The 57,671-nt window shown below is 45.6% G+C and carries 49 protein-coding genes (2 of these 49 cut by a window edge); 34 read left to right on the forward strand and 15 right to left on the reverse strand.

The genetic code is table 11. The features are described from left to right. Positions 1-1,331 carry the 5' end (the start) of an RNA polymerase-associated protein RapA gene (gene rapA, locus MHN02_RS05040; RefSeq protein ID WP_156077863.1) on the reverse strand. 1,531 nt of this gene lie to the left of the window's left edge, so only the first 1,331 of its 2,862 coding nucleotides appear in the window; the start codon lies at positions 1,329-1,331; its stop codon lies off the left edge, out of view. A 329-nt stretch (positions 1,332-1,660) separates the two neighbouring features. Here rapA and MHN02_RS05045 point away from each other — a divergent pair, with 329 nt between their 5' ends. Continuing rightward, positions 1,661-2,452 (forward strand): DUF4019 domain-containing protein, encoded by a 792-nt coding sequence (locus tag MHN02_RS05045; RefSeq protein ID WP_239244881.1) that lies wholly within the window; start codon positions 1,661-1,663, stop codon positions 2,450-2,452. Position 2,453: 1 nt separating this feature from the next. Here MHN02_RS05045 and MHN02_RS05050 read toward each other — a convergent pair whose 3' ends face one another. Beyond that, positions 2,454-3,851, reverse strand: coding sequence for a hypothetical protein (locus MHN02_RS05050; RefSeq protein WP_239244883.1), 1,398 nt, complete (start codon positions 3,849-3,851; stop codon positions 2,454-2,456). Positions 3,852-4,373: 522 nt separating this feature from the next. On the opposite strand from MHN02_RS05050, the gene MHN02_RS05055 reads away from it, so the two are divergent. The 3 genes from MHN02_RS05055 to ccoG all read left to right on the forward strand — a co-directional run bounded on the left by MHN02_RS05055 (position 4,374) and on the right by ccoG (position 8,870). Beyond that, entirely contained in the window at positions 4,374-5,771 is a 1,398-nt protein-coding gene (locus MHN02_RS05055) for a PhoH family protein (protein ID WP_014978266.1), read from the forward strand. 93 nt (positions 5,772-5,864) lie between these two features. Then, positions 5,865-7,262, forward strand: a complete 1,398-nt coding sequence (locus MHN02_RS05060; RefSeq protein WP_239244885.1) for a PLP-dependent aminotransferase family protein — start codon at positions 5,865-5,867, stop codon at positions 7,260-7,262. Between the two features lie 234 nt (positions 7,263-7,496). Then, positions 7,497-8,870, forward strand: coding sequence for a cytochrome c oxidase accessory protein CcoG (ccoG, locus tag MHN02_RS05065; RefSeq protein ID WP_239244887.1), 1,374 nt, complete (start codon positions 7,497-7,499; stop codon positions 8,868-8,870). A gap of 7 nt (positions 8,871-8,877) precedes the next feature. Here ccoG and MHN02_RS05070 read toward each other — a convergent pair whose 3' ends face one another. The 4 genes from MHN02_RS05070 to MHN02_RS05085 form a co-directional block, all read right to left on the reverse strand. Beyond that, positions 8,878-9,882, reverse strand: a complete 1,005-nt coding sequence (locus tag MHN02_RS05070) for a hypothetical protein (RefSeq protein ID WP_239244889.1) — start codon at positions 9,880-9,882, stop codon at positions 8,878-8,880. Between the two features lie 134 nt (positions 9,883-10,016). After that, a complete protein-coding gene (locus tag MHN02_RS05075) occupies positions 10,017-11,585 on the reverse strand; it encodes a tryptophan halogenase family protein (RefSeq protein WP_239244892.1) in 1,569 nt (522 codons plus the stop codon). 317 nt (positions 11,586-11,902) lie between these two features. Continuing rightward, positions 11,903-13,285, reverse strand: a complete 1,383-nt coding sequence (gene cysG / locus MHN02_RS05080; RefSeq protein ID WP_239244895.1) for a siroheme synthase CysG — start codon at positions 13,283-13,285, stop codon at positions 11,903-11,905. Between the two features lie 129 nt (positions 13,286-13,414). After that, positions 13,415-15,205, reverse strand: coding sequence for a DEAD/DEAH box helicase (locus tag MHN02_RS05085; RefSeq protein ID WP_014948201.1), 1,791 nt, complete (start codon positions 15,203-15,205; stop codon positions 13,415-13,417). 305 nt (positions 15,206-15,510) lie between these two features. Between MHN02_RS05085 and prsT the strand changes: the two genes are divergently transcribed. Next, on the forward strand, positions 15,511-18,285 hold the full coding sequence (gene prsT, locus MHN02_RS05090; protein ID WP_239244898.1) for an XrtA/PEP-CTERM system TPR-repeat protein PrsT: 2,775 nt from the start codon (positions 15,511-15,513) through the stop codon (positions 18,283-18,285). 112 nt (positions 18,286-18,397) lie between these two features. Here prsT and MHN02_RS05095 read toward each other — a convergent pair whose 3' ends face one another. Next, a complete protein-coding gene (locus MHN02_RS05095; protein WP_061439458.1) occupies positions 18,398-19,252 on the reverse strand; it encodes an ion transporter in 855 nt (284 codons plus the stop codon). A gap of 210 nt (positions 19,253-19,462) precedes the next feature. On the opposite strand from MHN02_RS05095, the gene MHN02_RS05100 reads away from it, so the two are divergent. Further along, complete coding sequence (locus tag MHN02_RS05100; protein WP_014978274.1) at positions 19,463-19,615, forward strand: hypothetical protein; 153 nt, start codon at positions 19,463-19,465, stop codon at positions 19,613-19,615. Positions 19,616-19,750: 135 nt separating this feature from the next. Here MHN02_RS05100 and tolC read toward each other — a convergent pair whose 3' ends face one another. Next, positions 19,751-21,148 carry an outer membrane channel protein TolC gene (gene tolC, locus MHN02_RS05105; protein ID WP_014978275.1) on the reverse strand — a complete coding sequence of 466 codons (1,398 nt, stop codon included), beginning with the start codon at positions 21,146-21,148 and terminating at the stop codon, positions 19,751-19,753. A gap of 296 nt (positions 21,149-21,444) precedes the next feature. On the opposite strand from tolC, the gene nudF reads away from it, so the two are divergent. The 5 genes from nudF to parE all read left to right on the forward strand — a co-directional run bounded on the left by nudF (position 21,445) and on the right by parE (position 26,026). Then, positions 21,445-22,071 carry an ADP-ribose diphosphatase gene (nudF, locus tag MHN02_RS05110; protein WP_014978276.1) on the forward strand — a complete coding sequence of 209 codons (627 nt, stop codon included), beginning with the start codon at positions 21,445-21,447 and terminating at the stop codon, positions 22,069-22,071. 41 nt (positions 22,072-22,112) lie between these two features. Then, positions 22,113-22,508: a DUF1249 domain-containing protein gene (locus MHN02_RS05115; RefSeq protein WP_014978277.1), complete on the forward strand. Its 396-nt coding sequence runs from the start codon at positions 22,113-22,115 to the stop codon at positions 22,506-22,508. Continuing rightward, positions 22,505-23,308, forward strand: coding sequence for a metallophosphoesterase (locus MHN02_RS05120; protein WP_014975632.1), 804 nt, complete (start codon positions 22,505-22,507; stop codon positions 23,306-23,308). Before MHN02_RS05115 ends, MHN02_RS05120 begins: the two co-directional genes overlap by 4 nt. A 127-nt stretch (positions 23,309-23,435) precedes the next feature. After that, entirely contained in the window at positions 23,436-24,017 is a 582-nt protein-coding gene (locus MHN02_RS05125; protein ID WP_014975633.1) for a YqiA/YcfP family alpha/beta fold hydrolase, read from the forward strand. Positions 24,018-24,130: 113 nt separating this feature from the next. Further along, positions 24,131-26,026: a DNA topoisomerase IV subunit B gene (parE, locus tag MHN02_RS05130; protein ID WP_014975634.1), complete on the forward strand. Its 1,896-nt coding sequence runs from the start codon at positions 24,131-24,133 to the stop codon at positions 26,024-26,026. 124 nt (positions 26,027-26,150) lie between these two features. Here parE and MHN02_RS05135 read toward each other — a convergent pair whose 3' ends face one another. Beyond that, complete coding sequence (locus tag MHN02_RS05135; protein WP_039231969.1) at positions 26,151-26,825, reverse strand: hypothetical protein; 675 nt, start codon at positions 26,823-26,825, stop codon at positions 26,151-26,153. A gap of 212 nt (positions 26,826-27,037) precedes the next feature. On the opposite strand from MHN02_RS05135, the gene MHN02_RS05140 reads away from it, so the two are divergent. Together MHN02_RS05140 and MHN02_RS05145 are read left to right on the forward strand one after the other, a co-directional pair. Further along, complete coding sequence (locus MHN02_RS05140; RefSeq protein ID WP_239244900.1) at positions 27,038-27,739, forward strand: HAD family phosphatase; 702 nt, start codon at positions 27,038-27,040, stop codon at positions 27,737-27,739. Between the two features lie 178 nt (positions 27,740-27,917). After that, positions 27,918-29,213, forward strand: a complete 1,296-nt coding sequence (locus MHN02_RS05145; RefSeq protein WP_239244902.1) for a hypothetical protein — start codon at positions 27,918-27,920, stop codon at positions 29,211-29,213. Positions 29,214-29,314: 101 nt separating this feature from the next. Here the strand turns inward: MHN02_RS05145 and MHN02_RS05150 are convergent, their stop codons facing one another. Then, positions 29,315-29,647 carry a hypothetical protein gene (locus tag MHN02_RS05150; protein WP_014975645.1) on the reverse strand — a complete coding sequence of 111 codons (333 nt, stop codon included), beginning with the start codon at positions 29,645-29,647 and terminating at the stop codon, positions 29,315-29,317. Between the two features lie 280 nt (positions 29,648-29,927). On the opposite strand from MHN02_RS05150, the gene MHN02_RS05155 reads away from it, so the two are divergent. Continuing rightward, positions 29,928-30,119, forward strand: a complete 192-nt coding sequence (locus MHN02_RS05155) for a hypothetical protein (protein WP_014948215.1) — start codon at positions 29,928-29,930, stop codon at positions 30,117-30,119. Position 30,120: 1 nt separating this feature from the next. On the opposite strand, the gene epmB is transcribed toward MHN02_RS05155, so the two are convergent. Then, a complete protein-coding gene (epmB, locus tag MHN02_RS05160) occupies positions 30,121-31,146 on the reverse strand; it encodes an EF-P beta-lysylation protein EpmB (protein WP_014975646.1) in 1,026 nt (341 codons plus the stop codon). A gap of 36 nt (positions 31,147-31,182) precedes the next feature. On the opposite strand from epmB, the gene efp reads away from it, so the two are divergent. The 5 genes from efp (at position 31,183) to MHN02_RS05185 (ending at position 36,880) form a co-directional block, all read left to right on the forward strand. After that, positions 31,183-31,752 (forward strand): elongation factor P, encoded by a 570-nt coding sequence (gene efp / locus MHN02_RS05165; RefSeq protein ID WP_014948217.1) that lies wholly within the window; start codon positions 31,183-31,185, stop codon positions 31,750-31,752. Between the two features lie 64 nt (positions 31,753-31,816). After that, positions 31,817-32,806 (forward strand): elongation factor P--(R)-beta-lysine ligase, encoded by a 990-nt coding sequence (epmA, locus tag MHN02_RS05170; protein WP_336246519.1) that lies wholly within the window; start codon positions 31,817-31,819, stop codon positions 32,804-32,806. Positions 32,807-32,979: 173 nt separating this feature from the next. After that, on the forward strand, positions 32,980-35,475 hold the full coding sequence (locus MHN02_RS05175; RefSeq protein WP_239244906.1) for a TonB-dependent receptor: 2,496 nt from the start codon (positions 32,980-32,982) through the stop codon (positions 35,473-35,475). A 169-nt stretch (positions 35,476-35,644) separates the two neighbouring features. Next, entirely contained in the window at positions 35,645-36,262 is a 618-nt protein-coding gene (locus MHN02_RS05180; RefSeq protein ID WP_239244908.1) for a gamma-glutamylcyclotransferase, read from the forward strand. 99 nt (positions 36,263-36,361) lie between these two features. Beyond that, on the forward strand, positions 36,362-36,880 hold the full coding sequence (locus MHN02_RS05185; RefSeq protein ID WP_239244910.1) for a GNAT family N-acetyltransferase: 519 nt from the start codon (positions 36,362-36,364) through the stop codon (positions 36,878-36,880). A gap of 37 nt (positions 36,881-36,917) precedes the next feature. On the opposite strand, the gene MHN02_RS05190 is transcribed toward MHN02_RS05185, so the two are convergent. Together MHN02_RS05190 and MHN02_RS05195 are read right to left on the reverse strand one after the other, a co-directional pair. Continuing rightward, entirely contained in the window at positions 36,918-37,526 is a 609-nt protein-coding gene (locus MHN02_RS05190) for a peptidylprolyl isomerase (protein WP_014975652.1), read from the reverse strand. Between the two features lie 49 nt (positions 37,527-37,575). Continuing rightward, positions 37,576-38,808: a methyltransferase gene (locus MHN02_RS05195; RefSeq protein ID WP_014948223.1), complete on the reverse strand. Its 1,233-nt coding sequence runs from the start codon at positions 38,806-38,808 to the stop codon at positions 37,576-37,578. 236 nt (positions 38,809-39,044) lie between these two features. On the opposite strand from MHN02_RS05195, the gene MHN02_RS05200 reads away from it, so the two are divergent. The 7 genes from MHN02_RS05200 (at position 39,045) to MHN02_RS05230 (ending at position 43,657) form a co-directional block, all read left to right on the forward strand. After that, the gene (locus MHN02_RS05200) at positions 39,045-40,127 is read left to right on the forward strand and encodes a hypothetical protein (RefSeq protein WP_171337528.1); all 1,083 of its coding nucleotides are present in this window, start codon (positions 39,045-39,047) and stop codon (positions 40,125-40,127) included. Positions 40,128-40,265: 138 nt separating this feature from the next. Further along, positions 40,266-40,907, forward strand: a complete 642-nt coding sequence (locus tag MHN02_RS05205; protein WP_171337527.1) for an alpha-ketoglutarate-dependent dioxygenase AlkB — start codon at positions 40,266-40,268, stop codon at positions 40,905-40,907. A 5-nt stretch (positions 40,908-40,912) separates the two neighbouring features. Then, positions 40,913-41,233 carry a BolA/IbaG family iron-sulfur metabolism protein gene (locus MHN02_RS05210; protein ID WP_171337526.1) on the forward strand — a complete coding sequence of 107 codons (321 nt, stop codon included), beginning with the start codon at positions 40,913-40,915 and terminating at the stop codon, positions 41,231-41,233. A 31-nt stretch (positions 41,234-41,264) separates the two neighbouring features. Continuing rightward, positions 41,265-41,957: a phosphatase PAP2 family protein gene (locus tag MHN02_RS05215; RefSeq protein WP_039231824.1), complete on the forward strand. Its 693-nt coding sequence runs from the start codon at positions 41,265-41,267 to the stop codon at positions 41,955-41,957. Between the two features lie 2 nt (positions 41,958-41,959). Next, positions 41,960-42,601 (forward strand): nucleotidyltransferase family protein, encoded by a 642-nt coding sequence (locus MHN02_RS05220; protein ID WP_239244912.1) that lies wholly within the window; start codon positions 41,960-41,962, stop codon positions 42,599-42,601. 377 nt (positions 42,602-42,978) lie between these two features. Then, positions 42,979-43,461 carry a hypothetical protein gene (locus MHN02_RS05225; RefSeq protein ID WP_239244914.1) on the forward strand — a complete coding sequence of 161 codons (483 nt, stop codon included), beginning with the start codon at positions 42,979-42,981 and terminating at the stop codon, positions 43,459-43,461. Beyond that, a complete protein-coding gene (locus tag MHN02_RS05230) occupies positions 43,454-43,657 on the forward strand; it encodes a helix-turn-helix transcriptional regulator (protein WP_014948230.1) in 204 nt (67 codons plus the stop codon). The genes MHN02_RS05225 and MHN02_RS05230 overlap by 8 nt, the downstream gene beginning before the upstream one ends. Before the next feature lie 82 nt (positions 43,658-43,739). On the opposite strand, the gene MHN02_RS05235 is transcribed toward MHN02_RS05230, so the two are convergent. Beyond that, on the reverse strand, positions 43,740-45,080 hold the full coding sequence (locus MHN02_RS05235; protein WP_239244916.1) for a nitrate regulatory protein: 1,341 nt from the start codon (positions 45,078-45,080) through the stop codon (positions 43,740-43,742). Positions 45,081-45,428: 348 nt separating this feature from the next. Then, on the reverse strand, positions 45,429-45,716 hold the full coding sequence (locus MHN02_RS05240) for a hypothetical protein (protein ID WP_014948232.1): 288 nt from the start codon (positions 45,714-45,716) through the stop codon (positions 45,429-45,431). 434 nt (positions 45,717-46,150) lie between these two features. On the opposite strand from MHN02_RS05240, the gene MHN02_RS05245 reads away from it, so the two are divergent. The 8 genes from MHN02_RS05245 to MHN02_RS05280 form a co-directional block, all read left to right on the forward strand. Then, positions 46,151-47,716 carry a SulP family inorganic anion transporter gene (locus tag MHN02_RS05245; protein ID WP_014975659.1) on the forward strand — a complete coding sequence of 522 codons (1,566 nt, stop codon included), beginning with the start codon at positions 46,151-46,153 and terminating at the stop codon, positions 47,714-47,716. A gap of 311 nt (positions 47,717-48,027) precedes the next feature. After that, entirely contained in the window at positions 48,028-50,577 is a 2,550-nt protein-coding gene (nirB, locus tag MHN02_RS05250; protein WP_239244918.1) for a nitrite reductase large subunit NirB, read from the forward strand. A gap of 36 nt (positions 50,578-50,613) precedes the next feature. Further along, positions 50,614-50,985: a nitrite reductase small subunit NirD gene (gene nirD / locus MHN02_RS05255; RefSeq protein ID WP_014975661.1), complete on the forward strand. Its 372-nt coding sequence runs from the start codon at positions 50,614-50,616 to the stop codon at positions 50,983-50,985. An 86-nt stretch (positions 50,986-51,071) separates the two neighbouring features. Further along, positions 51,072-53,963, forward strand: a complete 2,892-nt coding sequence (locus tag MHN02_RS05260; protein ID WP_239244920.1) for a nitrate reductase — start codon at positions 51,072-51,074, stop codon at positions 53,961-53,963. A gap of 12 nt (positions 53,964-53,975) precedes the next feature. Beyond that, positions 53,976-54,959 carry a uroporphyrinogen-III C-methyltransferase gene (gene cobA, locus MHN02_RS05265; protein ID WP_075175959.1) on the forward strand — a complete coding sequence of 328 codons (984 nt, stop codon included), beginning with the start codon at positions 53,976-53,978 and terminating at the stop codon, positions 54,957-54,959. After that, positions 54,943-55,929, forward strand: coding sequence for a glycosyl transferase family protein (locus tag MHN02_RS05270; RefSeq protein ID WP_239244922.1), 987 nt, complete (start codon positions 54,943-54,945; stop codon positions 55,927-55,929). Before cobA ends, MHN02_RS05270 begins: the two co-directional genes overlap by 17 nt. Before the next feature lie 524 nt (positions 55,930-56,453). Then, the gene (locus MHN02_RS05275) at positions 56,454-57,656 is read left to right on the forward strand and encodes a 5'-nucleotidase C-terminal domain-containing protein (protein ID WP_239244924.1); all 1,203 of its coding nucleotides are present in this window, start codon (positions 56,454-56,456) and stop codon (positions 57,654-57,656) included. A gap of 4 nt (positions 57,657-57,660) precedes the next feature. Next, positions 57,661-57,671 carry the beginning of a GGDEF domain-containing protein gene (locus tag MHN02_RS05280; RefSeq protein ID WP_239244926.1) on the forward strand. 1,588 nt of this gene lie beyond the right edge of the window, so 11 of the gene's 1,599 nt are visible here — the first part of the coding sequence; it begins with the start codon at positions 57,661-57,663; the stop codon falls past the right edge of the window.

A 57,671-nucleotide genomic window follows, 5' to 3' on the forward strand; every position in this document is an offset into this window, starting at 1 on the left:
TAAGCGCTTAATTTACGCATCGGAAAGCCTTCGATATTGGCGCGGCGGTTTCTAAACAGCATACGGCCTGTGCCGTGACAATCGATAAGTTGGTGCAGCAGCGCATGGCGATTTTCCGGCGCACTTAAATCACCCGCATGTTCCATTACGTCAGGCGCGAATTCTGCGAGTTTGCTGCGTTGTTTGTCGTTAGGCTCGGCGTCTGAAAGTAATGGCGCTACCGCATCGGCCAGTTGGCTGTATTTCGATTCTTCATCTAAGAATGCATCGTAGCTATGGAAGCGAGCCGGGTCGAGCAGGCGCAAGCGGGCAAAGTGGCTTTCGTGACCAAGTTGATCAGGCGTTGCGGTAAGCAGTAATACGCCTGGCGTTTGGTTTGCCAGCGCTTCCACACACAAGTATTCTGCAGAGGGAGCCTCACTTGACCACGCAAGGTGATGGGCTTCATCGACAACCATTAAATCCCATCCTGCAGCTTGAATTTGCTGCTGGCGTTTTTCGCTCTTGCTTAGGAAGTCGATACTACAAAGTACTAGCTGGTCGTTTTCGAATGGATTCACAGCGCTCGCGTCAGATGTTTCGTCATCTTGTAAGCCTTCGCTCTTCTCTATAGCCTCGCAACGACTTTCATCGTAAATGGCAAAAGGAAGGTTAACGCGACGAAGCATTTCAACTAACCATTGGTGCATGAGCGAGTCTGGAACCAAAATAAGCACGCGCTCTGCGCGGCCTGTTTTAAGCTGCTGGTGAATAATCAACGCGGCTTCAATGGTTTTACCAAGACCTACTTCATCGGCAAGTAATACGCGAGGTGCGTGTCTGCCGCCTACCTCTGACGCAATGTGGAGTTGGTGCGGAATAAGCGATATGCGCGCACCTGCAAGACCAATGGTGTTTGAACGTAAGTAATCGTATTGATGATCTAAAGCACGCTCGCGCAAATCGAACCATTTAGGGTTGTCTAATTGCTGACTGAACAGGCGCTTTTCAGGTTGGTTCAAGCGAATGTGACTGTCTAGCATGGTTTCAGGTAATCGCGATTGCGCTTTGGTGTCTTCGCGAAGCCCGTGATAGATGAAAAGATCTTGGCTTTCTTCTTTTTCAGTAATGGTCATTTCCCAGCCGTCTTGGCTTTTGACCGTTTCGCCAATTTCAAAAATTAGTCGCGTAAGCGGCGCATCTTGCTTAGTATACTTTCGCGCTTCGCCTGTTGCTGGATACAACACTTCGACAGAACGGAAGTCGCTACCGATAACGACACCTAACCCCAGCTCTATTTCTGTGTTGCTTAACCAACGCTGACCAACTGAAAATTGACTATCTGAACTCATAAATCACCAACCTATTTTTCGGGGGGCGGTATTGTACGCATTGCGTTGTGATAAGTCATTAATACTAGCTCATTTGATTTGCGGTTGCAGGTGGGGGGATTGAGTACCTATGCCTTGCGTTAACAAGACGATTAGCACTAGTAGGCCTTCTTTGCTTCACAACGAGAATGCTGGTAGCAAAAGAATAAGAACGTTGACGTGCCCATCAGGCTTGCTTTGTCACAGGGTTGGCGTAAAACTGTCGTATCACTGACCATGGATATTTCTTACTGTTAACCGCGTTACGTTTTTAACGTATGTGAATCGCAGCTAACAGGAGGAAGCGCGAGATGGATATGAAAGTAGACAGTCAAAAGCTTATACAACTTCGCAATGCTAGGGCATGGAGTCAGCAGCATCTGGCAGATGTGTCTGGATTGAGTTTGCGTACTATTCAGCGAATTGAGAAAACACAATCTGCATCACACGATTCAATAGGCGCACTTGCTTCAGTTTTCGAAACGACGCCCGATGCGCTTTTAATGGGTGAAACCCACGCCACCACAAGTCATCCTCAAGGGCTGCCAACCTCGCAAACTTCTACTGCGGGCGAGAATGCCGCAGCTCATCATTCAATTAAGCTGCAGGGTGACCGGCCAGCGTCGTTGAATCCCCAACATGTTCTTTGGATCACGCTAGCGCTCGCCATCAGTTTGTTCGTTGCTATTTATTATGCGCAAACGGTCAATGCAAACAATGGTAGCAACCAAGTAATTGAAGAAGGTAAGCCAGTTAATGTCAGTAGCGAAGTCCTTGAAGATGCAACAAGTTGGCTGGAACTTATCGACAGCGGTGAATATGAACAAAGCTGGAAAGAGAGTGGGGCTATTTTTAGAAGCGGTATTTCAGTAGCTAAATGGACCGAGGCGATGCAGCTAGTCAGGGAGCCATTGGGGGCGGCCAAGTCGAGGGAAATCGCGTTAGCACAAGCGCCAACTTCACTGCCTGGATTGCCTAAAGGAAACTACCTAATTTTGTCGTTCACCACTGACTTTGATTCCCAGACCACAATGAAAGTAGAGACCCTTTCTATGGTGGAAGTTGATGGCGAATATAAAGCAATAGGCTACTTCATTAAGTAGCCTACTCAGGTAACTGGTGCAAAGTTTCAATTCCTTGAATGGCTTTGAAAGCATCATCGCTCGTTGCATTGTTGATGGCTTTGATAAGTTCAGGTGCATTGTAGGGCTCTAACAAGGTTAGGAACGTCGCTGTGCCAGGTGGCATGCCACTATTCACTGCTTTTTGAAGTCGCTTCCATACGGTGAACAGCGACTCCTCACCTAACGTTTTTTGTTGCACCACGCTATCAATGGCGCGGTGCATTATCATCCCGCATGAATAATAAAGATTGAAGTGTCCGTTTTTATAAGCACGAGCCAGCGTTGTTTGCGCCAGCCCTTCAGTACAGCTCTCGAAAGCGCGGGTCATTCGGCTTTCAACGTAGCTATTGGCGTCTTCGTAGAGGAAGTTCATGGCGATTGCCGCAAAGTAGTCGGCGTTGCCCTCGTGCAGCCAAGACTGCTCCTCGTTTTCTGATACACCTTCAGTACTGCCGGGCTGATATAAATGGGCGACTTCGTGAGCAAAGAACCAAAGTGTTTGGTTAACAAAGCTGCTGTTATTGGCCTGCTCATTTAAGTCTTGTCTGTTCCAATGCATAAATATCTGGTTAGGTAGTGTTCCACCTTGTGTAGAGTGATCGTCTACGTTTGCGTAAGAGGCAAATAACATGGGCTTTTCGCCCTTAAGCGGATTAAGAGAATGGGAGAAAAACGCCATCATGTTGGGTATATCTTCTTCTAGCGAAGCTTTAATGCTTTCAGGAAGCCCGGGATCAATTAGGGCAACCACATCATCGGTAATAATTGGCTGTTGCTTACCCACATACACGACTCTTCCATCATTGTTATCTGTCCACGACACGCTGCTTTTCATTACTTTGCCATTCAACAATATGTGTTCATCACTGGGAACATTGAGTGTCAGGTGCCATTTATTATCTTCTTCAGTACAGGCATTAGCACAAGCAAACAGTCGCCCAGAGTGAAAGGTATTTCCACCATCAGAAAAAGGAGAAAATGGTGCGTAATCTTTACCCAAATGTTTATAGGTGGGCGTCAGTAAAAATGACACGGTAGAGAGGGACTTGCCTGACTTCGAGCGCACAAGTTCTTGGTGTTTGGTGTCATCAAAGACGATTTCTATGTCGTTGTCTTGCGCGAACCAACGTGTTGTTCTTGATGTATCTGGGTTTCTAACAAAAGCCAGCGTTTTTGCTGGCGTAGTTAATGTGTAGGTGACTACCCATTTTTCAGACGTGTCAGTCGTGCTTTTCTCAACCTTGATTAGAATGTTAGCAGGGGAAGAATCATTGTGCGCTTGGCTATTCGCCCATGCAATTTCGGCGTTAAAGTACGCTAGTAGCGATAACGTCATGCTTATGGCCGTTTTTATTTTTGTGATGTTAAGCCAATTCATAGCTGATCTTTCCCTGAGTGTTATTAATTTAAACGCATCCACTTTATTGAGGTGTTGTGGCATTGGGTTAGCACCCGTGTTTAGTTCACCGCTTCAACATGTACACCTTAGCCTATTTGGGTATCAAAAACGCAGCTAAAACTGCGCTAACTGTAGTTAAAGTGTGAGCATTTGTTACGAACCAAGTATGCCAGTTTCTTGTTTAATGCAGAATGGGAGCGCTGTGCTATCTCATATAACGTGAAAGGACTGTTCGTCGCTTCTCACTTGTTCTAACGAAAAATAAAAAAGAAAAAACAGTGCTAAATCTCAAAAACTGGATTATGGTGGAATTAAGGGTTCGCTAATTTAACAAACGAACCTTTGAGGCAGAAAGAGTAGTACTGCTTCTCAGTCGACGCGAGTAGGGGAAGAAGTCCTGTTTCGAGCGGCATTCTCCTACAACCGTAACTGTAGCTTGTTAGCGCGTGCGTTCATAAATGAACAATACGTCTAACCTGGCTTTATTTACCGGAGTGAAGGATGCCAAGAAAAAATTCTACCGATACTAAGATTTACGTCCTCGATACCAATATTCTGCTGCACGAACCTCACGCTTTTCTCTCCTTTAAAGAACATGACGTTGTTATTCCAATGACCGTATTGGAAGAGCTCGACTACATCAAAGACAGCAAAAAAGACGTGGCGCGTGATGCACGGGTATCCATTCGGGCAATGGAGGATTTACTCCACGACGCAACGCCAGAAGATATGCTAGCGGGTGTATCGATGGAAGGGTTGGGCGCGGGTCAAACGGCACCTACAGGGAGTCTATCTATATTCGCCGACCTCAACATGGTTGAGGCTCAGCAAGTGTTTACCAGCAACGAGAATGACAACCGCATTATTAACGTAGCGCTGCACTTGCAAAAGACGTTCGCGCCGCAAAAAGTGGTGTTGGTTACCAAAGACTTAAACATGCGCCTTAAAGCGAAAGGGGCAGGCCTCGCTCATGTTGAAGACTACCGCACCGACCAGCTAATTACTGACATCAAATATCTATCTCGCGGGTTTCATACCTTTGAAGGTAATTTTTGGGATAGCGTAAAAAGCGTGGATAGCCGCAGCGAAGGGCGCGACACCATTCACACTATCCCCAAGTCTATGTTGCCAGAAGCGTATGTAAACGAGTTTTTGCTCGACGAAACTAAACAGTTTGCAGGTTTAGTAGAAGAGATCACCGACGATCATTTAGAGGTGTTGGATTTAGGTTACGAACGCTTGATGGGTCGTCATGCTTGGGGCATCACACCCAAAAATATAGGGCAGGCCATGGCGCTTCATGCGCTGCTAGACCCACACATTGATATGGTTATTCTCACTGGCCCTGCCGGTAGTGGTAAAACGCTCCTTGCGTTAGCTGCAGCCCTTGAAATGGTGGTAGAGCGTAACATGTATGACAAAATCATTGTCACGCGAAGCACGCCGGAAATTGCTGAGTCCATTGGCTTCTTGCCGGGAACGGAAGAAGAAAAAATGTTGCCTTGGTTGGCAGCAATTACCGATTCTTTGGAAGTACTCCACAAGCATGACGAAAATACCAAAGGTTCTATGAATTACATCATGGAAAAAGCCAACATTCAGTATAAGTCGGTAAACTTTATGCGAGGCCGAAGTATTCAAAATGCGATTGTGATTTTGGATGAGTCGCAGAACTTAACCGCGTCACAGCTTAAAACGATCATCACACGTTGCGGTGAAGGAACGAAGCTGATAGTGGGCGGTAACTTGGCGCAGATAGACAGTAACTATCTGAGCGCAGTGACATCGGGGCTTACTTACTTGGTTGAGAAGTTTAAAGACTTCTCGGGCAGTGCCACCATTAACCTAGACGGCGTGGTAAGAAGTCGTCTTGCGAGTTTTGCTGAAGAAAATCTATAACCTAAGATAATGCGTAAATTGGTAGTATTGTTTTTATAACAGAATACTGTCCTCACTGTTATACTCCGCTAGTGGGGACTATCGGAGTATAACGTGGCTAAATACGAAGTTTTAGCTCACCAACTTAAAGAGCAGATTGAGCGCGGCGTGTGGGTAGAAAATGAAAAGCTCCCATCGCTTCGCAAACAGGCAGCACAAACAGGCTTCAGCCTAATGACAGTGCTGCACGCCTATCAGATGTTAGAAAGCCAAGGCATAGTCAGCTCCCAAGAACGTTCGGGCTTTCTGGTAACAGCTAAAGCGAGCAATGCCTCAAAAGAACGTGTACAGGCCACAGAAGCCGTCAGTATTAACGACTTTGTATATGAAGTGCTGCAGGCCTCTCGCGACCCCCACATGTTCAGTTTAGGATTTGCTTACCCCGACCCAAGCCTTTATCCAAGGCAACATTTAAATAAGTCTATTGCAGCTGCCGCCCAGCAAATTTCCTTGACCAGCGCCATGGATAACTTGCCTCCAGGTAACCTGGACCTTAGAAAAATCATCGCTAAGCGCTATGCCGCCAAAGGCGTGAATATATCGCCTGATGAAATCATTATTACCGCTGGTGCGCTAGAGGCGCTGAACTTGAGTTTGCAGGCATGCACCACACCAGGAGACTGGGTGGTTGTCGAGTCGCCGGTGTTTTACGGAACGCTGCAGGCGCTTCAACGTTTAGGTCTAAAAGCGATTACTGTAACGGTATCACCCAACACTGGCCTGGATGTAGCTGCACTTGAGCGCGCATTTAAAAATCATAATGTGAAAGCCTGCTGGCTTATGAGCAACTTTCAAAATCCAGTTGGATACTCATTGAGTGACGTTCAAAAACAGCAGGTGGCCGCGTTACTCGATAAGTATAATGTTGCCCTTATTGAAGATGATGTGTATGCCGAGCTTTATGCTGATAAGCGTCCACCTCTGCCAATTAAGCATTTTATGAAAGAGGGAGATAGCATGTTGTGTTCATCGTTCTCCAAGTCTTTAGTGGCAGGGTACAGAATAGGGTGGGTCGCCGCAGGTAAGCGTGCCCTTGAAATACAAAAACAGCAGCTTATGAGTACATTGGCAACCAGCGCGCCGATACAGCTTGCGCTTGTAGACTATTTATCCACAAAAAATTACGAGTCTCATTTAAAGCAGCTGCGAAAAAAACTCATCGCTCGTAAGAAGACGATAACGGCGCTGCTTACCGACCTTCTATCAGACGTTGCGACTATTCATACACATAGCGGCGGCTATTTTTTGTGGGTGGAATGCCGGGGGCATGTTGATGCAATGGCTATTTATAAAGAAGCGTTGCGTTTACACATCACCATTGCGCCAGGAAAACTGTTTAGCTTAACCAATGAGTTTAACCATTGTTTTCGTTTAAATGCATCGTTTGCTCTGAATGAAGCGAAGCGCAATCAACTGCTTAAGCTTTCGCTATTTATAAAAAATCTTTCATAAATAACGCGTTATCACTCTGTGTAACGCAAACCGTAGTTTTTGCACATTCTGTAAAGGGAGCAAGTTTGAAACAAGAAAAACATACACCTTAAAAATCTGCGACTTCAAAGCCTACGCCTTAAATATCTACGCCTTAAAAACTATAGCAACTGATCTATAAAGAAAGCCCTAATCTGTTTCTATTTTAACGGCCTTAAATCCCTACCATTAGCGCAAAATTTTCGGAGAAAGCTAATGACGGCAGTTAAAATTCGGCAAGAAGACATCATTGCTTGTACACCCGTAGAAAGCAAAAAAATCTATATCCGTGAGGAAACTGGGCACTTTCAAAAAATACGTCGATACTTGAATGTAGTATTAGTGACGCTGTTTGTTGCGCTCCCCTTTATTCAATACCAAGGACAGCAGGCGATTTTGTTTGATGTGGGGCGTCAAACCCTCACGCTTTTTGCATGGGTCTTGTATCCACAAGACCTCATGATTTTTGCCTTTCTGTTTATTCTTGCGGCTTTTGTTTTGTTTTTAGTCACCCGTCATTACGGGCGAGTATGGTGTGGCTTTACTTGCCCTCAAACCGTATGGACTCTCGCTTTCAATTGGGTAGAGCGCCGTATTGAAGGTACGCACAATCAAAGCAAGGCTTTAGACAAGCAGCCTAGCTCACTAACAAAAGTAGTCGTGAAGGGGGCAAAACACAGTGCATGGTTGGCATTAAGCCTTATTACTGCGCTGGTTTTTATGTCTTACTTCTATCCGGCATCTCGTCTATATACGGAGCTTTTCACTTTCTCTGCGCCTGCGTTAATTTCAGGCTGGACAATGTTCTTTGCCGTTTGCACTTATGCCAATGCCGGTTGGCTTCGAGAGAAAATGTGCACGCACATGTGCCCCTATTCTCGCTTTCAAGCTGCGATGTTTGATAACAGTACGTCATTGGTTACTTACAACGAAACGAGAGGAGAAAGTCGCGGACCAAGGAAGCGTTTTTCACAGCACAAAGACTTGGGCGATTGTGTCGATTGTAATTTATGCGTTCAAGTCTGCCCAGCAGGCATAGATATTCGTGAAGGAATTCAGTACGAGTGCATTAACTGTGGCCTGTGTATTGACGCATGCGACAAGGTCATGGCCAAATTTGGCTATCCGCTCAAACTTATCAATTTTTCGCGAGCCGGCAGACATTCTGGGCGTAAATTCACTAACTATCTTTACGGCGCCGCAATCATTGCCATACTGCTCGCAATGGGCGAGTGGGCTATCGACAGGCAGGACTTCGAAGCTTCAATTAGCCGTGACCGCAACGCGCTTTACAGAGAGAACAACGCGGGGCACATTGAAAACACTTATACGTTAACCGTTTTAAATAAATCCCGCGTGGCCAAAACCTATGAAATTGCTATAGAAACGCCATCAGATATGCAGCTTATTAACGTACCGACTATAAACGTAGCACCAGGCGAAAAGCGAAATGTGCCGTTTTCAGTTGAAGCATTATCGCCAATGGCTAATACCATGCAATCTGTTAGCTTTGTTATTATCGATAAATCTACCAACAGTGTGATTGGCAATGAAGTGATGTTCTATTCAGGGAATAACAGGCAAATGTAGATGGAACTTACTCTACTACTTCTACTTGGTAGCGCCCGGTCACAATGTTGCGCTCTGTATCTTCGGATACTTGCCCGAAAGGAATGAGTGCCGGACCCGTAGGATCATAGAGCACGTAAACGTCGCCATCGTGCTCTATGGTTCGGTCATCTGCCATGGGGGTTAATGCAATTCCAAGCAAGGCGTGGTTGGGCAGGTAAAGTACAATCATCTTTGTAGTGGGTAAAAAAGCTCTTACCATTGAAGACGCTAACACTGCTTTACTGTCACAGTCCCCTAGGTTCTGCATAAGCACACTTATGGGCGGCGCATACCCAGAGCCATTACTCACTACTCTATCTTCTAAAGTGTCGTAAGGGATGCTTTGCAGCCAACTGAGAATTAAAGAAAAATAGGCTCTAGAATCTGACTCAGACGCGACTTTCTCGTAAAACGCTTGAGAAACGGACACCAAAGGTTTTACTGACTCAGAGATGTAACGCAGGTGATCTGGCTTTATGGCACTTTGGTTAAATATGGTCGTAAAGCGCGTGAAGTAATGTTCATGCAAGTAGCTATCGTAAGCGTTTTGCTGTACGTCACGTAAATGCGCTTGAACGTCTTCTATTTTCTCTTCGTCAGTCCCCGACACTTTAATATTAATGGCTTCTCTCAAGGGCTTGATTGTTACTTTTGCGTCCTTGGGGTCGATAGCCTTTGCTGCTTTGGTCAACGCAACAGTCACGTATCGCTGTACTATTTTGGGCTTGTAATTAGTTTGCCTTAGCGGCAAATCTTCAATTGACTCAAAGGGAATTTCAAACTTGAGGTTATGTCGCTGCTTCGCACCGTCAATCCATTCGTAATAGAACTGCATGCCGGTATCAGTCTTCTTTCTTTTGAACTCGAGTTGTTCAGAGAGCGCATGCTGAACATGGAAAACCACAGGGATCGTAGCAAGACCAAGGTATCTCGTTACCTTGCTAATAAAGCGCCAAATGTTCTTTTTTTTCGAGGAAGTATGAAGCTTCATTGTTATCGTGGGGTTAACTCAATAATTGATCACTCATTTTGTGAGTATGCGCGTGAAAATGAAAAAAACAAGGCAAAGGCTATTTTGAAGCCTTTGCTTTGGGTCGTGCCAGCCCATTACCCTAGCAGAGGTCGTCAATAGTGCATTGAGAGACCTTGGGACTGTGCTACTTGATTCAAAAACTGTCGATTAGTGGGTAAACCACTGAGTTGTTGCTGAATACTTTGTACATGTTTTGCGTAGGCCTGCCGCTGTTCAGGAGTGTGCAAATTGGCTTGATAGACATCATTGTACTGCGACCTGAATCCCATGCCGTATAGAACAAACAAATAGCTGGCCGCGGGGAACAATTCCTCACGAAGTTCAAAATCAGATGAAATAGGGCTGCGGCTTTTCCACAGGGTTAGCCAATCTTGTAACTGGGTGGAGCAGCTCTCTTGGTTCCGCATATCACGCCAGTACGCAGAAGCTTCACGTTCACTCAACACATAATGAAGCTTTAGGAAGTCGACTATTCTTTCCCATTTTTTTTCGAAAGCCTGATTAAACTGTCGACCAGCCGCTTGGCATTCTTTATATGTTCTAGGCAGTTGTTTTGCTATGTGGGTGGCAGATAATTCAATCATGACAAGCGCCGACGCTTCCAAAGGTTCTAGGAAGCCAGCAGAAGTGCCGATGGCGACACAATTCTCTACCCAAAGCGTTTTACGGTAGCCCGGTGAGAATGTGATCTTTCTCGCTTTGCTAACATCCACATCAGCGGTTTTCTTGTCGTGCTTTAAGTAGGTCTCCAGTGTTGCTCTTGCTTCATCTTCACTGCAATGCGCCGAGCTATACACGTATCCCACACCTTTTCTCGAAGGCAAACCAATGTCCCAAATCCAGCCACTGTCTTGAGCTGTTGAGTGTGTGGTAGAGGCAATATCAACTGAGCTGTCAACGTAGGGAGCTTGGATTGCGATAGCACTGTCGTTGGCCAGTACGTTGGAGCAAGGTGTTAAGGGGACACCATAGTGCTGACCAATTAACCTTGCCGCAAAGCCTGTACAATCTATGAATAGATCACCAGTAATATTACCGTGTTCACGACCCACTATTGCAGCAATAGGTTCTGAAGATGAGCCAACCACATCATCCACATGATCCACAATATGTTGAACACCTAAAACCGTTGTCGCGTGCTTTTGAAGTAGGGCTGCAAACTTGTTTGCGTCAAGGTGATAACCATAGTTTGCAATGCCAGCATACGCAGGCGTTTGACGCTGCTTGGGTGCGAGGTGATGGTCGCATAACGCGGCCTGGGAACATACAGCATGTGCTAAATCTTGCTCTGCTGCGTAGCTTTGCCACCATGCCGCAACGTCGCTTTCAAAGTACCTAAATGGTAGGCTGAAAGGGTGGTAGTACTGATGTTCAACGTTGTCTGAGCGCCAATTGTGAAAACTGGTACCTTGCTTAAAAGACGCATTGCACTGGGCTAAAAAGGTTTCTTCACTGATACCAATTTTAAGAAGCGTACTGCGCATAGTAGGCCACGTCCCTTCGCCTACACCCAATATACTGACATCTGGTGACTCAACTAAGGTGACACTAATATTGTCATCGTGCTTGTGCGTTACAGCGATGATTGAAGCGGTTAACCAGCCAGCGGCACCACCACCTACAACAACAATACGACGAAGGGGGCTATTCGCTTGATGCATATTTTTCCCAAAGCCTACTTTATGAAAATAAAATGTTAACGATTTGGTTTTTCTTAAATGTATATTAAATGAGGCTTAAATGTAAGTGGAAACGTTTACATAATTAGTCGGTAGTCAGGAAATAACGCAATTAACTACGAGTGCAGGCAGCATTGTTTACTGCCAATAATACACAGGGAAATTACTGGGGCAGATGTTGGTAGTCGGTTGGGAAATTGCGGCAGAGCAATGTTGAAGAGGAGGTAAGTAGAAGCCGACGTTCTTAAGCGGAAAGCTGGTACAGAGCCCCTTTATTTACACAAAGGGGCAGGAAGGGATTATTGGTACCAGTTTAGTTCGTCACGTAAACTAACAACTGAACCGACGATAATAAGTGTAGGAGGCTGTAATTGCGCCTCTTCTTGCTTAGCCACAATATTACTCAGCGTGCCTGTTAGTACCGCCTGCTTTTCGGTAGTCGCCGATTGAACTAAAGCGATAGGCGTTTTGGCATCAAGACCGTGTTCAATGAGCTTTTCGCAGATAATCGGCAAGCCTGTCAAACCCATATAAAACACAGCGGTTTGATTCTTCTGTGCAAGGGCAGGCCAGTTGAGGTCGATGGTGCCATTTTTTAGGTGACCAGTGGCGAATACCACAGACTGGGCGTGATCGCGATGAGTAAGTGGAATGCCAGCATAGCTAGACGCCCCGCTTGCGGCGGTAATGCCGGGAACTACCTGAAAGTCGATGCCGTGCTGAATAAGTGTTTGAATTTCTTCTCCACCACGTCCAAATATGAATGGGTCGCCGCCTTTTAAACGCACCACTCGATTGCCTTTTTTAGCTTCATCAACCATTAGTTGGTTAATGTCGTTTTGAGGAAGCGTGTGATTGCTTTTGGCCTTACCCACGTAGATTTTCTCAGCGTCACGACGTACAAGCTCAAGAATTTGCGGCGATACTAAGCGATCATAGACTACCACGTCGGCCTTTTGCATTAAGCGCAAGGCGCGAAAGGTAAGAAGATCGGGGTCGCCAGGACCTGCTCCTACCAAATACACTTGCCCTTCTACTTTTTTGTCCTGAGCCGCGGCTTGCAGTGCTAATTCGAATGCATCATCGGCTTTGTTGTCTTGGCCCTTTTCAACCATTTCAGCAATGTCACCATCGAGCACGTCTTCCCAAAAGTATCGACGAGCGGTAACGCCATTAAGCGTTTGTTTTACTTTTTCGCGGAATTTTTCAGAAAATGCGCCAAGTCGACTTAAGTTAGCAGGCAGTACAGTCTCTAACTTTTGACGTAAATAACGAAGCAAAACAGGCGCTACACCACCACTACTCATAGCAATAACGATAGGAGAGCGGTCAACAATAGAGGGGGTGATGAATTGGCAAAGCGGCGTATTGTCCACCACGTTCACCAACACTTTGTTAGCGCGCGCTAAGTCGTGAATATGTTGATTAACATCGCCTTTATCTGTGGCAATGAAGACCATATCTTTATGGGTGAGATCACTATTTTCAAACTCTCGTTCAATAAGTGTTACTTTCTCATTTTGCGCCAATTGCTTCACCGTATCGCAAACCCAAGGCGCCACCACGGTGATGGTCGCAGGTGTCTTCATAATAAGCTCTAGCTTACGGGCTGCTACTTCACCAGCCCCAACAATTAGAACATTGAGTTTTCTGGCGTCTAGGAATAACGGAAAGTAATCCATAAAGGTTTTCTTAGCTTCAAATACAAAAAAAGAACTGACACTATTTTGCGCCAATTCTTTTTAATTAGAAAACAACGAAAACAGCCTTTATATTGCTATTAGTTATATAAAGGCTGAATGTATTGCTATTTAGTTCTTACGCTTACGGTTTTCGCGATCTCCGCGATTAGGGCGGTCTTCACGATTGCCGCGAGGCGCTCTGTCACCACGGTTACCACGATCGCCACGACCTTTAGCCGGCGGTGTATCTGACCATTCGCGAATATTCAAACGCTGACCAGCAACACGGGTGCCCTGTAGCGTATCGCGCGTTTCCTTAGGCATACCTTCAGGAAGGTCTACCGTGCTGAAGTTGTCATAAATTTCGATAGCGCCAATGTGCTTCGAATTTATGTTTGCTTCATTAGCAATAGCGCCAACGATATTTCCAGGCTTCGCACCATGTACGTGACCTACTTCAATGCGGAAGCGCTGCATGCCTTCTTCAGGCTTGCGGTTTCCCCGAGGTACTCTTGGCTTTCTCTCACGACCATCACGGTCACGTGAGTTTCTCTCGCGGCTGTCGCGCTGAGGCTTGCTGTTAATATCTGGACGATCTGATTCTTTAAGAATTAACGGTTCGTCGCCTTGCGCAATTTTAAGCAGTGCCGCCATCAATACTTCAGGGGACGCTTCGTTTTCTTCTTTAATCATCTCAACAATAGGCATTAGTGATTCAATGCTATCGTCTTGGGTTGCTTCGGCAACTGATTGTTTGAAGCGGCTTAAACGTGTTTCATTAATTTCACTAATTGAAGGAATTGGCATTGCTTCAATAGGCTGCTTGGTGGTTTTCTCAATAGAGAACAACAAGCGCTTTTCGCGATGAGAGATAAATAGGATCGCATCACCTTGACGACCAGCACGACCAGTACGGCCGATACGGTGTACGTAAGATTCGCTGTCGTACGGAATATCGTAGTTAATAACGTGGCTTACACGCTCAACGTCAAGACCACGGGCTACAACGTCGGTAGCGACAAGGATATCAATTTTACCCTGTTTAAGTTTTTCAACGGTGCGCTCACGAGCTGCCTGAGGAATATCACCGTTTAGTGGTTCTACATCGTAACCACGAGCAGAGAGTTTATCTGCTAGTTCAACCGTAGCGGTTTTCGTACGTACGAATATGATCATACCGTCGAACACTTCCACTTCCATGATACGCGTTAGCGCTTCAAGCTTGTGGTGTGGTGCAATTTGGCAATAACGCTGGCGAATAGTGCTAGCTGTACTTACCTTAGACGCAATTTTAACGTGCTTAGGGTCTTTCAAATAACGCTGAGTAATTTTCTTGATTGGACCAGGCATAGTAGCCGAGAACAGTGCGGTTTGGCGCTCTTCTGGTGCGTGGCTAAGAATAAGTTCAACGTCATCGATAAAGCCCATACGAAGCATTTCGTCAGCTTCGTCTAGCACTAAGAACTTAAGTTCGCTTAAGTCTAGCGTTTTGCGCTTAATGTGGTCGATGATACGGCCTGGTGTACCTACAACAACCTGAACGCCGCGCTTAAGTTGGCGAATTTGGTTGTCGTACGACTGACCGCCGTATACTGGAAGTACTTTAATTTTTTGACTAAAGCTCGCATAAACCTGAAACGCCTCTGCAACCTGAATAGCTAGTTCACGGGTTGGGGCCAATACCAGTAATTGCGGCTTACGTTCTTCAGGATCGATATTTGCCAACATGGGCAGGGCAAACGCAGCGGTTTTTCCTGTCCCTGTCTGTGCCTGACCGAGTAAATCGTGCCCTTCAAGTAAAAGAGGAATACTCTCAGCTTGAATAGGAGACGGTTTCTCGTAGCCAACTTTTTCAAGGGCTTGTAAGATAGGTTCTGGTAAATTGAGGTCTTTAAATGTCATGTCGACAGTTGTGGTCATTAAGGATCCTGGTGCATTAAGTAAGGAGGGTGCGGCATACGATTAAACCGTACTTTTTCGGTTTATTATCGCAAGACGCTATACAGCGATGAACTGGCCTTTCGGGCGAGTTTATGAAGCGTATTCGTAGCGTATTTCGCGATATGCTTGCCAGCAGTGTTGCAAAAAACCATATTATATTCGAATAATGGCAAGGTTGCCACGAAATTGCACAGTTTAGATGAAATAATAGACAGTACACCATGCGCTATTTTCAATGTGTAGCGATGTGACAATAAAAAGTTGAGGTAGGGCAAGGAATTACAATGACAAAAATGAAACCCAATACATTACTTAAAAGCACAACGTTAGCGGTGATGCTGACCAGCGCGCTTTTATCTGGATGTAGTGAAAAATCAATGGAAAGCCATTTGGCAGATGCAAGGAACTACGCCTCTTCTCAACAAATCGACGCCGCCATTGTTGAATATAAAAATGCCATTCAAAAAGCGCCCGATGCCGCAGCACCGCGCTTCGAACTTGGCAAGCTGTACTTGCAGGAAAGTAATTTTTCAGCTGCTGAAAAAGAACTCAACAAGGCAATGGAACTTGGGCATCCTGTTAGCCAAGTTATTCCTCTATTGTCGGTCGCTTACCAACAGTCAGGCGCAGAAAATGCGCTGGCCGAAGTAGATTATCGCGCAGAAGGGATGTCAGCAGTTGAATCAGCCGAAGTGGGTTTTTATAAACTACAGGCTTTAATGCAGCTAGGTAAAAACGAAGAAGCTCAAACGTTACTGGCTGATTTATCCACCCTAGATACGAGCTCAGTCTATAAAGGCCTTATTGACAGTTATGCCTTTGTTTTAGACAACGACATGGATGGAGCGCTAGCCGCCACTGAGAAGCTGCGAGAACAAGCCCCCACCAATAAAGACGTGCTACAACAGCTAGCAAAAATTTATCTTCAAAAAGGTGAGCCGAGTAAAGCTGCCGAAGTCTACGGCGTGTATGTGAGTCAGTATCCTGACGACGTAACCAGCAAATTTGCCTATGCAGCGCTACTGATTGAAATAAGAGAGCTCGACAAAGCAGAACCTATTGTAGATGACTTGTTGACCTTAAATGAAAACCATCCGCTGCTTAATACCTTTAAAGGCATCATTGAGTCGGCCAGCGAAAATTATGCTAAGGCCCTCGAACACTTGGAAATTGCCATTCAAAATGGAAGAAGTGATCAGGTCGTGCGTTTGGTTGCGGGCTTCAGTGCATATCAAATACAAGACTTTGAAGCGGCACAGCGTCACCTGACAATGGTGGCTTCTAGTCTTCCTGATAATCACCCTGGTCTTCGTATGCTGGCAGACAGCATGCTGCAGCTCGGTGAAAATGATGAAGCGCTTGAAGTATTAGCGAGGGTAGAAGGCGAGCAAGGTATTGATGCCGCACTATTCTCTAAGGCGAGTTATCAGCTTTTAAAAGACGGTAACGTGGTCGGTGCACAGCAAATGGTGGCAAAGTCTGAAGCGGTGAGTACCACAGCAGAAGATTTATCTCGTTTAGGTGTTTTGCAGTTGTCACTAAATGATATTGATGGCTTAGTTAATCTTGAACAAGCCGTAGAGCAGTCGCCAGAGTCTGTGACGTCACAAGCCACATTACTTCGCGCCTACATTGCTACTAGTCAGCTTGAAAAGGCAAAAAGTGCGGCGAAAGAGTGGCATGAAAAGTCACCTGAAACTGCAGCTCCGCTTATTTACCTAGGAAATATTGCGACGGCAGAGGGAGCCTACCAAGAGGCCGCCCAATATCTAGATAAAGCCAGCGAGCTAGAAGGTGCAAAGAATGAGGTGTTTTACTCTCGCGCTAAATTACTGGTAGCCGAAGGTAAAAACGATAACGCGATTTCCTTTGTTCGCGCCTTTATTGATAAGAACCCCGCCGATGTACAGGCGCTAGCGCTTTGGTTTGCCCTTGCAACGGAAAAGGGGAACGCACAGGACGTTATCAAGCATACTCAAACACAGTTCAACACCAATAAAACAAATCTGAACTTAAGACTTCTTCTTGCAAGAATGTACTCGTTAAACAGTCAGCTTGATAAAACGGTTTCGCTTTTGTCAGATGTAGAAGGTAATGAAGCGTCGCCACAAGCGTTTTGGAACTTAAAGGGTCAAGCGCTTATCGCCACCAACAACGTAGAAGACGCGACAGCGTTTTTTGATCGTTGGCTATCGTTTTACCCGCAAGATAAAAATGCGGTATTGGGTAAGTTGTTGATTGTCGACTCTCAAAAGCAATTTGATCAGGGGCTGACGTTAACCAATAAGGTGTTGGCTAAACGCCCTGATGCACAGTTAACCTTATTGAAAGCTTACTTTCACAGCCGACTTGGGCAGGCTAAACCTGCATGGGAAATCATTAATAGCACGGCCGATGATGTTAAGGCTCTGCCTTTTGTTAGAGGCGTAATAGCGCGCTTACATCTTATCGATAAAGCGCCTGAGCAAGCTGTAGAGCATGCCAAAGCCGCCTATGACACTACGCCTAACTCAGATAACGCTTTGTTGTTGATAGCGGCGCTTGAGATGTCGGGTAAAAAAGCTCAGGCATTTACGTTTCTTGAAAAACACGTTCAGGCGCACAGTAACGACATTCCAAGTGCCATGCTGTTAGCAGAGCGTCAAATCGGCAAAGACAGAGCAGCAGCCATTAAAACCTATGAGCAGGTGCTAACTAAAACACCGGATAATTTTGTTGTCTTAAACAATTTAGCGTATTTGGCGTTTGAAGATAAAAACCTTACTCGAGCCGAAGAACTCGCTAAAAAAGCTGTATCGCTGCAACGTGAGAACGCTGACGCAGTAGATACGCTAGCGCAAATTTATGTTGCTAAAGGTGATAAAGCCGCCGCCCTCAAACTGTACGAAGAAGTTTCTGCACGTCCTATTGCGAACGACGATGTGTATTTAAATCACGTGAGTGTATTGCTTGAACTCGATAAAAAAGCGCTTGCCTCGCGCAAGCTAGCAAGTCGAGAGTTTAAGTCTGAAGCTGCAAAACAAAGGGCTGAGTCGCTTAAGCAGCAGTACGGGATTTAGGCTCGTATAGCTTATTATGCCTTAGCTTTAATCTAAACCTTCCATTTGCGAGAAACTAAAAAGGCCACATCACTGTGGCCTTTTTCAATTGCGCTATTCGGATAGAACGCACTTAGCTGGTTTTGTTTACCGTGCTATTTTGATTATTAGCGGCAAGCTGTGCCTTTAGCTCTCGTAGTTCTTTCATTACATCTTGAAGGGTTGGCTCTACGTTTCCTTGTGCAATTTGCTCTTCCAGTAAAGCGGCTTCTTTTTCTGCTCGTGCTTTTTCGTTTTCTCTTTCCATCACGTTCACCACGATCCCAATCACCATGTTCAAGAACGCGAACGCAGTAAAGAAAATAAAGGTAAGGTAGAAAATCCAGCTTAGCGAGTAAACCTCCTGAGTCTCGTACATTACATCGGTCCAATCTTCGAATGTCATAATTCTAAAGAGCGTTAGCATCGAGATAGTGATATCGCCCCACAGCACGGGATTGATGGTTTCGAATAAAGTACTGCCTATAGCTGCGTAAATGTAGAAAATGATAAACATCAACAGCATGACATATGCTAATTGGGGCAGTGCTTTAACCAAAGAAACTAATAAGATCCTGAGCTCGGGAATGATCGAAATCATACGCAATACGCGGAACACACGCACCAAACGGGCGATAAGTGCCAGTTCGGTATCGTCTGCCGGAATGAGACTAATAACCACAATCAGTGTGTCAAACCAGTTCCAAAAGCTCTTGAAAAAGTAGCGTTTACGTTTTTCAGCCAAAAATCGTATGGTGATCTCTGTCAGGAAGAATGCACTGATAAACCAATCTAAGAATAACGTGACGGATGACATGCCTGCTGGCAATTCATAGGTTTTGGCACCTACGAGAAGCGCTGAAATAACGATAACGCTAATTACAAAGGCTTCGAACCATTTATTGGCTCGAATGCGCTCAAATTTATTTTGAAGTTCAGAGGCTTGCATTTCTATTTATCACTCAAAGAAAAACCAAATAACCAAAGGGCTTGTGGTAAGCGCGATTGGCGGTATACTAAATAATCAGTAGTGCTGAATAAAGGCACTTATTGCTTACAAATGTAGGGGCACAAAAGGCGTTTTAAAACCTGTGTCGCCACACGTGACCTAAACGTTTATCTAGCCAAATACATAGGCTTAAAAATAAAGGGCATAATCATGGATGATGAATTACAGTTGTTGCAAGAGAAATTGCATATCGTGGCTGAACGCCTATCTAATTTCGCGCCAACAAAACAAAATGCTGAAGCCTTGCGCGCAGAATATCGCCAACTGCTCAGTGCACTAAAAAGATTTACGCCCGCGGCGTAGCATTCCTTTCTCATCACCGTTTGGATAGAGCCTGCTTTTGCTATTAACTAAGTAAAACTAGTAGGCATAAAAAAGGGCAGCATAGGCTACCCTTTCATTCTTTTGACAGCGCTTGGCGCAATCAACTACTCAATGTTAGCCATTGGTTTTGGTTTCTGCTGGCTTAAGACCACGGTTGATCATAGCCACATCTTCACCTGTCAATGTACCTGCCGCTTGCTTAAGCGTAACCACTGACTGAATAAAGTCATAGCGTGCGCCCGCAAGGTTACGACGTGCATCAAACAAGTTACGGGTGCTGTCCAATACGTCAACAATAGTACGTGTACCGACATCAAAGCCCGCTTCTGTAGCTTTAAGTGCGCTATCTGCAGACACCACTGACTGCTCAAGAGCACGAATAGTAGAGATAGACGCTTTTACGTTATTAAACGAGCTACGAACTGACTGTACCGTTTGACGATACGTCTGCTCTGCGGCTTGGCTGGCCGCTACGTAGTTGTACTTCGCTTGCGACGTTTGCGCGCTTACGCTACCGCCTTGATAGATTGGAACGTTCAGCGTAATGCCAATTGATTGGTTATCCAAGTACGGCGTTTCATACCCAAACGGTGTGGTAGAGCCGTCATCATTTAATATTTCAGCATCAACATCATCTTTCGAGCGACCGTAGCTGCCAGACAGTGATAATGTTGGCAAGTGACCAGAGCGCGCAATAGCAATATCTTCTTTTGCAACGTCCATGGCCAAACGGTCAACTAATAGAGCAAGGTTTTGGTCCTGTGCGGTCTCTAGCCAGCTGTCTACAGTTTCTGGTACTGGCATAGTCGCAGAGAAATTCTCTGTATTTAGACCGAAAAGACGATCGTGATACTTGCCGGTAATAACACGAAGTGCTTCAAGGGCAAACTCAAGCTGGTTTTTCGCTTGGATTTCCTGAGCTACTGTGCTGTCGTAGTTCGCTTGTGCTTCGTGCACGTCAGTAATAGCCGTTAGACCTACCTCGAAGCGCTGGCGTGTTTGCTCAAGCTGACGTTCAATGGCGCGTTTTTCAGCACCTACAAATTCTACGTTGTCACGAGCGCGCAATACGTCAAAGTAAGCTGTAACCGTACGCACGATAACGTCTTGCATACTAGCAGCAAGTTGTGCATCGCTTTGCTCAGCTACTTTCTCTGCGCGGTCTAGACCCAACCAGTTTGCGTGGTCGTATAAAGACATTGAAAGTGATAAACCGTAGTTAAGCGTGTCTACTTCAGTATCTGTTGTGAATACTTGAAGGCCGTTGTCACCAGCCGCTTGTTGGAAGCGTTCTGATTCAGATTGGGTGTAACCCACAGAGCCAGAGATTTGGGGTAGTAGGCTTGCGCGGCTAAGACTGATTCCTTCGAACGCAGCATCACGTTGCGCTTTCGCTTGGTTTACCAATGGATCGTTCGCCAGTGCTTGTTGATATACCTGCATTAGGTCATCGGCTAGCGCACCAGTTGTCATCGAAACACCGATAACTAGCGACAGAAGTGTTCGTTTCATGCTTACGTCTTCCTGTTGTGTTCAAGTTGCGTCGTCGTTTATTCGTTGAGACGACTTATTAAAACCAAGTGTATGAAAATTCAACCACAAACCGAAAGTCCAAACTCGTAACAGTATTCGATTAACTGTAACAGAATATGTGATCTACCCACGCAATTATTATAGTAATAGACGACTTGTAATATGAGTTTTCTGTTATTCGCTCACACGCCGTATCGCATTTTTCATGCGTATACATGGTTGGTGTGTAAATGTACTATGTATGATAAATCTATTTGAACCATAAGTGTCAGCAAATGAGCAAGGAATTCCTTTCATTTACCTCAAATGACGTCGAAATCACCGACATTAGGCCAGTGTATCGTGGTTTCTTTACCATGAATCAGTATCAATTTAAGCACAAGTGTTTTAATGGAGAATGGAGCGACACGGTCACGCGAGAAATATTTGAACGCGGTCATGCGGTTGGAGTCTTACCCTACGACCCCGTTCTCCAAGAGTTCGTGCTAATTGAGCAAGTTAGAATTGGGGCATTAGCCACATCTTCAAGCCCTTGGTTAATAGAAATTATCGCGGGCATGATCGACAAAGGAGAAACACCGGAGTCTGTATGCCATAGAGAGTCGATGGAAGAGGCAGGTATTACCCTAGATAAATTAACCAAAGCGCTGAGTTATTTATCGAGCCCGGGCGGCACGACCGAAAGATTACACATTTTTATAGCAAAGACTGATGCTAGCCAAGCGCAAGGCATTCACGGCCTAGAAAGCGAGTCTGAAGACATTAAAGTACATCGAATAAAAGAAAATACCGCCCTTGAATGGTTGGAAAATGGCCATATTGACAACGCCGCAGCGGTAATTGCGCTACAATGGTTCTTTATGCACAAAACACAACTTCTGGAGCAGTGGCAGACATCGTGATACAACGCAATCAACGAAAATACGTACCTCATCTTCCTACAATGCAGGCGCTTTGCGAACTGAACTATTCCCATGTTCTGAGAATTTTGCCTGATTGCGATACGGAAGATTTGAGCTATGAATTTTCGGTTGGTGTCGGCCTGTCTTATGAAATACGTATTGTAGAGTCTGCTCGCTACACCAGTACGTTAAGCATTAAGCAAACCACTAAAGATATGCCCTCATATTTAACGCCCAGCATGACGGTGCGCTTATATCACGATGCGCGTATGGCAGAGGTTATTAATAGCCAAAATACGGGAGCGCTTGAACCGTCGTACGAGTATCCGAATTTAAAAATGCGCCAGCGTAACGAAAAGCACATGGTGAATATCTTTTTAGCTGAATGGCTAAACTTCTGTTTGCAACACTCCTCAAACGTTACTTCTGAAGCGTGATAACACTCATTCAGCTAAGTGATTGCCACTTACTAAAAGACAAAGATAAGACGGGATATGCGGGCATCGCGCCCTATGATTCACTAGCACGCGTGCTTTCTGATATCCAAAATTACATTGTTCAAGAAGTTGCCAGTGAGCCAGAACAGAGAGCAAAGCACCAAGTAGTCGTGCTGGTTACTGGGGATATTAGCGGCGATAATTCCCCTGAGAGCTATCAGCATTTTATTGCATTGATGGAGCAACATATTGAGCCAGCAAATATAGAATGGTTTGTGCTGGCGGGAAACCATGACAATAATCCGTACTTCGAAAAGTACGTTGGCAGTCGGCACTTACAAAACAATGACTCGTTAAGCTTGTGCAATTGGCAAATACACGGCATGGATACCCGCGCTACAAGTAATATGCATACGGCAGCGGGGGGAGTAAAAGAAAGCGATATACAGGCGCTTGAGCAATCGTTAACTACGTCGCCGCAGACAAATCATCTTGTTGCGCTTCATCATCACATATTGCCTTCAAACAGTTGGATGGATAAGCACTCTTTGGTTGATGCTCAGCGGTTAGTATCGCTTACAGATGAATATCCGCAGATAAAAGCCTTCCTACACGGCCACGTGCATTCGCCGTTGCGCCAGCAGATAGGAAAACACAATACGCCTTCTTACGGCAGCCCTTCTACATGTTGGCAGTGGGAAATGCGGCCCGAGTTTGGTGCTAGCAATGAAGCGCCGGGGTATCAGGTGATGAGTTTAATGGGTGATGGCACGGTAAACGTTACCGTTGTTAGGGTTTAGCTCAGTCGAGCTTGGCTTTGAAGGATGCGCTAGGTGCGTTTGGCGTTAAAACCCGTTTCATACTCGCATCGAGTTTAGAGCAAACAAAGAAACAAAAAAGAACAGAGAACACAGAGTAGAGAAAAATATGCAGCACATTTTATATCTCCACGGCTTTTTAAGTTCGCCGAAATCCATTAAGGCGCAAGCCACCAAAGCGTATTTTGAGCAGCATCACTTAAACGTTACCTTGCACATTCCTGAGCTGTCTAATTTTCCTAGCAAAGTGGAAGACCAGCTAATTTCACTTATTGAGAACACACCGGCACTGCTTGAAAACGGGCTGAAACTTATTGGCAGTTCAATGGGGGGGTATCTCTCTACGTTTTTGCTTGAAAAGTTTGGTGGCAAAGCCGTGTTAATCAATCCCGCTGTTCGCCCTTACGAGCTATTGCAAGGGTTTATCGGTGCCCACGAAAACCCTTACAGCAAAGAAAAGTTTGAAATAGTAGAAAGCGATATGGGGGTGATCCAAGCATTAGAAGCTGCCTCAATTAAAACGCCAGGCAATTACAAAGTGCTACTTCAGACCGAGGATGAAACACTGGATTACCGCTTAGCGGCTGAAAAGTACGCACAAAGTCATCTGGTTATTGAAGAAGGCGGCGATCACAGCTTTGTAGGTTACGAAAATCACTTGCCTGCTATTGCCGAGTTTTTGCTGAAATAAGCGCATTGCCAGTCTGTACTCGCCCTGCTAACATCAATCCTATGCTCTGCGGCGCTATGCTTAAGCGCCGCGTACCTCTTTCTTTGTCGCTGGCTTAAATAACAACCATAACTATGTCAAATCAATACAATTCAGATGCTATCGAGGTTTTAAACGGCCTTGACCCCGTAAAACGCCGCCCTGGTATGTATACCGACACTACCCGCCCAAATCACTTGGGTCAGGAAGTCATCGATAACAGTGTGGATGAAGCGCTTGCTGGGCACGCCTCTAACATCAAAGTAATTTTGCATGAAGACCAATCGTTAGAAGTTATCGACGATGGTCGTGGTATGCCGGTAGATATCCACCCTGAAGAAGGGATATCAGGCGTAGAGCTTATTCTATGTAAGCTTCACGCGGGTGGTAAATTTTCAAATAAAAACTATGCCTTCTCTGGTGGTCTTCACGGGGTGGGGATCTCGGTAGTTAACGCGCTTTCAACTCGCGTAGAAGTAACTATTCGACGAGACAGTAACGTATACCAAATTGCCTTTGAAAACGGCGACAAAGTCGAAGACTTACAAGTTATTGATACCTGCGGTAAGCGCAATACAGGAACTCGTGTTCACTTCTGGCCTGACCCGCAATATTTCGATTCGGCTAAATTCTCAGCCAGTCGACTTGTGCACAACTTGCGCGCTAAAGCGGTATTAAGCCCGGGTCTGCGCATTCGTTTCGACAACAAGATCACCAAAGAAAGCCAAGAGTGGTATTACGAAGACGGTCTTAAAGACTACCTCTACCAAGCGGTAGAAGAGTTTGAAACCTTGCCGTCTGACACGCCATTTGTAGGTACATTTAGTGGCAACACAGAAGCCGCCGATTGGGCTGTAATGTGGTTGCCTGAAGGTGGTGATTTGGTAACGGAAAGCTACGTTAACCTTATCCCTACAGCGCAAGGCGGTACACACGTTAACGGGTTGCGCCAAGGCTTACTAGAGTCCATGCGCGAATTTTGCGAATTTAGAAACTTAATGCCTCGTGGCGTTAAGTTATCGCCTGATGATATTTGGGACCGCTGTGCCTATATCCTGTCGACTAAGATGCAGGACCCACAGTTTGCTGGTCAAACTAAAGAACGCTTGTCTTCACGTCAGGCCAGCGCGTTTGTATCAGGTGTAGTGAAAGACGCATTCAGCCTTTGGTTAAACCAACACACTGAAATTGCTGAAGCGCTTGCTGAAATGTGTATCAACAATGCACAGCGCCGTCTGCGTCAAACCAAAAAGGTTGCCCGTAAAAAGGTCACTCAAGGGCCTGCACTTCCAGGCAAACTGACCGACTGCTCATCGCAAGATATTTCTTACTCTGAACTGTTTTTAGTAGAGGGTGACTCGGCGGGGGGCTCGGCCAAGCAAGCGCGAGACCGAGAGTTTCAGGCAATTATGCCGCTGCGCGGTAAAATCTTAAATAGCTGGGAAGTTGACTCTTCTCAGGTATTGGCATCACAGGAAATTCACGATATTTCAGTTGCGCTGGGTATCGACCCAGATTCAACCGACCTGTCTGGTTTACGCTACGGTAAAATTTGTATTCTTGCCGATGCTGACTCCGATGGGCTACACATTGCAACGTTACTATGTGCGCTCTTTGTACGTCACTTCAGAACCTTGGTAGAGCAAGGCCATGTGTATGTCGCTATGCCGCCGCTATTTAGAATAGATGTAGGCAAAGAGGTGTATTACGCGCTAGATGAAGGCGAGAAGCAGGGCATTCTTGACCGAATTGAAGCGGAAAAGAAACGCGGTAAAGTCAACGTACAGCGCTTTAAAGGCTTGGGTGAAATGAACCCGCTACAGCTTCGCGAAACAACCATGGACCCGAACACCCGTCGCCTTGTTCAGCTGACCATTGAAGACGCGGAAGAAATGATGGAGTTGATGGACATGCTTCTTGCTAAGAAGCGTTCTGGCGACCGTAAAACATGGCTTGAAAGCAAAGGTAATATGGCTGAAGTGGCGTTGTAGATTGCAGAAACGCGCCGCTTTTGTGCTTATTTATAGAAGCTTGTATCGATAACGCTGTTCAAACAAGCGACCGCTAGACAAGCAACCTTAACGCTACATGAAGCAAATCGAAAACGCCGAGATACTATCCTGATACGGAAATTTCTCGGCGTTTTAGTTTGTGCATCTGCAATAAAATACTGCCACGCATAATTACGCTGGTGCCGTTTAGGATAAGTAGCGGCCAGCTTTGGCTTAATGGCATTGTTAGGCCAAACAATAAAGTGCTAACGTCTTTTATCAATATATTGCGAAACAGCGCAAATGACAGCGACCCCACTTTTTGTCTGCGCTGCAGTACAAACCACTGGTGCAGTGAACCTTGAAATAAGATAACGGTAACGACCAGCATTAAGGTATTTGCGCCAAGCTGTGCAAGCGTTGGGAAAGGGCGAAAAGCAATGGAAAGTGTGCCACCAATGAGAGCTAGCAGAGCAACAGCGGCAACATAGCCTGAAATTGTAGTGCGCCTGTGTTGCCATATTTTCCAAATGATAATGAGCGTAAGTATGAGCGCGCCAAATCGTGTCCACACCAAGTAATGGTTGAAAGGCTCTACCGAAATGCCAAATAGGAAAATTGAGAAAAAGGCAAAATAGCTAGAGCCAAACTGGTTAAGTGACAGACTGTGGTTAGCATCGTCACTTTCGCTAGAAACGGGCACGTGAAAGCGCGTCATGGCCTTAATTTGTGACCATAATCCTAACCATGTCAGTAAAAACAGCGCGGCACTGGCAAAGCCTAGTATGTGGTAAAGCACCCAATTTGCTCCACGTTGAAAATGTTCTAGCTCGTGAATGCCACAGTGTATCACAGGACTGGCACTGTTCTGGCATGTTCTGACATATGGCATGCAAACAATCACTATTAACAAAGCACTGCAGCAGGGGCTAAAGGTGTTATCGTTTTTTCGGTATCGATGACACCCAATATGTTTTCAAAACCGGTATTGAACTAGCAAGGAGGTTTATTTTGGCATTGCACTCAGTTTCTTCATCAACCCGCCAGTTAGCGGTAAGCGACAAAACCACAACGCTATTATTTGATCACGACGGTACCCTTATTGACTCAGAATCCGTACATTTTGACCTGTGGAAAGACATTTTGCTGGGGTACGATGTTGAATTAAGCGAGGATTTTTATTGTGAAGTGATGGCGGGTATTCCAGTAAAGCAAAATGCTGTCGATCTCGTCGAACATTTTAATATTGATGTAGCGCCGCAGCAGCTAGCAGAGCAAAAACACAAAAGCATTAGCGACTACTTAGATAAGCAAGCTTTTCCCTTAATGCCGTTTGCTAAAGAAACCATTGAACATTGTGCAAACAAAGGTTACACCATTGGCATTGTGACTGGGGGAAGTAAAAAGTCGGTGGAAAAAACCTTATCTCAGTATGGTTTAAGTGCTTATATTTCTTGCGTGGTTGCCGTGGAAGATGTCGAAAACAGCAAACCAGCACCTGATTGTTACGCGCTTGCAATGGACAAGCTAGGAAAAATACCCGGTGAATGTGTGGCAATTGAAGACACGCAAACCGGCATGACAGCGGCACTTGCTGTAAACCTAGCCTGCGTTGTGATACCCACGGATTTGTCGAAACATCATGACTTGTCTGGTGCCACAGTGCGGTATACAAGCTTGAAAGACTGGGTGGACTGCGAACTCGTTTTTTAGCGAATGCGGTGGTGGTTAATTGCCGACTTGTCGTGCCACTTGTCACTGGTGGCGCGAAAATAGATAACGTAGTATAACCAGCACGTTAGGGCGTAACTTTCTTTGTTTTACAGCAAAGAACGCCAGAGGCGCTAACTTATTTTTTATTCATTGTTATGACAGGTACAGCTGATTTCTCATGATTTTGCGTAGCGTAAAATGGCTTTTGATTACTCTTGCCATCATTGTTGTTCTGCTTGTAGTAAGCGTTGCTACGATTACGGTTATGGCTGTGCAAAAAACGCCATTAGTCGCATCGACAGCGCCCACGCAGCTAGATGGTGCTGATAGCGTTAATGAACTCCTCGGTCAGCTGCAACAGGCGTTTTCCCGCCGAGAAGAGGGGCATCAAGTTACGCTCACCGAAACCCAAGTCGAAAGCTTAGTGGGTGTGTTACAGCGTGCTTTACCTGATTTTAAGGGCGTAGTGAATATTACGCCGGTGGCGGGAACCATTAATGTCACTTACGCTATCAACAATACGGGGTATTACGTAAATGCGTCAGCGCTAGTGCTGCCTGGAGATAGCTTGCGTATAGAGCAAGTCCAAGTTGGTGACTTAACCATTCCGGGTCGTTTTTTACTTGGGTTTTTAGAGCGTACGGTGAACTCTTATACGCAATCAAAAATAGCCACCATTGCGTTATCGAGGGTGGAACGTGTAACCATGCGAAGCGGTGAGCTTACTTTAGATGTCGGGCGATTAGATGAGCTGCTAAGCGAGTTAAACGTGGTGGCGTCGAATATGTCGGTAAGCGAACAGACCGAGCTTCAGCAGTTATCTGCGTACTATTTACGTTATTTGTCTGGCAGAGAAATAGCCTTATCAAGTAAACCTGTATCCCTTATTGAATACTTGCGCGAAGGGATGGCACGAGCGAGAGAGCAAAGCCAATCCCCTGATGATGCAGTACTGCATAATAATGCGGTAATCCTCGCTTTAGCGGTTTACGTTGGGCATCATCGTGTTGGGGCTCTGGTGGGCGACATACAGCCAGATTCCGAAAAGGCGTTAAAGCCTCGCAGAGGTGCCGTGCTGCACAAACGCAACGATTTGGCTCGTCACTTCATTATTTCTGCTGCATTAGAGTTAATGGCTGAACAAGGTATGTCCTTAGCAATTGGCGAGTTTAAAGAACTAATGGACCGGGGCAACGGTGGTTCGGGCTATAGTTTTGTAGACTTAGCGGCAGATATGTCGGGTACTGAGTTTGCAAAGGTTGCTACCCATCCAAATACTGCGATGGAAGTGCAAAACGCGATTGCGCGCATTCAAAGTGAACTTGAAATCATCCCGCCTATTGAAGGCCTTCCCGAAGGCTTAAGTAAGCAAGCGTTTACCGAGCAGTATCAGCGGGTGGACAGTAAAGCGTACTTAAAAGAAGTGCAGGAAATTAAGCGGAGAATTGCCTTGCTACCGCTTTATCAAAAATAAGCGGTAAGGCGCGTGAGAGTTCGCCGTAAGCGAGAAGCTAATTTCAAAAAAAGCCCGCAAATAAAGCGGGCTTTTCGTTTATAGATATATTTTAGCCCGCGTTAGCTTTTAGATAGGGATTGCTGAAATTGCGCAATGGTCACCAGCGCCAGCTCTATTTTTTTAACTAATGGCGCTAGGGCTTGTTTGGCCGCATCATCATCCAGTTCCTTTAGCGATTGCCAGTCATTTGCAATCTCTTGAACATATGGACCAAAGCGTTTTGCTGATGTGCTAAACCCACTGTCATCTGCGAAAACGGCTGCAAACTTCCCTTTTTGATCGCGCTGTAAACTATCTAGTATTTGGTCGGCATCAACAGCTTTGCGGTGCAGCGTTTGAAGTGTTTCTTGAAGTTGTTGATGGACAGCTTGCATCTCTTGGCTCTGTTGCATGGTCACGCCTTTTGTTTCTAATGTAATCCGGTGCACGCGTTAGCCGCACACTTAATGTTCATATATATTGCGCAGCTATCATTATATGCTACGCCGAATGTATCACGGTAAATAATGATTAAAGTTTCGCCTTTCAAGGCCGATAACCTGAAGTCAGTTGTAAATTACGAAGTCTGCGGGTAATTGAGCCGCTTGCTATTTATGTAATGGACAACACGCCGTAAGGGTGGGCAATTCTGCCCATTTTTTTACTTTGCTACAAGCAACAAAGGAAAATGGTATGGATCTACAAGGTACTAGTGCCTCTGGAACGTCCGGTGCGTCACTTGAGTTGGCCTCTCTTAAGCTGGCAAAAAGCCAGCAAGAGCAAGAGGGAAAAGCGTCGCTTCAGCTGCTGGAATCAGCCGCTGACGTACCAAAAACGTCATCTTCAAACCCCGCGTTAGGCGCCAACATTGATACCTACGCGTAAGTTACGGATGCAAATGTAAGTCGATAGGCGTTTTGCCGGGTTGACCGCCAATTTCTCTCACCAGTTTTGGCACCAAGAAGCCCGGCAGGCGCTTTATCGCTTCTTCCATAATTGCGCGGCCTTCATCATCACTCACATAAAAATGACTCGCACCCTGCACTTTATCTAACACGTGCAAGTAATAGGGCAGTACTCCAGCCTCAAATAGCGTTTCACTTAAATCACTTATGGCATCGCCGGAATCGTTTACGCCTTTTAGCAATACCGATTGATTGAGCAGAGTCACACCTCTCTCTCGTAGTGTGCTTAATCGGGATTTTAGCGTTTCTGACATCTCATTTGCGTGGTTTGCGTGCAGCACTAATACTTTTTGAAGCGGCAATGCGCTAAACCATTCAACGAAGTCATGGCTAATTCGTTCTGGTAGCACTACCGGCAGACGGCTATGAATACGCAGTCGTTTTATATGGGGAATGGCGGCAATTTCGTTGGCTAACCATGACAAATGATCATCTTTCGCCATCAGTGGGTCGCCACCTGAAAAAATCACCTCATTAATTTTGTTATTACTGCGAAGGTATTCAAGCACATCAAGCCATTGGTGCTTACTTACCGCATTGTCGGCATAAGGAAAATGGCGTCGAAAACAGTAACGGCAGTTTACTGCACAGCCAGTGCGAACCATTAACAACACGCGAGAATCGTATTTGTGCAGTATGCCTTTGCCTGCGGTGTCGTGCTCGTCTAACGGATCTTCGCTATAACCGGGTGATGTTAGGAATTCATCGCTGAGCGGCATGACTTGCAAAAACAGCGGGTCGTTGGGATTTTCTTTTTCCATCAGATCCACAAAATGTCGTGGAACACGCATAGGAAAAAGACGACGTGCTTTAATGTGTTGTGCGTATTTTTCTTGGTCTAAACCTAAGTGTTGCAATAGCTTTGCAGGATCAGTAAAGCTACTTGCTAATTCTTTTTGCCAGTTATGCTCTACAGAAATCGGTTTTTTAGGTATTATTTGTTCCACGAAACTTTTTGTACCTTATGTTTAGACAGAGGAATTATGGCTAATTACAGCACTAACGAGTTCAAAGGCGGCCTGAAAATCATGCTGGACGGCGAACCTTGCAACATTCTAGAAAACGAATACGTAAAGCCGGGTAAGGGCCAAGCGTTTAACCGCGTAAAAATCCGCAAGCTTATTTCAGGTAAAGTTTTAGAAAAAACTTTCCGCTCAGGTGAATCAGTAGAAGGCGCTGACGTAATGGATACGGAACTTGCCTACTTGTACACCGACGGCGAATTCTACCACTTTATGAACAACGATACATTCGAACAAATCGCTGCAGATGAAAAAGCGGTAGGCGAGAATACCAAGTGGTTGGTAGAAAACGACGTTTGCACCATTACACTGTGGAACGGTTCACCTATCACAGTAACGCCGCCAAACTTCGTTGAGCTTGAAATCACTGAAACTGATCCTGGTCTTAAAGGTGATACAGCAGGTACTGGTGGTAAGCCAGCAACGCTTAGCACTGGTGCAGTTGTTCGCGTTCCTCTATTCGTTCAAACAGGCGAAGTTATCCGTGTAGATACGCGCTCTGGCGAATACGTGTCTCGCGCACAAAAATAATATCTGAGACATTCTGTATACGTGTAAAGCCGGTGCCTTAGTGTACCGGTTTTTTGTTTTAGCTATTCTTCTTAGGTTTGAATACATGCAATCTTGGCAGCCTACTACCACTCTTGAAGCCCGTGTTGCGCGAGCAGAATTACTCAGAACAATCCGTGAGTTTTTTTACGCAAGAAACGTGTTAGAGGTCGATACGCCTTTACTTTCAAACGGTACGGTTACCGATGAGCATTTAGATGCGTTTGATACACAATTCAATTTTGCCTCATCCGGTAAGCCAACTACGCTGTATCTTCAAACTTCCCCTGAATATGCCATGAAGCGGTTACTGTGCGCTGACAGCGGTAGTATTTATCAAGTGTGTAAAGCGTTTCGCCATGAAGGTGAAGGGCGCTGGCACAACCCAGAGTTTACCATGCTAGAGTGGTACCGCTTAGGTTTTGATCATTTTGCGCTAATGGACGAGGTTGACGCCTTGCTGCAAGAAACCTTAAACACGGCTTCGGCCGATAAGATGACGTATCAGAAAGCTTTTCAAACCTATTTAAATATTGACCCGTTAAGTGCTGATAACGACGTTTTGTTAAAGGCAATGGAAGAGCAGAACATAGATATTCATGCGCCGCAAAATCTAAGTTATGACAGCAAGTTACAACTGTTATTCAGCTATGTAATCGAACCTAAAATCGGTAACGAAAAACCGTGCTTCATCTACGATTTCCCTGCTTCTCAGGCGGCGCTTGCCAAACTAAGCCCTGTTGATGAACGGGTTGCCGAACGCTTTGAGGTGTATTACCAAGGCGCTGAACTTGCTAACGGTTTTCATGAGTTAAGTGCAGCAAAAGAGCAGCGGCTGCGCTTTGAAACGGATAACAGAAAGCGCGAAGAACATGGCCTTTCCACTAAGCCCATTGATGAAAACTTTCTAAGTGCGCTTGACGCAGGTTTGCCACCGTGTGCGGGTGTGGCGCTGGGCATCGATCGTTTGCTTATGCTTAAAACCAATGCAAAACACATTCAAGAAGTGATCAACTTCACGGTAAGCAGAGCTTAGAGACTTTTAATGGGGCAGAAAAGCGAAGGCTTTGCACCTAAATAGTTACAAAACATTAAATTAGCGTAGATAAGGGGTAACTTACATTGGCCTGCGGTTGACATGAGCACGGCAATGCTGAAAAATGTTATAACATCACTAGATAATGTTATAACATCCTCAGAGGAATACCCATGAAAATGCGTTCGCTGCTAAGTTTGTCCATAGCAGGGCTGTTAAGTGCGCCTGTGTATGCCACCACAGTAACGGGAAAAGTCACCGACACGGCAGGGCAACCTGTTGCAGGGGCTGAAGTAAAGATTGAAGGCAGCCGCCGTGTAGCATACACCGATGCAAATGGTATTTACCGTTTTGACGATGTAAAGCAGCCACATATTCATTTACATGTTTATTCTTCAAACTACATTCATGGTGATAACGACTTAGGCGACGTAAATACGGATCAAAATGTAGATTTCGTTTTAAAGCCTGCATCCGTCGAAAATATCGTGGTTACCGCCAATGCGCTTCAATCATCAGTACTGGAATCTGTTACGCCAGTGACCGTCATTGGTGCTGAAAAATTACGTAAAATAGAAGCACCAACCTTAGGGGAAACCCTAAAAAACGCGCCTGGTGTGCACAGCACTTATTTTGGCCCGGTTTCAAGCAGCCCAGTTATTCGCGGTAACGACGGCCCGCGTGTCAAGATTGTTCAAAACGGTTTGGATGTTTCTGACGTATCTCGCGTTGGGCCAGATCATAACGTAGCAACTACCCTCTCAAGCGCAACCCAGGTGGAAGTGCTTCGAGGCCCTGCAACACTCCAATACGGCAGTGGCGCTATTGGTGGTGTGGTTAACGTGGTTGACAAACGTATTCCTCAGTATCAGTTAGACGGCGTAGAAGGCGAAGCTGAAACTAGCTACAGCACAGTGAATAACGGCTCGTATACCCGTGCAGATGTAACGGGTGGCAGTGGCAATATTGTATGGCATGTCGACGGGTTTTATCGCGATACAGACAACGCGGATATTCCGGGCTTTGCGTCTATCGAACCCGATGAAGATGAACCAAACGGTGTCCTAGAAAGCAGCGCAATGGAGACGCGTAACGTCGTTGCAGGTTTATCTTACGTGGCCGAAGAAGGCTACTTCGGTTTTGCTGTGGAACAACTCGACAATAAATATGGCGTACCTGGCCATAGTCATGCTCATGGTGAGGAAGAGCACGACGAAGAGCATGAGGGCGAAGACCACGACCTTGAAGAACACGCTGAAGAAGGCGTGTTACTTGATGTAGATATGACCCGTTATCAAGCAGCCGGTGAGTGGCACTCTCCAGTACGTGGACTTACAAACCTTAAATTTGCGGCAGCTTACACTGATTACGAGCATGCTGAGATTGAAGACGGTGAACCAGGTACCGTATTTACTAATGAGTCGAGCGACATTCGCCTGTCTGCTTATCACGAAGAAGTGAACGGCTGGCACGGCGTATTCGGGCTACAGTTTAATCATAGTGACTACAATGCCGTGGGCGAAGAAGCCTTTACCCCAGCTAATACTACATCGAGCTACGCACTTTATGTTATAGAACAAAAGAAAGTAGGTGATGTAACCTTTGAGCTTGGTGGCCGACTAGAGCGAACGACTTTGGATGCTGACGCAAGCGAAGTAGAACTTGACGTTTTACATGAAGAGCATGATGAGCATGAAGGTGAGGAGCACGAAGGCGAGGAGCACGATGAGGAACATGAGGGTGAAGAACACGAAGAGCATGCTGTTGCTTTCAACTTCCCTGACTACGACTTCACCAGCCTATCACTTTCAGCGGGCGCTAACTGGGAATACCAGGAAGGTCACTCAATTGCCGTAACCCTATCACGCAGCGAACGTGCACCAAGCCAACAAGAACTTTTCTCTGCTGGCCAGCATTTAGCAACGCAAAGCTACGAAGTAGGTCTAGTATTTGATATGGACGAGGAAGGCCATATCGAAGAAACACTTAAAGGCGTAAAAGAAGAAGTTAGTACCAACCTAGATATTACTTTCCGTAAGTTTACCGGAAGCTGGGGCTACAGTGCGTCTTTCTTTTACAATCAGGCAGATGACTATATCTTCCAAACAAGCACAGGCTTAATTGCGCTCAGCGAGCACGAAGAACACGATGAGCACGAAGAGGAAGGATTAGAAGGCGAGCACGAAGAACATGGACATGATGAACACGGCGATGGAGAAGGCTTGCCAATTTATTATTTCCAACAGGCTGACGCTGACATCTGGGGCTTTGAAGCAGAAACTTACGTTGATTTAACAGACACGCTACGCTTAACCGTATTTGGTGACTATATCCGCGCAGAAATAGAAGACGACAACCTTCCCCGCACGCCGCCTATGCGCTTTGGTAGTGAATTAAGCTACGTGAACGATGGTTTAAGTGCTGACGTTGGCTTTACGTGGTACGACGACCAAAATGAAGTTGCGTCATTTGAGACTGCAACCGACGGTTACACCTTGGTTAACGCAAGCGTGCAATATGAATTTGGCACACAGGGCATTGACTGGGTAGTGTTTGCGCGCGGTGAAAACCTAACTGACGAGGAAGCCCGTGTTCATACATCTTTCTTAAAAGACCAAGCACCGCTTCCAGGTAGAAACTTTACTATGGGTGTGAGAGCGTTGTTTTAATTAAACAACTCCACTGCGGTATACAAGGCGATGTATTGGGGCTCTCAGTACATCGCCTTTTTTTATACTAGGGGAAAGTGGTCAGTACGATTTTTTCTAGTTGAATAAACTGCAAAGATAAACATGCTTAAGATGTTAAACGTCGAGCGGTTGTGAAGTAGAGGTGAAAATGAATGACATAGCGAATTGGCTAAGTACGCAAACCGAAAAACACATGGTGTTAGGTTATGGAAGCTTACTTAGCAAAGACAGCCGAGAGCGCTACTCCAACATTTTTACACCAGGGATCCCTGTGACGGTTTCTGGCTTCGAAAGGGCATGGGTGACGCGAAGTCTTCATGAAAAGCAGACTTACGTTGGCGCCGTGGCCAATGCGCATAGCAAATTAAACGCCCAGCTTATCCCAACACAAATTAACCCTGCCTTACAGGAGAGAGAAAAAGACTATCGGTTTGTCGAAGTAAGCGCTAAAGCACTCAACTTTCATCAACACAAGGGTTCTGCGTCTCTAGACGATGTGCTTGCACAATTTACCTTTTGGATTTGCGAAACACTCTACTGTACACAGGCAAATGACGCCTATCCCGTACATCAAACGTACGTAGATACATGCTTGAGTGGATGCTTAGAGCACGGTGGTATAGAGGAAGCCGAGCGATTTATCGCCCATACATCATTGTGGGAGCACCCAAGAGTAAACGACAGAGCGAACCCGAAGTACCCCCGCGCGGCAGTGGTCAACCCAGACCACTTTGAGCACATAGACAGGCTTCTATCAAAGAGATAGTGTTTGCCTTAGGTCTTACTTCTAGTTATACGTTCAAATGTAGAGGTACAAAAGCGAGTACTACATGCGCGTCATAAAAACTTTGCTAAAAGGATTAGTGTGAACACAAACATCGCTATTTTTACAAACGATAAAATAACGCTACGGCCGCTTACTTTTGATGATAAACACTGGGTACTTGCGCTGCAGCAGGACCCGCTATGGCTTAGATACATTGGAAGTAAAAATGTCGATACAGTAGACGATGCGTGTGACTACATTGGCAAAACAAATGCGCAGCGCGAAGAGTGGGGGTATGGCCTGCTGGCTGTCGAATTAACCGAAACCAAACAACCGTTAGGGGTTTGTGGTCTCTTCAATCGCTTTGCATTTGAATGTCCAGATTTAGGCTTTGCAATGCTGCCTGAAGCAAGAGGCAAGGGTATATGTTATGAGGCATGTCAGTGTGTTATAGCGTGGTCTGCCTCTAAGGGCTATCGTTTTTTAACAGCCATGACGCACCCAGAAAATATGGCGTCGCAGAAGCTTTTACAGCGCTTAGGATTTAACAAGCAGGGCTTTTACTTCGACAAAACGTTCCCAAAACAGCATTTGTTCAGGTTGGAATTACAGCCATAAAGCATTGCTCTTTATGGCTGTTTGTATCTGTTAATCGCTATAAGGGCGGTAACACGGTCATCTTTTTAATAATGATCGGCTCAATGGGTACGTTATTCGCGTTAAGGCGAATCGAATATTCAGTTTCTACTTCCGACATGGCATCAACAATATCTTCGCCTTCAACAATTACGCCAAAAACCGCGTAGCCCCAGTCTCTTCCGGGGTTTAAGCTGCTGTTGTCATTCACGTTGAAGAAAAATTGTCGGTTTGCGGTATGCGGGTCACCTTGTCTTGCCATTGCAATAGTGTGCAGGTCGTTAGTCAAACCGTTACCAGACTCATTGAAGATATCTGGAAAGTTCGACTTTCCGTTGAAGTCTGCCGTATAACCACCACCTTGCACAACAAAACCAGGCACGATGCGGTGAAAAATGGTGTCTTCGTAGGCGCGCTTATCAACATAACGAAGAAAGTTATTTACGGTAATTGGCGCACGTCTTCTGTCCAGTTCAACCACAATATCGCCCATGGTGGTTTCTATTTTCACCCGAGGGTAATAGTTATCTGGCTGAACCTGAGACCCATCGTCTTTCTTGGCCATAACGGGTGAACTGCTGCCTATTAGCATGATAGCGGTCAGCAGTGATAAAAGTATTTTCTTCATAACAATGCCTTTAAATGTTTTCCTTAATTCGCGCATGTTTTTTGATCACTTATCGTTTTGCAGTGCCTAAGATAACGAACTTTTTGTCACTCGCAAGTACCTTAGCACCACCAAACAACTTTTTAAGTTTAATGTGATAGTCGAGGTGTCGGTTACCAACCACCACTAAGTGACCGCTTTTAATAAGTACGTCCCGGGAATCAGTGAACATTTGCCATGCAATATGGTCAGTGATTGCGTTTTGTTGATGAAACGGTGGGTTACACAGAATTTTGGTAACAGCAGGTTTATTCTCTCTATTGATTAATGTTTCAAGGCAATTACTTGCAACAAACTCACATTGATCAATTTTATCCGGGAAGTTGTTGAGCACATTGAGTCTGGCACTTTCTAATGCCATATAGGACTCATCCACAAATATTACTTTGGCATCAGGGGCAAGAGAAAGGGCATTAACCCCCAGTACTCCGTTGCCGCAGCCTAAATCTACCACCACATCATTAGCGCTCACCGTCATATGTTCAAGCATAATGCGAGCGCCTATATCTAATGACTGTCGGGAAAACGTATTCGCCAGGTTGTCTATAGTTAACGCCGTTCCCATCGTACTTTTACACTGCCAGCGCGTCGGATAGGGCGAGTCAGATAGTTTTATTGACTCACGAGGCGAAGCGAACACAAGCCGCGATTTCTTCTTGGCAAGGGACGTGGTGGTGGGGCCAATATATCGTTCAAATAGGTTGAGTACGGATTTTGTGATGGTCTTCACTTTACCGGTTGCGATAACACGCGTGTCAGGTGTTATATATTTTTGTAAATCAATAAGCTGCTGTTCAAGAAGTGCAAGGGCGCGGGGGACCTTCAGCACAACAAGACTCGGCGCCTTTTCTGGCTTAAACGTTAAGCTTTGCACGCTAGTCAAGGTTTTCAGCGGCGCGGTTAGCAGGCCGTTTTTATTGCTCGTTTCTGCATTACCCAGTAAATGATTGGCTTTTAAATTCTCAGAGAGTGATCGCAAAGATATGTAGGAGTCAGATACCCAGTAAGGTGCTAAGTGCGAAAACCAACAACCTAACGCGCCGAAATCGTCGTTAAAAATCATCATTGAGCCATCATTGTCACCACTGCCAATTGAAAGCGACGCTTCACTTAATAAGCTCTCAATGTGCTCAATAACGAGTTCATCAGCGCTATCCCATGCTTGAAGGCTTATGTGCTGGTGCTTTTCAGGGTAGCGAATAAGCGAGAATTGTCGGTCGGCAAAAATAAATTCTGTATTCATTGGAGTCTGTTTTCAGAGATGGCTCAAAGCACTCACATACTTTTGGGAATGCCTATTTGGTTTATGTACGCGCTGCCTATCTTATCATATCCGCCATGCGGCTCTAACAGCCAAGAAGACTCAAAACGCGAATGTTTCGATGAAAATAAAAGGTAAAACGTTTACTTTGTTTTATTTGTGTGAAAATATTGTTAATTAAATCTCATCTGACCACTTGATAATTAACTGAGAAAACTATGAAAATACGACTGATAATTCTACTGTCCATTGCCTTTTCAACGCTCTCTCTAAATGTTAAAGCTGAAGTAACTTTCCCTGATGCCGCCTTTAGTAATTTAGATTACGGTTTGTATTGGTTTGACTACAACGACGCGAAAAAAGCGAATGTTAATGAGCCTAATCCATACTACAACGCCAATAATAAAACGGTCATCTACATTCACGGATGGCAAAACGGCTCGGTAACGGAGCGTCGTCGCGAGACGTTGAATCGTTCAAACTCGGGAGGACCTAACGAAGACCTCGCATGGTATTGGTTAGATAGAGGGTATAATGTAGGGATTCTGTATTGGAACCAGTTTGCAGATGAGTCTGAAGTTAAAGATGCAGAAGCCAAGATTCATTCGGCTTCTGGTCCTCGAAATATGCGCTGGAAGTCGTCAAATGGCAGCTACAGCTCGGGACCAAGCTCTTCGGTAACACAGTTACTTTACAACTCTCTCACGAATGGAATGCCTAACTTTAATGGTAGCGAGCTCCGCATAGCGGGTCACTCTTTGGGGAATCAACTAGCGCTTACTATTTCAGAGAAATCAGACGATGCGGTAAATAGAGGTGTTCTGACATCATCATATCGGCCAAATCGTATCGCATTGCTCGACCCTTTCTATTCCATAGGCGAAAAATTTTATCTGAATAACGATTGGACTGGTGAGAGAAGTAAAAGCATTGTTGATGCACTAAAAGCTAAGGGAATTGCCATTGAAGCGTATCGTAGCTCGCCGGTTACCAGCACATTCCTTGCTGGTGACAATAACGCTAGCCTAATGAATAGCATTGCATTTTCAGAGCTAAAACCATGGAATTTTGCTTGGTGGCAAGTGGCTGAGAAGCATGGTGCTGCAGTGACTCACTATTTTTGGTCACGAGCTTTCAGCCCGTTGACACTTGACGGAAGCAATACCCAAGTACCGAGCGCATCGGCGAGCAGTGCCGTAATCAAAACGTGGATGAACAAGAATAAAGGCGTTATTCAAGACAGCGGTGCATACAGTGCCACACCTGCAGATGACGACTTCAAAGAAAAATCACGCTTATAGAAGTTAACATCAATCCACATTAGCAATGCATGCGTAATTAAGGTGTAATTGGGGATACTTCAAAGGTGTGTTTAAGCACTTTTGAGATCAAGTGCCCATAGCCAAAATTAAAAATCACCGGAAATATCATAGTTACGCATGCAGTTTTCTCTTTTCGAGACCCCAGAAAACAATAGCTCGTCACATAAGCTCCCGCTGTCAGAGGGCGATGTCACTTATTTTCCTCAGGCGCTATCAAAAAGTGATGCAGATACTTTTTTTGAGTTACTGAAGGCCGAGTTACCCTGGCGTCAGGACTCGATCAGATTGTTTGGCAAGCCGGTAAAAATTCCCCGCCTTCAGAGCTGGCACGGCGATGACGATTGCACCTATACCTATTCGAATTTAACCATGTCGCCAAATCCGTGGACGAACAGCCTTTTAAGTATTAAGGATTGTTGTGAAGCGTTATGTGCTCCAACCCAAAATACAAAGTTCAACAGTGTGTTAGCGAATTGGTATCGTGACGGACAAGATAGCATGAGCTTTCATTCAGATGATGAGCCTGAGTTGGGTATAAACCCGGTTATTGCATCCGTCACCTTAGGTGAAGCAAGGCCCTTTGTTTTTAAGCACAAAGAAACAAAGGAAAAGTATACACAGGTGCTTGAGCACGGCAGTGTATTAATTATGGCAGGAACAACACAAAGTCATTATGTGCATGGTATTGCGAAGACGGCTAAGCCTATCGGTGGTAGAATTAATCTAACATTCCGACATCTTATTCACAGAACAAGGTAAGCCAAATGCAAGTAAAAGCGTTTCTGGAAACTACGATTGAAGCTGCACTTAATCCGAGTTTTCTCGAGGTTGTAGATGAGAGTTTTATGCACAATGTTCCAGAAGGGGCTCAAAGTCATTTTAAAGTAACGGTAGTGAGTGATGCCTTTGAGGGGAAGCGCTTAATAGCGAGACACAGAGAAATTAACGGTCTTGCGGCTGACGCGCTGCAGGGGCCAGTTCACGCGTTGGCACTTCACACGTATACGCCTACAGAGTGGGAAGCTCGAGGTGGGCAATCTATGGTATCGCCAAACTGCCTAGGTGGTAGCAAGCACGACCAATAACGCTCTTTTTGTACTAAATGGAAGTAGATTTATGACAAGCAGTGAAACGAAAAACAGCGGCGCGCTAGCCTCTTACTTAGACATCATAAAAACACCCTCTATTCAGGTGTTACTACTTGGCACCGGTTTTTTGCTTATGATGTTGTTTGTCTACATGGGCGTGCTGACTACGTTTGACAATGCGTTATTCAATGTAATTAGTGAAGCAGGCAATGTATCAGGTTGGAAAGAAGACGCGCTACGCGATATCACCGCGTTAGGCAGTAATACGGCACTTATCTTTGTCACGATTTCAGTTGCCGGAGCCTTGGCGATGGCCGGTGAAAAGAAAAAGGCACTGACTTTTTTGATTGCTGTTGCCGTGGGGATCGCAACGACCTTCTTACTCAAAGCTGGCATCGACAGGCCTCGTCCTCCGCTGCCCATGCAGGATGTAAGTGTGTATACACAAAGTTTCCCCTCTGCACATGCTACCTTATCTACGCTTGTTTATTTCTATATCGCCTATTTGTTAACGTACTTCACGCAAAACGCTTCAGTAAAAGTGTGGATCTACATGGCAGCCACCTTTCTTGTATTTTGTATTGGCTTAAGCCGCATTTTATTGGGCGTGCATTGGCCTAGCGACATTATTGCAGGGTGGTTTGCTGGTGGCAGTATGGCTGCCTTTTGCTTTTATATCATCAAGTGGAAACGCAAACTGCGTATAAAAGACGAAGATTAAACGTGCAAGATTTCAAGCGGCTAGGCGACATTATTAAGCGGGATCCTTTTCGCATGCGCTGCCTTCGCGCTTTGAGAGCGCTCGATTTACCGCAAGGGTACATTGGTGCTGGATTTGTTCGAAATGCCATATGGGATGAGTTACACGCAAGAGCGACACCAACTCCGCTTAACGATATTGATGTGATTTACTTTAGTGGTGAAATTAATCCGCCGCAAAGTGTTGCGAGTGCCGATAATACATTGAAATCAGTACCTCAACCGCAAGCTTACTCACCAAATTCTGCAGCTGCCAAACCAGGACTAAAAGCACAAGAACAAGCCATAGAACGCGAGTTAGCGCGTATGGTTTCTCAAGCTAATTGGCAAGTTAAAAACCAAGCGCGTATGCACGTAGCTCACGAGCACGCTCCCTATCAAAATTGCCACGACGCTATTTCTTATTGGATAGAACGAGAAACCTGTGTTGCGGTTCGTCTTTTAGCCAATGATGATTTAGACATACTCGCGCCATTTAGCTTGGAAGCAAACTTCGCCGGCACCATAAGTATTAACCCAAAATATCCAAGACCTGAAGTTTTTAAACAGCGATTTGCTTCTAAGAATTGGCTTACTGTTTGGCCTCTGTTGAAAGTTCATAAATAACTGGAAAGCAGTACGTATTTGTACGAATCGGCACGCAATGTTTCAGACTATACTTTGATTAATCAAAGCCATAATAAACGTTCTTCTGCACGACAATACATTGTTCTTTTCTGCATTCATACTACCAGTAAAGCATTACGAATTAGCCAATTTATCCCAGTATTTCCTCTGTACCTATCGTAGAAGAAATAACAAAAGAACGTAGTTACAGTAAACGCGGCACACGTGAGTTGCATAAAAAACTTGCATTCATGTAACCTTTGGGTATCATTGATACTTAAGGGTTACATATGATCCGTTTAGGTATCATATGTGACATTAGAACGCAGTGAGCTTTAAACGGCATCAATGCGCCGTTAATAATAGGGAATTTAAAAATGGCAACATCAATTTTGGTACCACCAGAGACGGAACAAGAGTATTTAACAATAACGGGTAAAGTTAGTATTTGCCTTGCTCTTATTGTACTAAGTAAGGCAGCGTTGGCTGTGGTCAACGACACTGGCTCAGTGGTTAACTTACTACTAGATCTAATAGCAGCGGCAAGTGCGATTTACTGCGTTGTTTTATCAGTTAAAACGATGAAATTCACAAAAAATATATCGCGTTTGGGTTATTGGACACTGAAATTTAACGATGAGTATGTGGACTATGTCAGTTCGTTTAGCTTGCGCATTACCTGTCACATCATGTTATTTGGTGCGTTGGTTCTTGCTTTTTGGGGCGACAGCAGATGGTTTGTAGATCTCATGGCCCCCTTTGAGATCACCAATGCTCTTCAAGTCTTGCTCGGTGTAGCCGCGGCTGCGCATGGAACTTCCATTTTATGGAAGCTGCGTGAGGAAGACCTAGATGAATGAAGATTTAGATAACCACATTCATAAGCTACGATTGCAACACAAAATATCTCAGCAAGAATTAGCTGACGCGATAGGTGTTTCCAGGAAGACTATTAGCACAGTAGAAACCGGACGCTTTACACCATCGGTAGTTATTGCTCTAAAAATTGCCGAATATTTTGCCATTCCAGTTGAGCAAGTATTCGCACTTAAATAAATCGATGCATTGGAAATATTCTGTAGTGGCGTCCTATTAAAGGGCGCTGCACAAAAAATCGAAATTTGTGTTGAGCCGGAATTTACCTTCCTGCTGAGTTTTTCGTTGTAATATTTACGATCTTAGCGGCAATAGCCGCTATGGTCGTATTTTCGCTCATAGCTTGCTTTTGCAGTCGGCGATACGCGTTGTTCTCGCTTAACCCGAATTGCTCCATTACTACCAGTTTTGCTCGCCCAATTAGTTTTTGTTCCTGTATTGCACGCTTGGCCTCTTCGAGCTCCCGCCCCATATCTTCTATGTGTTGGGCCTGTGAACGTAGTAAATCATAAAAAGAGCGGTGAGCAGATAAAGTCTTCGTTTGCTCGTTGAGTGATAGTGTTTTGATTTCGTCTTCTTTAGTGTCTTCCGCGAGTCCAGGCATACGTGGATCGAACAATAAGGTGAGCGGTGAGCCATCAGTAGCGTGTTCATCATTGAAGCGCGTAAGCAACTGCTGATGATTGGCCATCTCATTTTTTGCATCGGCCACTTTACTGTTAGCTTGCTGAGTAAGGGCCTCAGTGAGTGCCACTTCGATAGTCTGCATTGCATCCATTCGACGTGTTGCTGCATCAAACCAAACTTCCGATATTTCTCCGGCAATCGGACTGCCGTCACTAAGCTGTGCAATCATATTTCTAAGCTGTGTAATATCGATTGCAGCAGGGCTTTTGTTCAACGCGTCTAATGCATCTTTATGCGGCTTACAGCTAAACTCACAGAATATACTGAAGTGATGTTCTTGGGCATGCTGAAGCGCGGCCAGCTTTTCACAAAGGCGAACATCGAAATGAGTTTCTGCGAAACCAATAGCGCCCCACGCCCGCTCCTGCCCAGCGTATTCTTTTGCCTGCATAAAGTTGAACAGTGCAACCAATAAGCGAGTGATTGTTGGGTCGCTTGCAATATCTGCCGCTTCAAAAATAACCGTAAGTAAACTGGCAACAAGGCGACTGTATGCTCGTGTGGATTCCAGTGGTGTCAGCAGCTGCTTGCTTACTTGTTCTCTCAGTCTGGGCAGGTAGTCCGTCGCCTGCATAGCAAGTGTAATGCTGCTCAACAACCGCGGGTTACCCGTGGTGATCTCATCTGTCAGGTAGAGCGATTTCAAGTGGCTTTTCAACATTGACTCCGCTCGCTCGCTAGCACTGACATACTGCATTCGCTCAGCGGCATAACGCTCGCCTTTTGAAGCAAGAAAGATATTGCTGGCCCCACGCTCTTTTTGCAGTTCATGAATGAGTTCTCGAACGGCAATTACAATTCGACAATTACTAGATAATTGCTCAAGCACGGTTATTTCGGCGTGCTTGGCCGCTAGCAAAAAGCGCTTAGTGGCGTCGCTACAAAGCGCAATGGTCTGTTCTGGTTCATGAAGCATGTTAAGGCCTGCTAATCTTTGGTACACACGTTTCGAATTTTTTCTGGATGAGTGCATCTATTGGCGAAACGTTTTTTGAAACTCTTTGCTCTTAGCACTGAGCAGAGCAATACGTGTACCAAGCAACACTTATGCCCTGTTTATTAGAATTAATGAAGATAAGCGTTAGAGTGAACAAAAACGCCCGGAGTGCTGACATTTCGCGGCATGTGGTGTGGCTGGAACTTTTACTTAAGGTGACTTTATAAGGAGGACGGGAAGGTTAGCGGCGTTAAGAGGGAAGTTGGGAGAGAAGAAGCTGCGCCAAAATGGTGCAGCCTCGCAAACTATGTGGTTTTGCTTTCCAGATTAGTTTCTGACTACGCGAAGAAACCAACCTACAAACAATGAAATTAAGAAACCGAAGAAGGCAATCATTGTGGTGATGGTTAGCATTTGTCCAGAAAAATCAGCATTCTCGCCAGTGTGCTCGCTAACCAGCATTCCTGATGCTTTAAAGATAAACAATGCTGCTACAGAAAATAGTAAAATAACGGCGGTCGACATGATAGTGGCTTTCCAATAAGCCTTCGGCGACATCCAATGAATAGCGCCTGCCACTAGCACGCACAAAATAGTCAGAATATAAGGTACCACTTTAACTCCTCGTTGAATAAGACTTGTGCCTTATTGCGACGTCTTATCGTAGCCCCGTATTAGAAATCGAAGCGCATTGAACGACGCGGTTAATAAAAACTATTATACGATGCCATGTACGATGCAATTTGTCAGCATTCGCTATTAAATTAAGCCCTGAGACCGTACATGAAAAATTGACAAGCTCACAGCATTAGGAAAGGGGCAAAGAGCCCTGCGCTTATCACGTAAGCGCCAAGTAGTTCGGACTGGGGCCTGTTGATCTTTGCTGCACATCAACGTTCAACAGGCCCTAGTAACAATCTATTAAAAGATTTTGCGCTACAATGGTGATAGAATCGCCGAAAAAATCTCCTACCTACTTGGTGTACTGCTTTTGCGCAGCTTACGCCATGGTGGGTTGTTGTGTTTAACATCTTAGCTTCTGAGAGAACATGTTCGATTTAATTACCAGTAAAGACAGCAACGTTAAAAACGACGTGCTATCAGGTATTACCGTGGCGCTTGCCTTGGTCCCTGAAGCCGTTGCATTCGCATTTGTGGCCGGCGTAGAACCAATGATTGGTCTTTATGCGGCTTTCATGATGGGCTTAATCACTTCCGCTATTGGTGGCCGACCAGGAATGATTTCTGGTGCTACCGGCGCCATGGCCGTTGTAATGGTGGCACTGGTTGCCCAACACGGCGTGCAGTATTTATTTGCCGCGGTTATTTTGGCTGGTTTACTGCAAATAATGTGCGGTATTTTCAAGCTCGGAAAGTTTATACGTCTGGTCCCATATCCGGTAATGCTAGGCTTCGTAAATGGTTTGGCAATTGTTATTTTCTTGGCGCAATTAGGCCAGTTCAAAGTGACCAACGCAGCGGGTGAATTACAGTGGATGGAAGGTACGCTGTTATATTGGATGCTAGGGCTTGTGGCGCTAACCATGGCCATTATCTATTTATTGCCAAAGCTAACCAAAGCTGTACCGGCGTCGCTGGTTGCGATTGTTACGGTAACCTTGTTAGTACACGGTCTTGACCTTGAAGCGCGTACTGTAATCGACTTTGTTCGCGATTTGCTACCAGCTGACCAGCGCGAGACTGCGACGCTAGCGGGTGAACTTCCTAGCTTTGCTATTCCTATGGTGCCGTTCACCTGGGAAACCTTCATGATCATTTTGCCTACCTCAGTGATTCTTTGCTTGGTTGGTCTTATTGAATCGCTTCTTACCCTTTCATTAATTGATGAAATGACGGACACCCGCGGACGTGGTAACAAAGAGTGCGTTGGCCAAGGCGTTGCAAATACCGTAAACGGTTTCTTTGGCGGTATGGGCGGTTGCGCCATGATTGGTCAAAGTATGATTAATATTAACTCTGGTGGCCGTGGCCGCTTGTCTGGTATCACCGCGGCGGTTGTATTATTAGGCTTTATTCTATTTGCTGCTCCGCTAATTGAAATGATTCCTCTCGCTGCTCTTGTTGGCGTTATGTTCGTGGTGGTTATTGCTACATTTGAGTGGGCGTCATTCAGAATTATTCGCGGTGTAAACAAAGAAGATGCGTTCGTACTTTTCCTAGTAACCGGCGTTACTGTTATCGCTGACCTGGCTATTGCGGTTGTGGTGGGTGTTATCGTTTCAGCACTGGTGTTTGCATGGAAACACGCTCGTCATATTGAAGCGAGATCCCATATCGATAACGACGGTTGGAAAGTCTATGAGCTAGACGGCCCGCTGTTCTTTGGCTCGGTATCGCATTTCAAAGACCTGTTTGATATCGCCAACGACCCTAATGATGTAGTTATTGACTTTAAAGACTCTCGCATTTGGGATTCATCAGGTATCGATGCGCTAGATACCCTTGCTGACAAATACGAAGAGCAGGGTAAAAAGCTACACATTCGCCACATCAGTGATGAGTGTCGCTCACTGCTTCGCAAGGCCGATAAGTTTGTTGAAATCAATGTGGTTGAAGATCCTCGCTACCGCGTAGCGACGGATAAGCTGGCCTAAGTTATTTGAAAGCCTTAATGCACCAAGTAAACACAGTTTTGCGTTTGTTTGGTGCAGTTGTGAAGTCTGAATAATGCTTATTTTGTAGTAAATCAAATAAAAACAATTGTTTACGGTTTTGGCACTGAACTTGGATAGCTATAAACGTAAAGTGTGTTATGGTGATTTGTGTCAATCGCTGAAAATTGTGTGATTTATAACACTCCGTAAAATGTGTTAGCCGACCTAAACCGTTGGCAAAATAGGCAACGAAGCCCGTATCAACGAAAGTTGAAGCGGGCTTTTTTTTGTCCCGAAAAAAGGGGAATACCATGACTTCATTGGACTCAAAAACGCAAATTGTCGTCGTAGGCAACGGCATGGTGGGGCATCATTTTGTTGAGCAGCTTCACCAAAGCGATGCCAATGTAGAAATAACCGTTTTATGCGGCGAGTCACGCCTTGCGTACGACCGCGTTTATCTGTCGTCTTTTTTTAGCGGCGCGAGTGCTGATGACTTAGCGCTCACTACACCCGCTCAGTACGCCGAGTGGGGCGTAAACGTAGTTACCAATGCCTTGGTTACCGATATAGACCGTGACAATAATAAAGTGACGACTTCTGAAGGGCAGGTGTTTAGCTACGATAAGCTTGTGTTAGCTACGGGCTCATACCCATTTGTGCCACCCATCCCTGGCAACGATCAAGAGCATTGCTTGGTGTACCGTACTATAGACGATCTACTCGCTATTGAAGCTTCAGCAGCAGTGAGCAAAGTAGGGGTTGTTGTTGGTGGTGGGCTGTTGGGTTTAGAAGCCGCTAACGCATTAAAGCAAGCCGGTCTCGACACCCACGTGGTTGAGTTTGCCCCGCAGCTTATGGCGGTTCAGCTAGACCAAGCAGGTGGTAACATTCTTAAGGACAAAATTGAAGCATTGGGCGTTACGGTTCACACCCAAAAGGCAACGCAAACTATTGAGGCCGGTGATACCTGCCGCTATAAAATGGTGTTTGCTGACGGCACTGCACTAGAAACTGACATGATTTTATTCTCTGCCGGTATTCGACCTTCCGACCAGCTCGGCAGAAAGTCAGCGCTAACACTGGGTGAGCGCGGCGGTATTGTCATTGATAACCACTGCGTGACCTCTGATCCAAACATTTACGCTGTGGGTGAATGTGCGCTGTGGGATAACAAAATCTTTGGCCTGGTAGCACCTGGCTATACCATGGCGCGCACGGCTGTAAGTCATATAACCGGCGGCGATGCCGAGTTCGCTGGCGCAGATATGAGTACCAAACTCAAGCTAATGGGTGTGGAAGTGGGCTCAATTGGCGATGCTCATGAACGCACAGCCGGTGCGCTTAGCTACACCTATTTAAATCAGCCCGAGGGCGTGTACAAAAAGCTGGTGGTAGATAGCGAACAAAAGTATGTACTTGGTGCTGTACTCGTTGGCGATACCAGCGACTACGACACACTCTTACAGTATGCGCTTAATAATATCGAATTACCTGAACACCCAGAAAGTCTGATCCTACCATCATCTGATGCGGCACCGGCGCTAGGTGCCGATGCACTGCCAGACACCGCGTCTATTTGTTCATGCCTAAATGTGACAAAGGGCGATATTGTTTCAGCCATTGAAGGCGGCTGTTGTAGCGTTGGCGATGTAAAAGGCGAAACCAAAGCCAGCACAGGGTGTGGAGGTTGTGCTGCCTTACTTAAAAATGTTGTGGATAGCGAACTTGAAAAGCGCGGTGTGGAAGTATCAAAAGCCATTTGTGAGCACTTCAACCATACCCGACAAGAGCTATTTCACATTGTTAAGGTAAACGGCATTCGCACCTTTGACGAGCTACTAGAGCAGCATGGTGAAGGTCTAGGGTGTGAAATTTGTAAGCCCGCTGTTGGCTCAATTTTAGCCTCGGTGTATAACGACTACATTCTTAAGGCTTCACATCTTCCTCTACAAGACACCAACGATATCTACCTTGGCAACATGCAAAAAGATGGCACGTATTCCGTTGTACCGCGTGTACCTGGTGGCGAAATAACGCCTGAGAAGTTGATTCTGCTCGGCGAAGTGGCAAAAGAATACAACCTGTACACTAAGATCACGGGGGGTCAGCGCATTGATTTATTTGGAGCGCGCGTAGAGCACTTACCTGATATCTGGGAAAAACTGGTCGCTGGTGGTTTTGAAACCGGCCACGCCTACGCGAAGGCACTGCGTACTGTGAAATCGTGTGTGGGCAGCACCTGGTGTCGCTACGGTGTTCAGGATTCTGTTGGCACTGCCATTGATTTAGAGAATCGTTACAAAGGCTTACGTGCACCGCACAAAATTAAATTTGCCGTTTCGGGGTGTACCCGTGAGTGCGCAGAAGCCCAAAGCAAAGATATTGGTGTTATTGCTACCGAGCAAGGCTGGAACCTGTATATTTGCGGAAATGGCGGTATGAAGCCTCGACATGCAGACCTGTTTGCCACCGATCTAGATACCGAAACCCTTATAAAGTACATCGACCGCGTGCTGATGTTTTATGTGAAAACGGCTGATCGCCTACAGCGCACATCGGTGTGGATGGACAACTTAGAAGGTGGGTTAGCTTACTTGCAAGACGTTGTGATAAACGATGCTCTTGGCATTAATGGTGAGCTTGAAGCACAGATGGATGCTGTGGTTGATGCTTATCAGTGCGAATGGAAAACCACCATTGAAAACCCTGAGTCGCGCAAGCGTTTCCGTCAATTCGTAAACAGCAATGCTAGCGACACCAATATTCAGTTTGTTTCAGAACGAGGCCAGGTTCGCCCAGCTACTGAAGCTGAAAAAGTAGCAGGTAAAGATCAGTTCATTCCTGTCTCTATGGTATAGCCACTGGCTTATCAACCCTGTTAGGAGAATCAAATTATGTCAGCAGCGCAAAATGTAATGGCGTCAGAACCACAGCAAGTGCAATGGCACTATGTTTGTGAGACGAACGACTTAGTGACAAACAGTGGGGTTTGCGCCCTTGTCGACTCACAGCAAGTGGCAATTTTCAGTTTGAAGATAAACGGCGAAACCCAGGTTTTCGCCATTAGTAACTACGACCCTATTGGTAAAGCAAACGTACTCTATCGCGGGCTTCTAGGGTCGATAGGCGGTGCGCCTGTTGTTGCTTCGCCTCTATACAAAGAGCATTACTTTTTAGAAACCGGGCTGTGTAAAGAACACGACGATGTTTCCGTCACGGCTTACGCTGTGAAGGTAGAGGGCGAAAAGGTTTTTGTCGGCGTTTAAGCAAACTGTCTTTTTTATACGCCCACATGAATAAAGCCTTTTAGCAAAATGCATTCAAAAGCTGTGAAACCGAAAAAGGTAATGAAATGAATATGCCTACACGACAACCCGACATGATGTCTGAACAATTAAGACAAACAACATGCCCATACTGCGGCGTAGGGTGTGGTGTAGATATCAGTTGCAACGTAAGCCCGCGTGCCATAACCCTGGACACTGTTAAAGGCACGCCAGAGCATCCCGCCAATTATGGAAGATTGTGTGTTAAAGGAACAAACCTGCTTGAAACAAACGACGTAAACGGACGTTTGCTTCACCCAACTATGGCAGGTCAATCGGTGGATTGGGACACGGCCACCGATGTGATTGCGGATAAGATCACCTCTACCATTGCGCAGTATGGCGCGGATGCCGTTGCTTTTTATGTATCAGGTCAGCTTCTCACCGAAGACTATTACATTGCCAATAAGCTTATGAAAGGTTACATCGGCAGTGCCAATATCGATACGAATTCACGCCTATGTATGTCATCAGCCGTTGCCGCGTACAAGCGTGCGTTCGGTGAAGATGTAGTGCCTTGCGATTACACCGACCTAGAATGTACAGATTTACTGGTGATCACCGGAAGTAATGCGGCGTGGGCGCACCCAGTGCTTTTTCAACGCATTCAGCGAGCAAAGCTGAAAAATCCGAATATGAAGGTCATTGTTGTTGACCCACGCAAAACCGAAACCTGTACCATTGCCGATTTACACCTTCCTATAAAACCGGGTAGCGACGTAGCCCTATTTAACGGTTTACTCAGCTATGCAAACGCACAAGGTCGTATAAACAAATCCATTGTTGAGAGCTATGCCGAGGGGCTTGATGAAACGCTCAAAAGTGCAAATGCCCTAACGTTAGATGACGTTGCTGAAGTATGCGACCTGGACATTAACAGCATTAAGGCCTTCTTTGATGCCTTTTGCGAAGCCTCTAGCGTAATTACTTTTTATTCTATGGGCGTAAACCAGTCTTCTGCTGGTGTGGATAAAGCCCAAGCCATTATCAACTGTCATTTAGCAATGGATTTAATTGCTAAAGACGGTTGTGGCCCGTTTTCAATTACTGGCCAGCCCAATGCCATGGGAGGGCGTGAAGTTGGTGGGTTAGCCAATATGCTAGCTGCACATATGGACCTTGAAAACCCTGAGCATATCAGCGCTGTCAAAACCTATTGGAATGCCCCTGTTATGCCCAAAGGGCAGGGGCTTAAAGCAGTTGATTTGTTTAATGCTATTGAGAGTGGAAAGGTAAAGTTCGTTTGGATAATGGGGACTAACCCCGTTGTCAGTATGCCAAATCGCGGTCAAGTTGAACGCGCACTTTCTAAATGTGACATGGTGGTGGTGTCTGATATTGTTGAATCTAACGATACGCTTAACTACGCGCACATTGCCCTTCCAGCCTCGGGGTGGTCGGAAAAAGACGGCACGGTGACAAACTCAGAGCGCCGTATTTCACGTCAGCGCGGTATATTGCCTCCACCAGGTAGTGCAAAACACGATTGGCAAATACTGTGCGAAGTGGCGGGTAAAATGGGCTTTGGCGAGGCATTTAATTTTACCCATCCGTCACAAATATTCTGCGAATACGCTGGGCTAACCGGCTATCAAAATAACGGTAAGCGGCAGTTAGACCTGTCACCTTTACAAGCGTTAAGTGAAGCTCAGTACAATGGGCTATCGCCTTTGCAGTGGCCCTTTCAAGCAGTTACAAAAGCTGAGAATACGGCCAGTTCTAATTCTCAACCTAGTCTTACCAGTAAACGTCCTTTTGAAGACAAGCAGTTTTCAACACCCAACGCCAAGGCTAGGCTTATTCCCGTAACTTACAAAGCGCCATTGCAGGTGACATCAGACGCTTATCCTTTTGTTGTGAACAGCGGGCGAGCGCGAGATCAGTGGCATACCATGACGCGCACGGGTAAAGCGGCAAAGTTACTTGCTCATATGCCAAGTGCTAACGTGCATATCAACCCTAAAGACGCTGCTGAATTGGGCGTTGAAAGCGGAGATCTCGTTTCTCTTTCAAGTGCAGTATGTAAAGACGCCCCAGTTATCTACCCGGTAAAAATGGATACGGATATGCGCAAAGGGGAAGTATTCATTCCCATTCATTGGTCGGCGCAATGGGGGTCGCACAGTAAACTAGGCGCACTTTACGCCAGCGCGGTAGATCCTATTTCAGGGCAGCCAGAGTTAAAACACGCTGCGGTAGCTATCGCGCCTGCTCATTTCGCTACCTACGGCAAGCTCTTTGTTTCATCAGTAAACCAGTCAGCACATAATTCAAAACTTAATCCCTTTAGTGAAGACGTACTAAAGCATGCGTGTGATTACTGGAATACGACACCGCTTGAAAGCACAGAGGCGACTTCACCTGTAAATAACTCGGATGCAGCATTATCAGTATTGAACGTTGCTTCAAACAAAGGTCGTCGAGATTTTACACAAGCGTTGATACCTCTGCTGCCGCAAAACGCGGTGCTATTGCAGTTTCATCATCATACATACTCAGTATGCCTTGCGCTTGTCGATGATACTCTTTGTTTCGCGGCGTTTTTAGGCGATGAGCCAGAAAAGGCTGAAAGGGCACCAGCAACCGCACATACAACAGCGCAGGCAGCGCCACATTCAAAAAGCACATGGTCAGTACCTAACGAATGGCTCGCCAGCCTTCTCAACACATCAGTTTCCACAGACATACAGCGCAATTTATTACGAGGCCAAGTAGACGACGCATTTTTAAATGGTGATGTAGTTTGTAGCTGCTTTGAAGTGCGCGAAAAAACCATTACACATGCCATCGAAGAAGGCTGTAGTTCGGTGGCAGAGCTTGGTGAAGCATTAAAGTGTGGTACGAATTGTGGCTCGTGCAAGCCCGCCTTGTCTCAGCTGATAGACAAGCATTTAGTCATTGAAATTCATTCTGTTTAGGAGCGTTAAATCATGTCAATTGCATCTAGTTGGTCGTTACCGTTTTTGCGCACCTTATTTAAACCGCAGAAACCTTTGTTAAACCTCTTTTATCGCGATGCTATTTCTACCTCGGTCACGACCGTGACGACGCGCCAGCGCTCCGATAATCCAAAAGCTCCAGCTAAGCATTCATACTTTGGCAAGTGGTTGAAGTTAGCAAACAGGCAAACTGAAGGTCATAAACAAGGGCAGGTGTTCATCGTCGGTGCTGGTCCTGGTGATGCCGAGTTACTTACGTTAAAAGCGTTTCGTCTTCTGCAACAAGCCGATGTCGTGCTGTTCGACGCTTTAGTCAGCGAAGATATTCTCGCGCTAATTCCCTCTAAAGTGGTGAAAGAATATGTAGGGAAGCGCTGCAAAAAGCATAGCTTTACCCAAGACGCTATATGCAAGCGAGTGGTTGAATTGGCAAGCAACGGTCACACTGTCGTGCGGTTAAAAGGCGGTGACCCAGCCCTATTTGCAAGAACCTGCGAAGAAACCGATGCACTCACAAAAGCCAACATTCCTTTTGCTATTGTTCCTGGTATTACGGCAGCATCGGGTGTGTCAGCCTATACGGGGATCCCTTTAACCGACAGGCGTTGTGCTCAGTCGGTGAGTTTTATGACCGCACATTTTAAGGACGTGGATCAATGGCCAGAGATGGCACCCATGGCGCAAAATGTATTGAAGCAAACCATGGTGGTTTATATGGGGCTAAGCCGACTTGAAGGGCTATGCAAAGGCTTGATTCATCACAACGTGCCAACCACATGGCCAGTAGCGGCAATTGAAAATGCCACTTCGCCCGAACAGCGCGTGATTACTGGCGTGCTTGCCGATATTCATAGCAAGGTAGAAGCAGCAAATTTAACGGGGCCTACGTTACTTATATTTGGAAAGGTGGTAGAGTCTCGTCAACAGGTAAATACTCTTCTATTACATTCATCCAAGCATGCAGCAACCATTTAGTGAATACATAAAAATTATTGGAAAAGGTCAAAAAGGGGGGCGTAGCCTTACCCGTGATGAGGCTTATCATGCCATGAAAATGGTATTGGCCAATGAAGTGACAGGCGATCAACGCGGTGCATTTCTTATGTTGCTGCGTACCCGTGAAGAAACACCAGAAGAAGTTATTGGCTTTGTCGATGCATGCAGAGAGCTGATAGAGCCAGAAGTTAAAACCCTCACCCCCACGTTAGATATTGGCTGCTACGCGGGAAAGCGTCGCCAGTTACCGTGGTACTTATTGGCCGTAGCGGTTCTAGCCAACAATGGTTACTCGGTTATGCTCCACGGTGCGCATGAACCGGGTTCGGGACGCCTTTATGCAAGTATAGCGTTACCCCAATTGGGCCTGTTTGAAGTTAGCAGTATTGAAGATGCCAAACAGCAGTTAACGGATAAAGGGGTGACTTACCTTGATTTGTCTTATTTGCTGCCTGCGCTCGACACAATTATTAAGCTTCGTGAGGTATTTGGCCTGCGTTCATGCGCTAACACCCTCGCAAGGTTGTTGAATCCCACCGCTGCACAATTTTGCGTACAGGGCGTTTACCATATGCACCTTGACCACAAACACTGCCGCGTTAATGAGAATTATCCATCTATAGATGCGCTTTGCTTTCGTGGTGATGGCGGAGATCCTGAAGTTAATGGTGAGCGGGAAACTGAGCTATTTATTACCCGAAATGGTGAGACCGAAGAAGTAATAATGCCGGTGGTTGCTGACAAATGGGCGCTTAAAGATAAAGACATGAACGTCAACGACATGCTTGATGTGTGGGCGGGTAACGCGAATAGCCTTTACGGTGAACAAGCCATCTTAAGCACACTTGCCAGCTATTTGGTACTGCTACAAAAGTGTGATGTTGCAGATGCCCTGTCCCAGGCAAGGCAGCTTTGGGCACAGCGCGATAAAAGCGCAACGCCGTTTTAATCGTTTGGTGCAATAACCGTTTAACTCCGTCAAAGATCACACGTCTCTTGTATTGGTCAGATAGCCCGTGTTACCTGTCTAATAAATAGAAGTTTAACTGCGGGGGGGCGTAAAACCCTCTTGATAGAGGAAAAATAGTCAATCGTCGCATTGACTTAATCGTTGCTATACTTGTTAATAGTATTAGCAAAGTTTCCTTAAGTGGTGTTATGCGAATCACGCAATGGCTCGTCTTTTTAGTTAGCCTGTCGCTCTTATTTCGAGCAGGTTATGCTGTATCTGAAAATCGAGAACAGGTTATAACCTCTAGGGTAACTTTCGTTCTAACCGCAGATATGCCTAATATAAGTGATTCCCGCACAGGGCGTTAAGCAAATCTACAGACCCTCGTAAAACAGCAGCGGCAAAATAGTGATACCGTCTTTTTCATTTTCGGCGGCGGTTCAATTGGACCGAGCGCGCTATCCTCGTTTGACCGTGGCTCCCACATTATTGATATTCTCAATTCCCTTGAGCCAGATGTGATGGGGGTCACAAAGAGAGAATTTAGTTTTTATGAGGATGAATTATCTCTTCGTTCTTATGAAGCAGCCTTTCCATTGGTAGCCAGCAACGTAATAGACAACCGAGTGGGGCGTTCCCCTGATGGCCTGCACACTTCTGTGATTGTAGAAAAAGAAGAATTAACTCTTGGTGTTATATCAGTTCTACATGAGAGAGTGATAGAAGAGTACCAATTATCTGATATTGCTATAACGCCTCCTCAAAAAGCCATCATGGAGGAGTCTAAAAGATTGCGACAGCAAGGCGCAGATATTATTTTGCTGCACTATTCCTACCCGTTCCCTTTTATTAATACCATGCTGAACAAACGTATTATTGATGTCGCTTTTATAACAGACAGTCGCTTGGACGAGAAAAATATGCTCGAAACTACGCGTCATCCTAATAGTATGGTACTGACACAGCAGGGAACCGCTGTCGTTGCTAGTTTTGTGAAAAATGCTGGGTGGCAAGCAACGTCGTATATAGAACAGCCGTTAGAAGATATAGAGGCTGATGCTGAGTTAAACGAGCAACTCATTGAGTATGAAGCGCGCCTAAAACGGTTGTTAAATATCCAAATTGGCGAATGGAAGATTGCCGTTTCGACTGCGCGCAAAGAAGTGAGAAGTGAAGAGAATCCTTTTGTAAACTTTGTCGCGGATACCATTAAACGCTATGCCAATACTGAAATTGCCTTGATAAACGGAGGCAGTATCCGAGGCAACAAACAATATACGGCAGGTACACCAATTACTCGGCAAGATATTGTCACCGAAATGCCGTTTCGCGCGCATGTTGTGGCTTTGGATATAACTGGCGCTCAGTTAATTCAAGCTCTGGAAGAGGGGCTTTCGCAATATCAAAATTTAAAAGGCGGTTTTCCTCATGTATCGGGTATGTCTTATAGTTTCGACCCTTCAGCGAAAGTGCTTCAACGAGTAAAAAATGTCACCATTAATGGAAAGCGAATAGATAAGTCGAAAACCTATTCGCTGGCTACAAGTAACTTTCTGGCTAATGGCGGAGACGGTTTCTATGCGTTAAAGAATACCGAAAAGCGTCCGGCCTTGAGTACACGTCCCCCTCAAATATCTGACCTTGTGATGCAGGCCATCGTCAATCAATACGATATAAAGCCTAAAACTGATAACCGCATAATAAATATGGCAAAAGGCGGTTGATCAGATGCAGCATAA

The organism is Alteromonas sp. CNT1-28, from assembly GCF_022348345.1.
In the GTDB taxonomy this organism is placed as follows: domain Bacteria; phylum Pseudomonadota; class Gammaproteobacteria; order Enterobacterales; family Alteromonadaceae; genus Alteromonas; species Alteromonas macleodii.

Bases quoted from the DNA above. Each gene is read 5' to 3' on its own strand.
- MHN02_RS05245 (WP_014975659.1), top strand. From the start codon at position 46,151: ATGTTCGATTTAATTACCAGTAAAGACAGCAACGTTAAAAACGACGTG.
- MHN02_RS05115 (WP_014978277.1), top strand. From the start codon at position 22,113: ATGCAGGCGCTTTGCGAACTGAACTATTCCCATGTTCTGAGAATTTTG.
- MHN02_RS05270 (WP_239244922.1), top strand. From the start codon at position 54,943: ATGCAGCAACCATTTAGTGAATACATAAAAATTATTGGAAAAGGTCAA.
- prsT (WP_239244898.1), top strand. From the start codon at position 15,511: ATGACAAAAATGAAACCCAATACATTACTTAAAAGCACAACGTTAGCG.
- MHN02_RS05175 (WP_239244906.1), top strand. From the start codon at position 32,980: ATGAAAATGCGTTCGCTGCTAAGTTTGTCCATAGCAGGGCTGTTAAGT.
- nirB (WP_239244918.1), top strand. From the start codon at position 48,028: ATGACTTCATTGGACTCAAAAACGCAAATTGTCGTCGTAGGCAACGGC.
- MHN02_RS05225 (WP_239244914.1), top strand. From the start codon at position 42,979: ATGGCAACATCAATTTTGGTACCACCAGAGACGGAACAAGAGTATTTA.
- MHN02_RS05195 (WP_014948223.1), bottom strand. From the start codon at position 38,808: ATGAATACAGAATTTATTTTTGCCGACCGACAATTCTCGCTTATTCGC.
- MHN02_RS05145 (WP_239244902.1), top strand. From the start codon at position 27,918: ATGATTTTGCGTAGCGTAAAATGGCTTTTGATTACTCTTGCCATCATT.
- MHN02_RS05070 (WP_239244889.1), bottom strand. From the start codon at position 9,882: ATGAAGCTTCATACTTCCTCGAAAAAAAAGAACATTTGGCGCTTTATT.
- MHN02_RS05045 (WP_239244881.1), top strand. From the start codon at position 1,661: ATGGATATGAAAGTAGACAGTCAAAAGCTTATACAACTTCGCAATGCT.
- parE (WP_014975634.1), top strand. From the start codon at position 24,131: ATGTCAAATCAATACAATTCAGATGCTATCGAGGTTTTAAACGGCCTT.
- MHN02_RS05200 (WP_171337528.1), top strand. From the start codon at position 39,045: ATGAAAATACGACTGATAATTCTACTGTCCATTGCCTTTTCAACGCTC.
- efp (WP_014948217.1), top strand. From the start codon at position 31,183: ATGGCTAATTACAGCACTAACGAGTTCAAAGGCGGCCTGAAAATCATG.
- MHN02_RS05215 (WP_039231824.1), top strand. From the start codon at position 41,265: ATGACAAGCAGTGAAACGAAAAACAGCGGCGCGCTAGCCTCTTACTTA.
- MHN02_RS05155 (WP_014948215.1), top strand. From the start codon at position 29,928: ATGGATCTACAAGGTACTAGTGCCTCTGGAACGTCCGGTGCGTCACTT.
- MHN02_RS05190 (WP_014975652.1), bottom strand. From the start codon at position 37,526: ATGAAGAAAATACTTTTATCACTGCTGACCGCTATCATGCTAATAGGC.
- MHN02_RS05095 (WP_061439458.1), bottom strand. From the start codon at position 19,252: ATGCAAGCCTCTGAACTTCAAAATAAATTTGAGCGCATTCGAGCCAAT.
- cysG (WP_239244895.1), bottom strand. From the start codon at position 13,285: ATGGATTACTTTCCGTTATTCCTAGACGCCAGAAAACTCAATGTTCTA.
- tolC (WP_014978275.1), bottom strand. From the start codon at position 21,148: ATGAAACGAACACTTCTGTCGCTAGTTATCGGTGTTTCGATGACAACT.
- nirD (WP_014975661.1), top strand. From the start codon at position 50,614: ATGTCAGCAGCGCAAAATGTAATGGCGTCAGAACCACAGCAAGTGCAA.
- MHN02_RS05275 (WP_239244924.1), top strand. From the start codon at position 56,454: ATGGGGGTCACAAAGAGAGAATTTAGTTTTTATGAGGATGAATTATCT.
- MHN02_RS05075 (WP_239244892.1), bottom strand. From the start codon at position 11,585: ATGCATCAAGCGAATAGCCCCCTTCGTCGTATTGTTGTTGTAGGTGGT.
- MHN02_RS05150 (WP_014975645.1), bottom strand. From the start codon at position 29,647: ATGCAACAGAGCCAAGAGATGCAAGCTGTCCATCAACAACTTCAAGAA.
- ccoG (WP_239244887.1), top strand. From the start codon at position 7,497: ATGACGGCAGTTAAAATTCGGCAAGAAGACATCATTGCTTGTACACCC.
- MHN02_RS05050 (WP_239244883.1), bottom strand. From the start codon at position 3,851: ATGAATTGGCTTAACATCACAAAAATAAAAACGGCCATAAGCATGACG.
- nudF (WP_014978276.1), top strand. From the start codon at position 21,445: ATGAGCAAGGAATTCCTTTCATTTACCTCAAATGACGTCGAAATCACC.
- MHN02_RS05180 (WP_239244908.1), top strand. From the start codon at position 35,645: ATGAATGACATAGCGAATTGGCTAAGTACGCAAACCGAAAAACACATG.
- MHN02_RS05055 (WP_014978266.1), top strand. From the start codon at position 4,374: ATGCCAAGAAAAAATTCTACCGATACTAAGATTTACGTCCTCGATACC.
- MHN02_RS05230 (WP_014948230.1), top strand. From the start codon at position 43,454: ATGAATGAAGATTTAGATAACCACATTCATAAGCTACGATTGCAACAC.
- MHN02_RS05235 (WP_239244916.1), bottom strand. From the start codon at position 45,080: ATGCTTCATGAACCAGAACAGACCATTGCGCTTTGTAGCGACGCCACT.
- MHN02_RS05100 (WP_014978274.1), top strand. From the start codon at position 19,463: ATGGATGATGAATTACAGTTGTTGCAAGAGAAATTGCATATCGTGGCT.
- MHN02_RS05210 (WP_171337526.1), top strand. From the start codon at position 40,913: ATGCAAGTAAAAGCGTTTCTGGAAACTACGATTGAAGCTGCACTTAAT.
- cobA (WP_075175959.1), top strand. From the start codon at position 53,976: ATGTCAATTGCATCTAGTTGGTCGTTACCGTTTTTGCGCACCTTATTT.
- MHN02_RS05260 (WP_239244920.1), top strand. From the start codon at position 51,072: ATGAATATGCCTACACGACAACCCGACATGATGTCTGAACAATTAAGA.
- MHN02_RS05125 (WP_014975633.1), top strand. From the start codon at position 23,436: ATGCAGCACATTTTATATCTCCACGGCTTTTTAAGTTCGCCGAAATCC.
- MHN02_RS05085 (WP_014948201.1), bottom strand. From the start codon at position 15,205: ATGACCACAACTGTCGACATGACATTTAAAGACCTCAATTTACCAGAA.
- MHN02_RS05205 (WP_171337527.1), top strand. From the start codon at position 40,266: ATGCAGTTTTCTCTTTTCGAGACCCCAGAAAACAATAGCTCGTCACAT.